37 protein-coding genes are annotated in these 45,670 nt (G+C 73.3%); 21 read left to right on the plus strand and 16 right to left on the minus strand.

All coding sequences use genetic code 11. From position 1 onward, the window contains the following. Positions 1-89 precede the first annotated feature (89 nt). Positions 90-866 carry an ABC transporter permease gene (locus AB0I91_RS39075; protein WP_499641367.1) on the plus strand — a complete coding sequence of 259 codons (777 nt, stop codon included), beginning with the start codon at positions 90-92 and terminating at the stop codon, positions 864-866. An 11-nt stretch (positions 867-877) separates the two neighbouring features. Here AB0I91_RS39075 and AB0I91_RS39080 read toward each other — a convergent pair whose 3' ends face one another. The 3 genes from AB0I91_RS39080 to AB0I91_RS39090 form a co-directional block, all read right to left on the minus strand. Then, entirely contained in the window at positions 878-4,018 is a 3,141-nt protein-coding gene (locus AB0I91_RS39080) for an ATP-binding protein (RefSeq protein ID WP_499641369.1), read from the minus strand. A gap of 30 nt (positions 4,019-4,048) precedes the next feature. Further along, positions 4,049-5,371, minus strand: a complete 1,323-nt coding sequence (locus AB0I91_RS39085) for a cytochrome P450 (protein WP_498779660.1) — start codon at positions 5,369-5,371, stop codon at positions 4,049-4,051. Positions 5,372-5,587: 216 nt separating this feature from the next. Beyond that, entirely contained in the window at positions 5,588-6,247 is a 660-nt protein-coding gene (locus AB0I91_RS39090; RefSeq protein WP_498779661.1) for a TNT domain-containing protein, read from the minus strand. Between the two features lie 229 nt (positions 6,248-6,476). Between AB0I91_RS39090 and AB0I91_RS39095 the strand changes: the two genes are divergently transcribed. Both AB0I91_RS39095 and AB0I91_RS39100 read left to right on the plus strand, forming a co-directional pair. Continuing rightward, positions 6,477-7,151 (plus strand): hypothetical protein, encoded by a 675-nt coding sequence (locus AB0I91_RS39095; RefSeq protein ID WP_499641371.1) that lies wholly within the window; start codon positions 6,477-6,479, stop codon positions 7,149-7,151. A gap of 344 nt (positions 7,152-7,495) precedes the next feature. Beyond that, entirely contained in the window at positions 7,496-8,941 is a 1,446-nt protein-coding gene (locus AB0I91_RS39100; protein WP_499641373.1) for an RICIN domain-containing protein, read from the plus strand. Between the two features lie 69 nt (positions 8,942-9,010). Here AB0I91_RS39100 and AB0I91_RS39105 read toward each other — a convergent pair whose 3' ends face one another. Then, positions 9,011-9,922: a LysR family transcriptional regulator gene (locus AB0I91_RS39105; protein WP_499641375.1), complete on the minus strand. Its 912-nt coding sequence runs from the start codon at positions 9,920-9,922 to the stop codon at positions 9,011-9,013. A gap of 47 nt (positions 9,923-9,969) precedes the next feature. On the opposite strand from AB0I91_RS39105, the gene AB0I91_RS39110 reads away from it, so the two are divergent. Next, positions 9,970-10,899, plus strand: coding sequence for a DMT family transporter (locus tag AB0I91_RS39110; protein ID WP_499612330.1), 930 nt, complete (start codon positions 9,970-9,972; stop codon positions 10,897-10,899). 15 nt (positions 10,900-10,914) lie between these two features. Here the strand turns inward: AB0I91_RS39110 and AB0I91_RS39115 are convergent, their stop codons facing one another. From AB0I91_RS39115 to AB0I91_RS39125, 3 genes are all read right to left on the minus strand, one after another. Further along, positions 10,915-12,042 (minus strand): transcription termination factor Rho, short form, encoded by a 1,128-nt coding sequence (locus AB0I91_RS39115; RefSeq protein ID WP_498779669.1) that lies wholly within the window; start codon positions 12,040-12,042, stop codon positions 10,915-10,917. 346 nt (positions 12,043-12,388) lie between these two features. Beyond that, on the minus strand, positions 12,389-13,162 hold the full coding sequence (locus AB0I91_RS39120) for a hypothetical protein (RefSeq protein ID WP_499641377.1): 774 nt from the start codon (positions 13,160-13,162) through the stop codon (positions 12,389-12,391). Positions 13,163-13,251: 89 nt separating this feature from the next. Further along, a complete protein-coding gene (locus tag AB0I91_RS39125) occupies positions 13,252-14,871 on the minus strand; it encodes an outer membrane protein assembly factor BamB family protein (protein WP_499641379.1) in 1,620 nt (539 codons plus the stop codon). Positions 14,872-15,337: 466 nt separating this feature from the next. On the opposite strand from AB0I91_RS39125, the gene AB0I91_RS39130 reads away from it, so the two are divergent. The 8 genes from AB0I91_RS39130 to AB0I91_RS39165 all read left to right on the plus strand — a co-directional run bounded on the left by AB0I91_RS39130 (position 15,338) and on the right by AB0I91_RS39165 (position 23,005). Then, positions 15,338-16,762, plus strand: coding sequence for a WGR domain-containing protein (locus tag AB0I91_RS39130; RefSeq protein WP_498779675.1), 1,425 nt, complete (start codon positions 15,338-15,340; stop codon positions 16,760-16,762). A 562-nt stretch (positions 16,763-17,324) separates the two neighbouring features. After that, positions 17,325-17,954 (plus strand): glyoxalase, encoded by a 630-nt coding sequence (locus AB0I91_RS39135; RefSeq protein WP_498779677.1) that lies wholly within the window; start codon positions 17,325-17,327, stop codon positions 17,952-17,954. Further along, positions 17,951-18,406 carry a pyridoxamine 5'-phosphate oxidase family protein gene (locus tag AB0I91_RS39140; RefSeq protein WP_498779679.1) on the plus strand — a complete coding sequence of 152 codons (456 nt, stop codon included), beginning with the start codon at positions 17,951-17,953 and terminating at the stop codon, positions 18,404-18,406. The genes AB0I91_RS39135 and AB0I91_RS39140 overlap by 4 nt, the downstream gene beginning before the upstream one ends. Before the next feature lie 92 nt (positions 18,407-18,498). Beyond that, the gene (locus AB0I91_RS39145; protein ID WP_499641381.1) at positions 18,499-18,822 is read left to right on the plus strand and encodes a PadR family transcriptional regulator; all 324 of its coding nucleotides are present in this window, start codon (positions 18,499-18,501) and stop codon (positions 18,820-18,822) included. After that, positions 18,819-19,742 (plus strand): hypothetical protein, encoded by a 924-nt coding sequence (locus tag AB0I91_RS39150; protein WP_499618120.1) that lies wholly within the window; start codon positions 18,819-18,821, stop codon positions 19,740-19,742. The genes AB0I91_RS39145 and AB0I91_RS39150 overlap by 4 nt, the downstream gene beginning before the upstream one ends. 497 nt (positions 19,743-20,239) lie before the next feature. After that, entirely contained in the window at positions 20,240-20,374 is a 135-nt protein-coding gene (locus tag AB0I91_RS39155; RefSeq protein ID WP_499641383.1) for a hypothetical protein, read from the plus strand. After that, entirely contained in the window at positions 20,371-21,582 is a 1,212-nt protein-coding gene (locus tag AB0I91_RS39160; RefSeq protein ID WP_499641385.1) for an FAD-dependent monooxygenase, read from the plus strand. The genes AB0I91_RS39155 and AB0I91_RS39160 overlap by 4 nt, the downstream gene beginning before the upstream one ends. After that, on the plus strand, positions 21,566-23,005 hold the full coding sequence (locus AB0I91_RS39165) for a 3-deoxy-7-phosphoheptulonate synthase (protein ID WP_499641387.1): 1,440 nt from the start codon (positions 21,566-21,568) through the stop codon (positions 23,003-23,005). The genes AB0I91_RS39160 and AB0I91_RS39165 overlap by 17 nt, the downstream gene beginning before the upstream one ends. A 25-nt stretch (positions 23,006-23,030) precedes the next feature. Here AB0I91_RS39165 and AB0I91_RS39170 read toward each other — a convergent pair whose 3' ends face one another. Next, complete coding sequence (locus tag AB0I91_RS39170; RefSeq protein WP_499641389.1) at positions 23,031-24,398, minus strand: permease prefix domain 1-containing protein; 1,368 nt, start codon at positions 24,396-24,398, stop codon at positions 23,031-23,033. Beyond that, the gene (locus AB0I91_RS39175; protein ID WP_498779692.1) at positions 24,395-24,769 is read right to left on the minus strand and encodes a PadR family transcriptional regulator; all 375 of its coding nucleotides are present in this window, start codon (positions 24,767-24,769) and stop codon (positions 24,395-24,397) included. The genes AB0I91_RS39170 and AB0I91_RS39175 overlap by 4 nt, the downstream gene beginning before the upstream one ends. Positions 24,770-24,978: 209 nt before the next feature. On the opposite strand from AB0I91_RS39175, the gene AB0I91_RS39180 reads away from it, so the two are divergent. Both AB0I91_RS39180 and AB0I91_RS39185 read left to right on the plus strand, forming a co-directional pair. After that, positions 24,979-25,626, plus strand: coding sequence for a response regulator transcription factor (locus AB0I91_RS39180; protein ID WP_499641402.1), 648 nt, complete (start codon positions 24,979-24,981; stop codon positions 25,624-25,626). Beyond that, the gene (locus tag AB0I91_RS39185; protein WP_498779694.1) at positions 25,623-26,903 is read left to right on the plus strand and encodes a sensor histidine kinase; all 1,281 of its coding nucleotides are present in this window, start codon (positions 25,623-25,625) and stop codon (positions 26,901-26,903) included. Before AB0I91_RS39180 ends, AB0I91_RS39185 begins: the two co-directional genes overlap by 4 nt. Here the strand turns inward: AB0I91_RS39185 and AB0I91_RS39190 are convergent. Further along, positions 26,884-28,380 (minus strand): aromatic amino acid ammonia-lyase, encoded by a 1,497-nt coding sequence (locus tag AB0I91_RS39190; RefSeq protein WP_498779695.1) that lies wholly within the window; start codon positions 28,378-28,380, stop codon positions 26,884-26,886. The genes AB0I91_RS39185 and AB0I91_RS39190 overlap by 20 nt on opposite strands. Before the next feature lie 63 nt (positions 28,381-28,443). Between AB0I91_RS39190 and AB0I91_RS39195 the strand changes: the two genes are divergently transcribed. From AB0I91_RS39195 to AB0I91_RS39220, 6 genes are read left to right on the plus strand one after another with little or no spacing between them, the layout of a single operon-like run. Further along, entirely contained in the window at positions 28,444-29,994 is a 1,551-nt protein-coding gene (locus AB0I91_RS39195; RefSeq protein WP_499641391.1) for an NAD(P)-binding domain-containing protein, read from the plus strand. After that, entirely contained in the window at positions 29,981-31,450 is a 1,470-nt protein-coding gene (locus AB0I91_RS39200) for a class I adenylate-forming enzyme family protein (RefSeq protein ID WP_499618109.1), read from the plus strand. The genes AB0I91_RS39195 and AB0I91_RS39200 overlap by 14 nt, the downstream gene beginning before the upstream one ends. A 9-nt stretch (positions 31,451-31,459) precedes the next feature. Continuing rightward, positions 31,460-33,043 carry an NAD(P)-binding domain-containing protein gene (locus tag AB0I91_RS39205; protein WP_498779701.1) on the plus strand — a complete coding sequence of 528 codons (1,584 nt, stop codon included), beginning with the start codon at positions 31,460-31,462 and terminating at the stop codon, positions 33,041-33,043. Then, positions 33,040-34,131, plus strand: coding sequence for an alpha-hydroxy acid oxidase (locus AB0I91_RS39210; RefSeq protein ID WP_499618107.1), 1,092 nt, complete (start codon positions 33,040-33,042; stop codon positions 34,129-34,131). The genes AB0I91_RS39205 and AB0I91_RS39210 overlap by 4 nt, the downstream gene beginning before the upstream one ends. Beyond that, the gene (locus AB0I91_RS39215; RefSeq protein WP_498779704.1) at positions 34,128-35,513 is read left to right on the plus strand and encodes a cytochrome P450; all 1,386 of its coding nucleotides are present in this window, start codon (positions 34,128-34,130) and stop codon (positions 35,511-35,513) included. The genes AB0I91_RS39210 and AB0I91_RS39215 overlap by 4 nt, the downstream gene beginning before the upstream one ends. Continuing rightward, entirely contained in the window at positions 35,510-36,796 is a 1,287-nt protein-coding gene (locus AB0I91_RS39220) for a cation:proton antiporter (protein ID WP_498779706.1), read from the plus strand. The genes AB0I91_RS39215 and AB0I91_RS39220 overlap by 4 nt, the downstream gene beginning before the upstream one ends. Positions 36,797-36,799: 3 nt before the next feature. Here the strand turns inward: AB0I91_RS39220 and AB0I91_RS39225 are convergent, their stop codons facing one another. Both AB0I91_RS39225 and helR read right to left on the minus strand, forming a co-directional pair. Next, positions 36,800-37,243: a hypothetical protein gene (locus AB0I91_RS39225; RefSeq protein WP_498779708.1), complete on the minus strand. Its 444-nt coding sequence runs from the start codon at positions 37,241-37,243 to the stop codon at positions 36,800-36,802. A gap of 171 nt (positions 37,244-37,414) precedes the next feature. Further along, complete coding sequence (gene helR / locus AB0I91_RS39230; protein ID WP_499641393.1) at positions 37,415-39,616, minus strand: RNA polymerase recycling motor ATPase HelR; 2,202 nt, start codon at positions 39,614-39,616, stop codon at positions 37,415-37,417. A 699-nt stretch (positions 39,617-40,315) separates the two neighbouring features. Between helR and AB0I91_RS39235 the strand changes: the two genes are divergently transcribed. Beyond that, positions 40,316-41,767: a glycoside hydrolase family 43 protein gene (locus AB0I91_RS39235; protein ID WP_499618102.1), complete on the plus strand. Its 1,452-nt coding sequence runs from the start codon at positions 40,316-40,318 to the stop codon at positions 41,765-41,767. A gap of 42 nt (positions 41,768-41,809) precedes the next feature. Here the strand turns inward: AB0I91_RS39235 and AB0I91_RS39240 are convergent, their stop codons facing one another. From AB0I91_RS39240 to AB0I91_RS39255, 4 genes are read right to left on the minus strand one after another with little or no spacing between them, the layout of a single operon-like run. After that, on the minus strand, positions 41,810-42,994 hold the full coding sequence (locus tag AB0I91_RS39240; RefSeq protein ID WP_499641395.1) for a glycoside hydrolase family 88 protein: 1,185 nt from the start codon (positions 42,992-42,994) through the stop codon (positions 41,810-41,812). A gap of 40 nt (positions 42,995-43,034) precedes the next feature. Further along, positions 43,035-43,721 (minus strand): hypothetical protein, encoded by a 687-nt coding sequence (locus AB0I91_RS39245; protein WP_499641398.1) that lies wholly within the window; start codon positions 43,719-43,721, stop codon positions 43,035-43,037. 5 nt (positions 43,722-43,726) lie between these two features. After that, complete coding sequence (locus tag AB0I91_RS39250) at positions 43,727-44,635, minus strand: carbohydrate ABC transporter permease (RefSeq protein ID WP_498779718.1); 909 nt, start codon at positions 44,633-44,635, stop codon at positions 43,727-43,729. Beyond that, complete coding sequence (locus AB0I91_RS39255; protein ID WP_499641400.1) at positions 44,635-45,561, minus strand: carbohydrate ABC transporter permease; 927 nt, start codon at positions 45,559-45,561, stop codon at positions 44,635-44,637. Before AB0I91_RS39255 ends, AB0I91_RS39250 begins: the two co-directional genes overlap by 1 nt. Positions 45,562-45,670: the final 109 nt, after the last annotated feature.

Here is a 45,670-nt window from a genome sequence, read left to right on the forward strand (position 1 = left end):
GCGTGGTCGGACTTGGACGTGCTCGACACCGTGCTCGACGAGGTGGTCGAAGCCCTGGTGTCGTTGCGGCGGGTCGCGGCCGCCGAAGAATGGCCGTCCGCGACTCGACCACGATGCTGCGCCGCCAGCTGCGGCACATGTCCCGCGCCTGGTCCGTCACGCTGATGCTGCTCGCCGTGCCGATCGTCTTGCTGCTGCTGTTCGTCTACGTGCTCGGCGGCATGCTGGGCGACGGCCTCGGCGGCGGGTCGGGCGGCCGCGGCGCCTACGTCGGCTACGTCACGCCCGGGATCCTGCTCGTCACGATCACCGGCGCCGTGCAGGGCACCGCGATCTCGGTGGCGATCGACATGACGACGGGCATCATCGCCCGGTTCCGGACCATGGCCATCGCGCGGGTGTCCGTCCTGACCGGGCACGTGCTCGGCAGCGTGCTGCACACCCTGTTCAGCCTCGCCGTCGTGCTCGGCGCGGCCGTGCTCGTCGGGTTCCGGCCGAACGCGACCGCGGTCGAGTGGCTGGCGGTCGCCGGCGTGCTCACCGCGACGACGTTCGCGCTCGTGTGGCTGGCCGTCGCGATGGGGTTGGTGACGAAGACCGTCGCGGCGGCGAGCAACCTGGCCATGCCGCTGACGCTGCTGCCGCTGTTCGGCAGCGGGTTCGTGCCGACCGACTCGTTGCCGGCCGGGCTGCGGTGGTTCGCCGAGCTCCAGCCGTTCACCCCGGTCATGGAAACGCTGCGCGGCCTGCTGCTCGGCACGCCGATCGGGACCAGCGCCGTGGTCGCGCTCGGCTGGTGCGCCGTGATCGCGCTGGCCGGGTACGCGTGGGCGAAGCGGCTCTACAACCGGGACCGCACCCGCTGAGCGGTCCGCGCTCAGCGGCCGAGCGGACGCCCGCGCACCAGGTCCAGCGCCGCCGCGCGGAGACCGGCGCGGTCCAGGGCGGCGTACGACGACACGGCTTCGTCGTACGCCGCCCGGTCGGCCCGCTCGGCGTCCGCCCGGATCGAGGCCGGTGACATCGTCGGCTGGAAGTCGCACCAGAACCCGACCTGCTCGGCCACCGCGAGCATCCGGGCCGCCGACCGCGCGAGGCACGGGTCGCCGGCCCGGCGGGCGCGGGCCAGGTCGGCCGTGGCGACGGCCACGAGCAAGGTGCCGCAGAGCGACTGCGCCACCGGGTCCGGCGAAGGGGTCAACAGCTCGGCCAGCGGTCCGGGCAGCGCGTCGGCGACGTGGGCCACGAGGTCGAGCCGGTCGTGCCGGGCGTGCGCGACGACGGCCACCGACCGCGCCTGCGCCGCCCACGGGTCCCGGTCGGTCGGGACGCGGGCGTCGCCGACCCGCTCCACGGCCCGCCGCCACAGCCGCAGGCCGGCCTCCACCTCACCGCGGGCGAACCGCACCTCGGCCCGGATGCCGAGGTCGTAACCGACCGACTCGGCCTCCTCCTCGTCGAGCGCGACCGCCGTGAGGCCGTCCAGCCACCGCTCGGCCTCGGCTATGTCGCCGAGCTGGAGGTTGGCCAGCACGAGCCACGCCCGGACGCCGACCGCGTCGACCCGCGCGCCGAGTCGCTGGAGCAGCGGCAGCGCGGCGACCAGGTGGTCCCGTGCCTCCGCGCCACGCCCGGAGCGCAGGCAGATCTCGGCGACCCTGCCGTGCCCGAACGAGCGCGGCCACGGCAGGTCGTGCCCGGTGAACACGTCGAGCGCCCGCCGGGCGGCCACCAGCGCCGCGTCGACGTCGCCCACGGCTTCCCAGTGGTAGCCGGCGAACGCGTTCGCGACACCGGCCACCAGCGGCTCGGCGCTGTCGCACAGCCGGTGCAGCTCCGCCCGGTCGCCCAGCGCGGCGACCACCCAGCCGATCGCCCGGACCACTGTGTCCGGCTCCGCCACCCCGAGCCGGCGCAGCGCGACGACCGACCGCGGCGGCTTCGGGCCCTCGGCGCCGAACGTGTAGGCCGCGGCCACGGTGAGGGCGGTCCGGGCCACCTCGACGAACGCGGGCTCCGGCCGGTAGTGCGACAGCGCCCACGAGGTCTGCCGGATCAACGCCGTGAGCCGCGGGTAGTTCGACTCGAGGCTCCACGCGCCGCCGAGGACCGCGGTGACCGCCGCGACCGTGGGCCGGTCGTCGCGCCCGAGCGCCGACCGGAGCGCCTGGAGCAGGTTCTCCTGCTCCGCCTTGACCGCGGCGGCCGTGTCGTAGGGGTCGGAGCCGAACAGGCTCGCGTGCTCGGCGAGCCCGAACGCCCGCGCCCACGCCAGGAACGCGGTCGTCACGTCGTCGGCCTCACCCGCCGCCGTCAGCCGCGCGGCGCTGAACTCCCGGACCGTCTCCAGCATCCGGAACCGGGCGCCCGACGGCGTGTCGGACACCTTGATCAACGAGTGGTCGACCAGGTGCTCCAGCACCACGTCCACCTCACCCGTCGTCGTGGGCAGCCCGTCGAGCAGCACGCGCGCCGCGTCGGCGGTGAACCCGTCGGTGAACACCGAGAGAGCGCGCATCGCCGCCTGACCGGCCGGGTCGAGCAGGTTCCAGCTCCAGTCCACGACCGCGTGCAGCGTGTGGTGGCGTCGCGGCGCGTCCCGGGCGCCGCCGCGCAACAGGGCGAACCGGTCGTCGAGCCGCCGGGCGATCTCCGCCACGGACATGATCCGCACCCGGGCGGCGGCCAGCTCGACCGCGAGCGGCAGCCCGTCGAGGTGGCGGCACAGCTCCGCCACGGCCGGCTCGGGCAGGTCGACGCCGGGCCGCGCCGCCCGCGCCCGCTGCGCGAACAGCTCCGCGCTCGTCGCCAGGCTCAGCTCCGGCAGGTGGTGGACGGACTCCGACGACAGGCCGAGGGGTGTCCGGCCGGTGGTCAGCACCCGCGGCTCGGCGGTCAGCGACACCAGGGCGCGGACCAGGTCGGCGGCGCCCGCGACGACGTGCTCGCAGTTGTCCAGCACCAGCAGGGACGGGCCGGCGGCGAGCTTGGCCGCGATGGCGGCGGCGACGTCACCGCCCGTGACGGGCCCGCCCGGCGACCGGTGCTCGCCGACGCCGAGGGCCATCGCCACCTCGTGGGCCACGTCGTCGTCGGCGACGACGGCGGCCAGCGGCACGACGACCACCACCGGCGCCTGCGCGCGGCGGGCGACGGCGTGCGCGAGCCGGGTCTTGCCGAGGCCGCCCGGACCCACGATCGACGTCACGCGGGACGTGCGCAGCAGCGCCTCGACGGCGGCGACGTCCTCGTCCCGGCCCAGCAACGGGTTCGGCTCGTGCGCGACACCGTGCCGGACCGCGGGCGCCACGCCTTGGAGCAGCCGCCGGTGCTCCGCCCGCAGCGCCGGGCCGGGGTCCGCGCCGAGTTCCTCCCGCAACGCCCGCCGGTGCGCGTCGTAGCGGGCGAGCGCCGTGGCCGGGCCGACCGTCGCCGCCTCGCACCGCAACAGCTCGACCAGCACCTCCTCGTCACGCGGGTGGTCCGCGGCCAGCTCGGCCAACGGGCCCACCGCCTCGGCGGGCCGGTCCAGCCGGGCCAGGGCGAGCGCGCGGGCCCGCACCAGTGCGCGATGGGTGGCGTCCCGCTCCGCCCGCAACGCGGTGACGGGCTCGGCGTCGTCGCCCGGGTCGCCGTGCCACAGGGCGAGGCCCGCGTCGGCGTGCGAGAGCGCGGCGGCGTGGTCGCCGGCCCGCGAGCACCAGGCGGCGTCCTCGGCCCGGACCAGCACCGCCGAGCTGTCGACCTGGTCCTCGGCCAGCGCCAACCGGTAGCCGGTCGCGGTCCGCGCGATCACGTCGGCCCCGAGCCGGGACCGCGCCCGGGACACCAGGATCTGCACCGCCTTGGGCGGGTTCTCCGGCCGCTCGTCCGGCCACAGCCCGTCGACCAACCGCCCGGTGCCGCAGCCGGCGCGCAGGTCGGCCGCGAGCAGGGCCAGGAGACCGCGCAGCCGCGGACCCGCGATCTCGTGGCCGCGGAAGGACACCCCGGACAGCAGGACGAGATCGGGGGTCACGGAGCCAGCGTATCGACCCGGGCCGCGCGGCTAGGACACCCGGCTCGTCGCACGCATCCGCAGCCGGCGCGGCCGGATCACCGCGGCCGCGGCGGGGCGGACGTCCTCGCCGCCGGGCACGTGCTCCAGCCGCCACCGGGCGAGGATGGACGCCAGCGCCAACGTCGCCTCCATCAGGCTGAACTTGTCGCCGATGCACTTGCGGGCGCCGTTGGCGAACGGCACGAACGCGTGGCGCGCGGGCTTGCGGGCCGGGTCCCAGCGGTCGGGGTCGAAGCGCTGCGGGTCCGGGTGCAGGTCGGCGTCGTGGTGGATGGGGTACGGGCTGTAGGCCAGCACCGTGCCCGCCGCCAGCCGGTGCCCGCCGAGCTCGGTGTCGGCGGTGACCTCGCGGGTGAGGACGTACACCGGCGACCGCAGGCGCAGCGTCTCGGTGATCACGCGGCCGGTCAGCTCCAGCGCGGACACGTCGCCGGGCCCCGCGGTCCGCCCGGCCAGCACCGCGTCCACCTCGGCGTGCAGGCGGCGCTCGACGTCGGGGTGGCGTGCGATCAGGTGCAGCGCCCACGCCAGCGTGACGGCGGTCGTCTCGCTGCCGGCGAGGTGGAAGGTGAGCATCTGGTTGACCACCTCGTGGTCGGACAAGGTCCGGTCCGCGCCGGTGGACTCCTCGTCGTACCCGGCGAGGAGCGCGGACAGCAGGTCGCCCCGGTCGCCGCCCTCCTCGCGCCGGGCGCGGACGATCGCCTCGACCATCGCCCTGAGCCGGGCGTGCGCGCGCTCGAACCTCACGTTGACCGGCAGCGGCAGCCTGGTGAGCGCCTTGGGCATCATCATGCGCGGCAGGACGTCGGTGGCGAGCACGTCCGCGTCCTCCTGCGACTGCTTGAGCTCCGCGGGCGACAGCGTGTCGGAGAACATGGTGGCGGTGAGCACGTTGGTGGCGAGCATGCCCATCTCCGCGGGCACGTCGAGCACCTGCCCGTCGCGCCACGCGCCGACCCGGTCGGCGATCTGCGCGGACATCGTGCGCCCGTAGGCGTCGAACCTGCCGACGTGGAACGCGGGCTGCAGCAGCCGCCGCTGCCTGCGGTGCTCGTGGTGCGGGCAGGTGGACAGGTTGTTGCCGACCACGTCGCGCACCCGGTCGGCGAACGGGCCGCCCTTGTCGAACGTGCGGTCGTCGCGGAACACCTGCTGCGCCAACTCGGCGTCGCAGACCACGACCGCCTTGACCGGCCCGAACGCGATGCGCACCAGCGGTCCCTGGCGGGCCAGGGAACCGAGGAAGCCGAGCGGGTCGCGCATCATCGGCCAGGCGTGCCCGACGACCGGTAATCGACCTCGTGCCATGGGAATCCGCGTTGCCGGGTCCACTGGCCGCACCTCCCGCGCTCTCCCCCATCGTGGCGGTCGGGGCGCGGTCCGTCGACTACGGTTTGCCGATCGAGCCGTTCACACCGCGCGGTCCGGCCATGATCAGGGACGGCGCCGATCACGAGGACGAACGCCGACCTGCGCGTCACCGCACCGGCCGACGTTCGTGGGAAGCACCACGCGAGGTCGCCGTCAGCGGAGGCGTTCGAGGTAGTCGTGCTCCAGCAACCACGCCACGTTCAGCCGCTCCGGCGCGTCCGGCACGAACGCGCGGTTCAGCTGGTACTGCGTGCCGCCGCCGGACTGGGCGAACCACGGCGCGATGGGGCCCGCGTCCACGTCGAAGTCCCTGCTGACGAGGTAGACGTGGTAGTTGCAGTTCTCCGCCGGCGTGCCGACGAGGTTCTGCGGCGGGATGGAGCGGCTGGTGTAGGGCAGGCCCTCGGGCGCGAGGAACGCGCCGTACTCGCTGCCGTAGCGGTCGATCCGCTCACCCTGGTCCAGGGTCTCCCGCCGCTTGATCGGGTTGCCGTCCTGGTCGAGCTGGTAGCCGTCCGCCGGCGGGTAGCGCCACGAGTTCGCTTCGCTGTTGTAGTAGGTGTCGAAGAACTCCGCCTCGGGCAGGCCGCCGGTCCGGTCGTACCCGACCAACTGGCGGCCGACCGGGCCCGCCACGGGCAGGCGCTCGGGTCCCAGCCTGCGGTCGCCCTGGTACAGCTCCTCGGAGCACTGGGTGGGGTTGTTCCGCGCCGCGGCGTCGTCCTGGGCCGCCTGGGCGGACGGTGCGGCGGCCAGCGCCGACGCCAACAGGACTGACGACACGGCGGCGGCGAACTTGGCGAACCCGCGCATCCGACGACCTCCTCGTGCTCGACGGCCGGACGCGGGGAACGCTAGCGCCGTCGGGCTCCGGGCTGGAGGCGTCGAAGCCGGGTTCACCCGATCATTCACGCCACGTGAGCCGGTCGAGTGCACGGTTCCGCTGCGTAGCGATGTCGGTCGCGCCAACAATTCGCTGGTCATCTGCGCACGCCGCTGCCTACCGTGTCGCCGTCGATCGAGGCGGGGAAGGGGTGGACCAGTGCGGCTGGCCGGGCGGGAGTGGCGGACGCTGGTCAGCGCCGTGCGGTTGGGCGGCGACAGCTACCGGGTGATCCGTCCCTCGCGACCGATCGCCCACGCGTCCCTGCACGAAGCCGCGCACAGCCCGCAGATGTCGGTGGACAAGGCCGCGACCGCGGACCTCGCGTCCGCCTGGTGGCTGGCCTCGCGCTCACCCCGCAGCCTCGTCTACCTGCCGCTGCGGTCGAGCCCGTCCCGCTGCGGCGAGGAGTACGGCGGCCGCAGGCTCGACCTCGTGCTGCTGCACCACAGCCTCCGGTTCCCGGTGTCGCGGTGGAAGCAGGTCCGCGCCGGCCTGTCACCGGCCGCCACCCACAAGGTGACGCTGCCGCCGGAGGCGTTCCGCCCGGTCGGGCGCGAGGAGCACGAGCGTTCCTTCCACCGCGAGTTCCGCGACCACCTGCGCTGGAGCATCGCCGCGGACACCCTGTTCGTCGTCGGCAGTCGGCGCGCCTACGAGCTCCGGGGCGAGCAGCTGCGCGCGCTCGCCGAGGACTGCCCGGCCCACCTCGCCACCTCACCCGACACGCACTGCTGCGCGGAGATCGGGCTGGGCCGCTGCCGGACGTCCAACGGGGACGCCCGCAACCCGTTCATCGGGCTGCACGTCGAATGCTGCAACCGCCACTGGTGAACCACGCCCGCGGCACGTGACGGGTGACCACCTGATCCAGTCGGTCCCATCGCACGCACGCCGGCGGCGCCCACGCGACGCCAACGCGTCCGTCGCGCCGGCCGAGTCTTGACGCACGCACGGCGCACTGCCAGCATTGGTCCCGATGTTTGCGTAAACATTGCGCGTGGGACGGCAACGCCGCCGCACGGCGCCCGTCGGGAACCCCCGACAGCGCCTTGGCCCGACCGCGCGAGGGCCGCTCAACGGGACGGTGCCCCGTCCCGGATGGGCCAGCGCGCGGATTCGCCCACGCCGGGCGCCGGCCGTTCGATCCCTGTGGTGGGCCGGACAAAGGAGTCCAGATGTCCCGCTTGTCCCCGAGGCGGTGGCGTGCGGCGTTGACCGCCGCGGCCGTCGGCCTGGCAACCCTGCTGCTACCCGGCGGCACGGCGCACGCCGCGCCCGTCACCGTGGACGTGGGGGTGCAGTTCACCGACACGAGCGGCAACCTCGTCCAGGCGCACGGCGGTGGCGTGATCAAGGTCGGCAGCTACTACTACTGGTTCGGCGAGAACCGGCACCCGGACAACCTGTTCCGGGCCGTGTCCGTCTACCGGTCCACCGACCTGAAGACCTGGGAGTTCCGCAACAACGTGCTCACCCAGAACAGCCACTCGGAACTGCGCACGTCCTGGGTGGAACGACCGAAGGTCATCTACAACGCGTCCACGGGCCAGTACGTCATGTGGATGCACTGGGAGAACGGCCAGCACTACGGCGAGGCACGGGCCGCCGTGGCGTACTCGTCCACTGTGGACGGCAACTACACCTACCAGGGCAGTTTCCGGCCGCTCGGGCAGCACATGTCGCGTGACATCACGCTGTACAAGGACGACGACGGCACGGCGTACATGATCTCGGCCGCGCGGGAGAACTACGACCTGCACATCTACCGCCTCAACGCCGACTACCGCAATGTCGCGCAACTGGTCGGCAACCCGTGGCCCGGCGGGCACCGCGAGGCCCCGGCGTTGTTCAAGCGCAACGGCGTGTACTTCATGCTCACGTCCGGCGCCACGGGGTGGTCGCCGAACCAGGCGAAGTACGCCACCGCCACCAGCGTGTCCGGTCCGTGGAGCGAGATGCGCAACGTGGGCGACTCCACCACGTACCGCTCGCAACCCGCGTACGTGCTGCCGATCCAGGGCACCCAGACGACGTCCTACCTCTGCATGGGCGACCGCTGGGCCGGCGCCTGGAACGGACCCGTGAGCGACTCCAGCTACGTCTGGCTCCCGATCACGTTCTCCGACAACACCACCATGAGCCTGTCGAACGCGGGCCAGATCGTCATCGACACGGCGACCGGCACGATCAGCCCGGTGGCCCTGACGTACAACCGGATCAGCGTGCGGCACTCCGGCAAGTGCCTCGACGTCGCCAACGCCAGCGGCGCGGACGGCGCGGCGTTGATGCAGTACCCGTGCGGCAGCGGCACGAACCAGCAGTTCCGCCTGCAGTCCGCGGGCGGCGCCTACTACCAGCTGATCGCCCGGCACTCCAGCAAGTGCCTCGACGTGAGCGACAGCAGCACGGCCGACGGCGCGGCCGTCGTGCAGTGGAGCTGCAACTCCGGGCAGAACCAGCAGTGGTCGCTGGTCGACGCGGGCTCCGGCTACTCCAGGCTGGTCGCGCGGCACTCCGGCAAGTGCCTGGACCTGCCGAGCAGCTCGCAGGAGAACCTGCAGTTCAAGCAGTACCCGTGCAACTCCGGGCAGAACCAGCAGTTCCAGCTCACGCGCGTCTGAGCAGGGCGCTCACCCTCGACCGGGCCGCCGAGCCGGTCCGGTCGGGGCGGGCGCGCGGGTCCCCCGCCGTCAGGCGAGGTGGTGGAACCCGGTCGCCGCCGACGTCAACGCGTCCACGCAGGCCCTGATCGCACCCCGGTCGTCGTCCTCGGCGCGGTTGATCGCGTAGATGGTGCGGTTGAGGGCCGGGCGGGTGGTGAGGAGCCGCACGCCCTCGGGCACCGAGTCGCGGCCAAGGCGCGGGATCGCGGCGGCGCCCACGTTGCCCGCGACCAGGGCCAGCTGGGTCGGGTAGCTGCCGACGGTGCAGGTGATCCGCGCGCCCAAACCCTGCTGCCGCAGCACGTGCACGAGCCAGTCGTGGCAGCCCGAGCCCGCGCTCCAGGCGATCCACGGCAGGTCGTCCACCTCGGCCAGGTCGACGGCCTTGCGGTGCGCCAGGCGGTGGCCCGCGGGCAGGGCGAGGTCCGCCACGTCGGACAGCAGCGTGGTCCGCGAGGTCGACGGCGGCACGGTGACGGGGCGGTGCTCCCAGCTCTCCAGCACCGCCACGTCCAGCCTGCCGTCGACCACCAGCGGCATGGTCTCCTCGGCCTCGCCCTCGTGCAGGGTCACCTCCAGGCCGGGGTGCTGGGCGCGCAACGTCGCCAGCACGGGTGGCAGCAGGGCGTGCACGGTGGTGGGGATGGCCCCGATGCGCAGCGGGCCGGTGATGTCCTCGCGCAGCAGCTCCAGGTCCGACCGCGCCTTGTCGACCTGGGCCAGGATGGTGGCCGCGTGACCCGCGAGCACGTGCCCGGCGGTGGTGAGGCGGACGGTGCGGCCGTGCGGCTCCAGCAGCCGTTGGCCTGCCTCCCGTTCCAGCTTCGCCAGCTGCTGGGACACGCCGGACGGGGTGACGTGCAGCGCGGCCGCCGCCGCCGCGACCGTCCCGTGGGTCGCCACGGCGTGCAGGGCACGCATCCGCTCCAAACCGAACACGGTAGAGATGCTACCGAATTCCGCTCACGACAATTCGCTTGTCCTTGATGGTCGGTGGACCTCAGGGTGGACGGGTGACCACGACCGAAGCCCGACCGGCGACCGTGCTGCCCGCCACGCGGGTGAACCCGGCCCTGCTCGCGATGGCGGGCAGCCTCTGCATCGCGCTGTCGTCGGTGTTCATCAAGGTGTCCGGGGCCAGCGGCAGCACCAGCGCGTTCTGGCGCTGCCTGTTCTCGCTGCCGGTGCTGGGCGTGCTGGTGTGGTGGGAACGGCGGCGGGGCACGGCGCGGCGGCGGTTGCTGCTGCCGCTGCTGGCGGGGGTCGGGCTCGGCGTGGACTTCGTGCTGTGGGGTGACGCGATCGCCCTGGTCGGCGCGGGCATCGCGACCGTGCTGCTGTCCGTGCAGGTGGTGATCGTGCCCGCGGTGGCCTACCTGGTGTTCCGGGAACGGCCGTCGAACCGCTTCGTGTGGGCCGCGCCCGTGCTGCTGGGCGGGATCGTGCTTGCGGGCGGTCTGGCGGGGACGCCGGCGTTCGGCCCCGACCCGGTCCTGGGCGCGGTGCTGGCGCTGGGCGCGGGTGTGGGGTTCGCCGCCTACCTGGTGCTGATGCGGCGCAGCACCGGACCCGGCGCCCGCGACCACACGTTGTTCCTGGCCACCGTGTCGGCCGGGGTGACGGCGGTGGCGATCGGCGTGCCGACGGGCCGGCTCGACCTGTCGCCGGGGTGGCCCGTGCTCGGCTGGCTGGTCGCGTTGGCGCTGATCGGCCAGATCGCGGGCTGGCTGCTGATCTCCACGGCGCTGCCGCGGCTGTCGAGTGCCACGGGCGCCACGATGATGCTGTTGCAGCCGGTGGGCGCGATCCTCATGGGTGTCGTGCTGCTGCACGAGCGGCCGAGCGCGCCGCAGCTGGTCGGGTGCCTGGTGGTGCTCGGCGCGGTCGCCTTCGTCAGCGTCGGGTCGCGCCGCTGACGGGGCGCGTGGGCGTCAGTGCGGCGTGGTGTTCGTGAGGCGGACGAGGAACTCCGCGTTGTCGCTCGTCTTGCGCAGGCCGTCGAGGAGCACGTCGATCGCGTCCTCCTTGCCGGCGAGGGCGCGGCGCAGCAGGCGGGTCGCCGTCGCTTCGCGCGGGGTGAGCAGCAGGTCGTCGCGGCGGGTGCCGGACTGGGTGACCTCCACGGCGGGGAACACGCGCCGGGCGGCGGCCTTGCGGTCCAGCCGCAGCTCGGCGTTGCCGGTGCCCTTGTACTCCTCGAAGAGCAGCGAGTCGCCCACCGAGCCGGTGTCGACCAGCGCGGTGGCGATGATCGTCAGCGAACCGCCGCCGTCGACGTTGCGCGCGGCGCCCAGGAACCGCTTGGGGCCGATGAGGGAGCCGGCGTCCACGCCGCCGGACAGGGTCCGGCCGGACACGGGTGCGGCGAGGTTGTAGGCGCGACCCAGTCGGGTCGCGGAGTCCATCAGCACCACGACGTCGCGCCCCAGCTCGACCAGGCGTTTCGCCCGTTCGACGGCGAGTTCGGCGAGCGCGGTGTGGTGGCGGGGCGGGTGGTCGAAGGTGGCGGCGACGACCTCGGCGGGCACGGCTCGCGCGAGGTCGGTGACCTCCTCCGGCCGTTCGCCGACCAGGACCAGCATCAGGTGGCACTCCGGGTGGTTCTTGGCGAGGCCGTGCGCGATGGACCGCAGCACGGTGGTCTTGCCCGCCTTGGGCGGGGCGAAGATCAACGCGCGCTGGCCCTTGCCGATGGGCATCACCAGGTCGACCACCCGCGTGGTCAGCTCGTGCGCCTCCGTCTCCAGCCGCAGCCGTTCGTGCGGGTGGGTGGGCACGAGGTCGGCGAAGGACGGCCGGGACCGGGCGTGGCGCGGGTGCGCGCCGTTGACGGCCTCGACGGTGACCATCGACGGCGCCTTGCCCTCCCTGGGCGGTGGCGCGACGCGGCCGTGCACCTCGTCACCGCGCCGCAGCCCGTGTTCGGCCACGAGGTGCTGCGCGACGGCGACGTCCCGCGGTCCGGGCAGGTAGCCCTCGGTGCGCAGGACGGCGCGGCGGTCCACGACGTCGAGGACGCCGGAGGTGAGGCGGGTGTCGGAAAAATCGTTGTGGTTCAAGGGTTTTCTCCCTGATCGCGGGAATGGGTGGACGCGCGGCGACGCCGCGGCGGGAACCCGGGACCACGTCGGGAAAGGCTCGAGGAGCCACGTCCGACCGGTGCCGGGGATTTCGAGAGATGTCGCGGGAGGGGCTGACGCCACCTACGTCCGCGAGAACGAGATGTCACGCAGCATAACCACCGACCTGGACACCGCGCAACCGAGTCCCCCGACGAGCAGCCGCCGGCCGGCGTGACGGCTGGTACACCGGGGTGCGCGAGGTCGGGTCGAGGGCGACGGGTGCCGGTGGTGTCGCGGTTGCCGCTCGTGGAGGACGGGTGTCGCGGTCACCGCTCGTCAGGTGTCACGAGACGGCCAGGGCGGCCTCGGGGGTGCACGGCTTCTCCATCGGGCCCAGCTCGCGCCAGTTCAGCGACCACACCCGGACCTCGCCGGCGACGCGGCGGCCCAGCAAGCAGGCCTTGGCGCCGCCGTTGTTCGCCGACAGCGCCACGCCGACGTCGGAGCCCCGGACGCGCACCAGCACCCGCGGCGGGATGCTCGCCAGGTTGGTCTCCGGGTCCACCCGCGGCGCGGGCAGACCGGTGGCGAGCGCGGTTCGCACCTCGGCTTCGCCGGGCGTCCCGGGCAGCGCGCCGAGGGTGGCTTCCAGGGCCGGTGCGAAGTCCGACGGGACGTCCCGCTTCGGCAGCGGCGGCGGCGTGATCGGGGTGGCGTCGTCCGGGCAGGCGACCCGGGACGGCTCCGACACCGCGCCGTAGTAGTCGAACTCCACCTCGTAGCAGGCGTCGAACGCCGGGGTCTGCTGCCAACCCGAGTCGTGGGCGTCGTGGTGGATCCGCCAGACCAGGCGCGCCATCGGGTCCTCGGGGTCCTGGTGCGCGAGGTCCTCGGCCCGCAGGACGCTGAAGCCCGGCGACTTGCCGAGGCTCGTGGCCAACGCGGCACGGGCGAAACCGGCCGCGTCCGGCTGGTGCGGGTGGCCGATGGCGTCGGCCAGGGTCGCGGACCGCCGATCCAGCTCGTCCTCGACCGCGGCCGAACAGTCCAGCACACCGCACGAGGCGAGCAGCACGCCCGCGCACGCGACCGCCGCGATCCGCGGTGAAGTGATCACGTCCCCCACGTTATCCGTGCCGGTGACCGGGGCGCATGAGCAATTCCCCGCGGCCGGGCGGCACCGATCGACCTGCCGGACGAGTCGGGTCACAGGCCGAAGGCCAGCAGCACGCTGCCGTTCGGGTTCGGGTAGGTCGGCCAGTACCCCGCCTGCACGTAGACCATGCCACCGGACACCACCGCGCCACCGCCGCTGCCGGAGACCGACCCGCCGCGGCCCGGCAGGCCGTTGACGCCGGTGAAGTCCTGGAGCGTGTCGAACGTCCAGAGCACCCGGCCGTCACGGGCCGAGTACGCCCGCAGCTTGCCGTCGTTGCTGCCCTCGTAGACCAGGCCGGGGCTGCTGGTCACGCCGGGACCGTGGGCGAGCGTGCACAGGTCCGGGTACGCCGCCGCACCGCCGGTCGTGCAGCCGTCGGCCGGGTTCGGCGTCTCCCACAGCACGTCCCCGTCCGCCGGGTCGAGCGCGAACACCTTGCCCGGGTCGGCGAAGTAGGTCGCGACGTACAGCCGGCGCCCGTCGAAGCTCGTGCCCCACTGGATGCCGCCGAAGCCCGAGCCCGGGATCGGCAGGCCGAGCGCGCGCCGCCACACCACTTCGCCCGTCACGGCGTCGAACACGTGGTACACGCCGAGCTTCTGCCCCACACCCACCAGCGCCCGCCCGTCGACGGTGAACAGGTTGGGCGTGGCGCCGATGTCGTAGTCCAGCGCCGAGCCGTCGGCCAGGCCCGGGCAGTAGGGCGCGCCGTCCGGCAGGTTGCACAGCAGCCGCCACGTGTCGGCCTTGGTGACCTGGTTGCGCCACTTCACCGCGCCGGTCCGGTGGTCGAGCGCGAGCAGCGTGTCGAAGTCGCCGGTCGTGCCGGTGTAGAGCTGGCCGGTGCCCACGTACAGCGTGCCGGTGCGCTGGTCGACCACCGGCGAGGACCACACGCCCGCCCCGGACGGTTCGTGGCGGGTGGCGCCGCTGGGCCACGTCCCGACGGCCCGCGGTTCGGGCACGGTGTAGTGCCGCCACACCAGTTCGCCCGTGCGGGCGTCGAGGGCGTCGAGGTGGCCGCGGAACGTGCAGCAGGGGTAGGCCGGGTCGTCGGCGGTGCCGTCCGGGCTGTTGAGCGAGTTCTCGCCGCTGGACGTGCCCACGTACACCAGGCCGTCGTGCACCAGCGGCGAACTGGTCACCGTCGCCGCCGGGTGCTCGTCGACCTCCTTGGCCCACGCGAGCTGCCCGGTGCGCTGGTCCAGCGCGTAGACGAAGCCCCGGATGTCCCCGAAGTAGACCTTCCCGCCCGCCACCGACGGTCCGTCCCACGGTATGGCGGGCCGCGGCTTGGCGCCCGGCTCGACGCCGCCGAGGTCGAACGTCCACCGGTCCGCCCCGGTGCGGGCGTCACGGGCGCGGAACCGGCCGTCCGGACCGCCGAAGTACACCGTCCCGTCGACCACGGCGGGCTGGCTGCGCACGGGGAACGGCGTGCCGCTCGCCGGGTAGGCGAACGCCCACTTCAGCTCCAGCCGGTCCACGTTGCGCGGCGTGATCCGCCACTCGGCGGCGTTGTGCCTGCTGCCCTTGAGGTCCTTCTGCCACGTCGGCCAGTCGCCGCCGCCCGCGCCGAGCGGTGCCGCCGCGGTGACGCCCGCGCCGAGCACGGTGGTCACCGCCGCGACCGCCAAGAGGGCCGTGGCCCCGCGCCTGTGTGCCATCTCCGTCATCCCCTCCCGCCGGTGGGTCGACCCACGGTGGCACGGGGCCGTGGCCGGGCACGTGGTGCGGACCGGCGAATCGCGTCTCGATGACGTCGATCGGGCGCGGCCCGTTCGGCTGATCCACCGCGTCGGAGTTGCGCAACCTCAACGCCTGCCGGGAAGCGGAGTCCACAGAGGACGGTTGGTCTGGAGACGTGCTCGCGCAGCCGCTGCCGGACGTCGCCGGCTTCGGCGGTGCGGTTCTGGGCCCGGTACAGGTCCAGGACCTGCCGCCACTCGGGAAACTGCCAGTCGATCGGATGCGCAATTCCGGGCGCCAAGGGGCGACGACCGGCACTCGTGCGAGGAACGCTCGGTTTCGGCGGCGACACCGCGTCCGATCGGCACCCCGGCCGCCTCCGCGCGGAATTGTCGGTGTCGCTCGATAGCGTGCCCACAGATCACGCGAAGAAGGAGCGAACGCATGTCTGCCACGACGTACCTGGAGCTGTCCGAGGCCGACGGTGGCGCGCACAAGTTCTACGAAGTGCGGGTCGAGGACACCGAGGTCACCATCACCTACGGGCGGATCGGGGAGCAGGGGCAGGTCAGGAGCGCGACCTTCGCCGACCACACCAAGGCGCTCAAGGCCGCCGAGAAGAAGATCGGCGAGAAGGTGCGCAAGGGCTACGCGCCGGCCGTCAAGGGCGTGCGCCAACGCCGGTCGGTGAGCAGGCGGCAGATCGTCAGCACCCGCTCCACCGCGACCCAGGCGCCGGTGCTGTGGCGGTTCGCCTCCGGCGCGCCGGCGTTCGGGATCTTCATCGGCGAGGACCACGCCTGGGTCGGCAACGAGAACGGCGACGTCTACACCCTCACCCACGACGGCCGGGTCACCGGGCGGTTCGGGCTGCCCGACGCGGTGAAGTGCATCGTGGCCGACGACTTCTGGATCTACGCGGGGTGCGACGACGGCCAGGTGTACGACCTCGGCGCGAAGGTGCCCCGGGTGGCCTACGAGATCGCCGACGACGTGGACATCTACTGGCTCGACATCCACGACGGCGTGCTGGGCGTGTCCGACCGCCAGGGCCGGGTGACCGTGGTGGACCACGAGGACGAGTTCCAGTGGTCGGTGCCGGCCACCGGTGACAGCGCCTGGATGGTCCGCTGCTCGCCGGAGGGCGTCTTCCACGGCCACTCCCGCGGCGTCACCCACTACACCGGCCGCGGGCACCGGGCGTGGCACGCCGACACCGTCGGCCAGGTGCTGTTCGGCTGGCAGGAGCGCGACGCCGTGTTCGCGGGCACCAGCCGCGGCCGGGTGCACCGGTTCGCCAAGTCGGACGGGCGGATGACCGGCGACTACCGCTGCGACGCGGCCGTGTTCTCCTGCGCCACGTCGCCCGACGGCGAGTTCGTGTTCGCGGGCGACAACCAGTCCTCGGTGTACTGCTTCGCCGCCGACGGGACCCGGTTGTGGAAGCTCGCGACGGGGTGCGGTTCGGCGTTCTCCATGCAGTACCGCGACGAGCGGCTCTACCTGGTGACCACGGACGGTTCGCTCGCGTGCCTCGACGCGAGCCCGGCCGCCGTGCGCGCGGCCGAGCAGGGGCAGCTGCCGCAGCGCCAGGACATCAAGGCGGGCGCCATCGACCGGGTCGAGGCGACCGCGGAGGTCGAGGTCGTGTCGCAGGTCGCGCCGGGCGACGGCGTCGTGGTCGAGTGCGTGCAGGTCGGGGGCCGGGTCAGGGTGCACGTCGTCTCGGAGGGCTACGACCGGACGTGGGGCGTGCAGTTCCCCAAGAACATCCGCGTGCCCGGCGCCCGGTACCTGGTCACCGAAGTGCTCACCTCGGCCAGCGGCTCGTTCTACCGCACCCGCGGCGAGATCAAGCGCCTGCGCTGAGCACCGGCACCGGCACCGGGCCGGCGGCGACCTGTCAACGGGGTCGCCGCCGGCCCACGCCGTTCCCGGGTGTCGCCCGACCGACCCGGCACGCGGCCCACCGCACACGGCCCACCTCGCCACACACCGCCCGACAACGGCCACCCCGCCACACACCGACCGCCTCGCCCGACACCAGCCACCGCGCCCGACACCGCCCAGCCCTCCGGACACCGCAACCTCGCCCGACACCGACCGCCCCACCCGACACCGGCCACACTGCCGCACACCACCCACCCCGCCGCACACCACCCGCCCCGCCCGGCACCGGCCCGCGAGCGCACACCACCCGTCCCGTCCCGTCCCGCCCCGCCCCGCCCCGCACCGGCCCGGCCCGGCACCGGCACCGGCACCGGCACCGGCACCGGCATGCGAGCCACCCCGCCCGCGTGGGTTTCGCCCCCAACCTGATCGCCGAGGTTGAACGTCGCGGGTTGCGCCGTGGAGCCTCCGCACCGCCCGCGCCGCGACCGGTCAGGAATCGAGAAGCGCCCGTGGTGGGGGCGGACCTAGCGTTCTTCCCATGGCAAACATCGAATCCGTCACCCTCGACGTGGCCGACACCACGGCCGCCCACCGCTTCTACGCCGACGCGTTCGGCCTGGACGGGCAGCTCCGCCTGCGGGCCTCCGAGGCGCCGACGACCGGCTTCCGCGGGTTCACGCTGGCGCTCACGGTGTCCCAACCGTCCACCGTCGACAGCCTCGTCGCGACCGCCCTGGACGCCGGCGCCACCACGCTCAAGCCCGCCTCGAAGTCGCTGTGGGGCTACGGCGGCGTCGTGCAGGCGCCGGACGGCGCGATCTGGAAGATCGCGACCTCGGCCAAGAAGGACACCGGCCCGGCGACCCGGGCGATCGACGAGATCGTGCTCCTGCTCGGCGTCGCGGACGTGGCCGCGAGCAAGCGGTTCTACGTCGGCCAGGGGCTTGCCGTCGGCAAGAGCTTCGGCCGCGTGTACGTCGAGTTCGCCGCCGGGTCGGGCCCGGTCAAGCTGGCGCTGTACCGGCGTCGCGCGCTGGCCAAGGACGTCGGTGTCGCGCCCGACGGCACCGGGTCGCACCGGCTCACGATCGGCGGCGACGCCGGCGACTTCACCGACCCGGACGGGTTCGCGTGGGAGGCGTCGTCCCGGCTGTCGACGAACGCATGACGGCCGCACCGCCGCGCGGCCTCGACGAGAGGCTGCGGGACACCCGGGCCAGGCTCGCGGCCGACGTCGACCTCTGGGTCGCGACGTCGGGCGGGCCGGCCGGCGTCCACCTCGTCCCGCTCTCCTACCTCTGGGACGGCGCCGCCTTCCTGATCTCGACGCCGCGCTCCTCCGCCACCGGCCGCAACCTCCTGGCGGACGGCCGGGTGCGGCTCTGCCTCGGGCCGACGCGGGACGTCGTCGTGGTCGACGGGACCGCCGAGCCGGTGGACGTCGCCGACCTCGGCCCCGAGGCGGGCGACGCGTTCGCGGCCAGGACCGGCTTCGACCCGCGCGACCTGGACGAGCCCTACCAGTACTTCCTGGTCCGGCCGCGACGGATCCAGGCCTGGCGCGAGGCCGACGAGCTCCGCGGGCGCACCCTCATGCGCGACGGCCGGTGGCTCGGCTGACCCCGGCGACGTCACGCCTGCGGACGAGCGCACCCCCTGCGCTTGCCATAGTCAGATGATCGGTATATACCGATAGCGTGAAAGACGGTCCGTTGAGGGAACCGACGTTCCTGATCCTCACGGCGTTGGCCGCGCGGGCGCAGCACGGCTACGGCATCCTGCTCGACGTCGAGGAGATCTCGGGCGGCCGGGTCAAGCTGCGCGCGGGCACCCTCTACACGGCGCTGGACCGGTTGTCCGCGGACGGTTGGGTGGCCGTCGACCGGGAGCAGGTCGTCGACGGCAGGCTCCGCCGCTACTACCGGCTGACCGACGAGGGGGCGGCCAGGTTGGAGACCGAAGTGCGGAGGTTGCGGGCACAGACCCGCGCCGCGGAGCGACGTCTGCGGCTGCGGCCGGCGGGGGGCACGGCATGAGCGAGTTGGAACGGCACTACCGGCGGCTGTTGGCGCGCTACCCGCGCGATCACCGCGAACGCCACGGCGAGGAGATGCTGGCGGTGCTGATGGCGGGCGCCGGCGACCGGGCGCGGCCGACCCGGCGTGAGCGCGTCGACCTGCTGTGGGCCGCGGTGCGGCTGCACCTGCGGCGGGTGGTGGCGGCCGACGGCGGCGTCGACGCCCGGGACGTGCTGGCGATCGTCAGCCTGCTCGGGCCGGTGGCGCTGCTGGCCGGCGCGACGACCGGCCTGCACGAGCTCGCGTGGTTCGTGAAGGCGGGCGCGCTGGTGGACATGCCGTGGTCCACGCAGTTCCCGGACGCGCCGGCGTGGCTCCTCTGGGGCGTGGTGGCCGTGCTCGTCCTGCTCGGGCGGTCGCGTGCCGCCGCGGTGGTCGCCTGGCCGGCCGTGGCCTGGTTCGTGCTGGTCGCGACGTTCCTCCCGCACCAGCACTGGTGGACCGGGATGGACGCGGGGTGGATCCTGGTGGGTCTGCTGACCGCGGTCGCGCTGACGTGGTCGCCGGGACCGGCGCGTGGTCGGGAGCTGGTCGGGCGTCGGGCGGTCCTCGTGCTGGCCGCGACGGTCGGCGTGACCGTGGCGCTGGGTGTCCTGGGGCACCGCGTGGCGGTGGTCGAGTTCCTCCGGCTCGTCGTGGTGATCGGCGGCACGGCGGTGGCGTGCGGCCACCGGTCGCGGGTCGGCCGGCGGGCCGCGTTGATCCTGCTGCTGCCGACCGTGACGACGGCGCTGGGCTTCGCCCAGCTGCTCATCTCGCTGCGCATGCCGACCTCGTTGGAGGTGGCGGTCTTCTACGGGCTGCCGGTGCTGGCGCTGCTGGCGTTGGGCGGCCTGCCACGCCGCGTCCGCAGGCGTCCCGACCGCCCGGTCACCTGACCGGGCGCTCCCAAACGAGGTTGGGCCGGATTTCCCTCCGTAGGGTGGTCTTCCGCCGGCCGGAATCACGGGGTGACACCGAGGTGCGCAGTCGGATCACCACGCGTCACGAAATCAACTCCTCGCGCGGCCGAGCACTCATCGGGTGACAGGACGTACCCCGACGAAGGACAGCGCCCTGACGGGGCGTGACCTGCGACGCTCCGTGGACCACGAGCTCAGGACGACGTCACCACCACCGGTGACGCGGGTGTCCCGCCCCGCACGCGGGACGGGCCGATCTCCGGCCGGCTCGTCGACCGCCACGACGGTCCCGGACCGCCCCGGGCGCGATTGCCGCCCCCGAAACCTGCGCATACGCTCGGCGCACAGCACGGTCCGTGATGCCGTCGGCGAGGACGAACGCCCGGACGGGGCGACACCGGATGGCAGGTCGAGGACCCGATGACGGGTCGGGGTCCGCCGCGTCGCACCGTGACTTCCGCGCAGGAGCGAGCATGCCCGAGGTCCCACTCCAGTCCACCCCCTCTCCCCTGGCCGGCGACCACCACCGCGACGGTGACGTGACCGAACGCCCGGCGTTCCGCGACGGCGCCCGGGTGGTCGCGCTCGCCGTCTCCGGTGCGCCGTGAGCGCCGAGCACGTGCCGGTCGCCGTGGTCGGCGCCGGGATCGGTGGGCTGGTCACCGCGTTGGCGTTGCGCCGCGCGGGCCTGCGGGTCGCGGTGTTCGAGCAGGCCGACGCGCTGAGCGAGGAAGGGGCGGGGCTGGCCCTCGGCGCGAACGGCACCCGTCCCCTGCTGCGGCTCGGCTTGGGCTCGGAGCTGCGGCGGATGGCCTTCCAGCCGGGGCGCGTGGTGTTCCACCACTGGCGGACCGGCGCGGTGCGGCAGGCCCTGCCCCTCGGCCGCGACTACGAGGACCGCTTCGGCGCGCCCTTCTACACCTTCCACCGCGCGGACCTGCAACGGCTGCTGGCCGAGCGGTACCGCGACGAGGGCGGCGAGCTGCGCACCGGGCACCGCTGCCTGGGCGTCACCCCGCTGGCCGACCGGGTGGTGGTCGAGTTCGACGGCGACCGGCGCGTCGAGGCCGGTGTGGTGGTGGGTGCGGACGGTGTGCACTCCACGGTGCGGAGGGACGTCGTCGGAGCCGATCGCGCCGTCTACTCGGGCAGGTCGGGCTACCGCGGGCTGGTCGCGGCCGAGCTGGTGGGCGACGCGGTCGACGACGCGCTGTCGTTCCACCTCGGACCCGCGCGGCACCTGGTCGCCTACCCGGTGCACGGCGGCGACACGGTGAACTTCCTCGCCGTGGTGCGCGATCCGCGGTGGACCCGGGAGTCGTGGGTGCGGCGCGGCCGGGTCGCCGACGTGCTGGCCGCGTTCGCCGGGTGGTCGCCCGCGGTGACCCGGATCGTCGGCGCGGCCGACGAGGTGTCGCACTGGGGCCTGTTCGACCGGGAGCCCGTCGACCGCTGGAGCCTGGAGCGGGTGACGCTGGTCGGCGACGCCGCGCACCCGATGCTCCCGCACCACGGCCAGGGCGGTAACCAGGCGGTCGAGGACGGGGTGGTGCTGGCGGCGTGCCTGCGCACGTGGCCGGACCGGCCCGCGCTGGCCCTGGACCGCTACGAACGGGCCCGGCGCACCCGGACCCGCCTGCTGCAACTGGGTTCGCGGCGCAACGGCGAGTGCTACCAGCTCCCCGACGGGCCCGCCGCCGACGAGCGGGACGCCAGGCTGCGCCGACTGCCCGAAGACCTGGCCTGGATCCACGGCTACGACGCGGAGGCCGCGCTGGCGACCTCGGAGGAATCCCACCATGGCGAACTCGTCTGAGCCCGGCGGCACGACCCCGACCGTCCACCCCCCGCCGCAGCGGGTCGGGCCGGAGCACGCCACCCCGGACGTCGCCCTCACGCCGCCGACGCCCAGACAGGGCGGCACCCGCCGGCCCGACCAGGTCGAGCAACTGGAGCAACCGGAGCAAGTGGAGCAGGCAGCACGGTCCGCCCAGGACGGCCAGGCCGGCCAAGCCGCGCAGGCCGTCCAGATCGAGCAGTCCGCCCAGGCCGACCAGGTCGAGCAGTCCGCCCAGGCCGACCAGGTCGAGCGGTCCGGTCAGGCGGCGGGGTCCGCCCAGACCGAGAGATCCGCCCACACCGCGCCGCCCGCCCACACCGCGCGGCCTGACCAGGCCACCCGGTCCGGTCAGGCGGCGTCGTCCATCCAGCCCCAGCGGTCCGGGTGGGCCGACGAACGGCGGGTGCGCGCGCAGCGGGCGGGCACCCCGGCGTTGGTGCTCCCGCAGCAGTGCGACCGGCTCACCGCGGAACTCGGCCAGGTCGCCACCGGGCAGGCGCTGCTGCTGCACGGCGGACCCGGCGCAGCGGCCTCCGACGACGTGTCCGGGTACCGGTTCACGCGCGAGCTGGCGCTCGTCCTCGGCCACGCCGCGTGCCTGCCGGTGATCACCGTCGGCCGGGTGGTGGCCGACGGCCCGGACACCCGCCGCCGGTACCGGAACTCGGCCCGGTACCTGGACGAACTGCGCGCGCTGGTGTCCGACCCGGCCACCGCCGACGCGGTGCGGGAGTCGCTCGACCGACGCCTGGCCACCACACCGGCCGCGGCACGCCACGCCGACGTCGTCGCCCTCGTCCGGTCGCGGCTGGCGGGCCCGCACCCCGGCCCGCCGGACCTCTTCGTCAGCCACGAGGCGGTTCCCCTGGACTACGAGCTCGCGCTCGCCCGCACCGATCCGCGCACCGGACGCCGGTTCGGCACCTCCGGGCACCTGCTGTGGGCGGGCGACCGCAGCCGCACGCGCGTCGACTTCCTGGCCGGGATCGACAACCCGGTGGCGGTGGCGCTCGGCCCGACCGCCACCGCCCGGGACGCGGCCGGGCTCGCCCGCGCGCTCAACCCCGATCGCGTGCCCGGACGGCTGACGTTCATCACCCGTCTGGGCGCGGGGCAGGTGCGCGACGTGTTGCCACGCCTGCTCGACGCCGTCACCGACACCGGCGTCCCGGTGGGCTGGGTGTGCGATCCCCTGCACGGCAACGCGTCCCCCGCCGGCGACCTCGACGACGTGGTGGCCGAGGTGCAGGGCTTCCACGACGCGCACCGGGCCGCCGGCACCCACGCCGGTGGCCTGCACGTGGAGCTGGTCGACGACGTCTCGACCGACGACCAGCGCCTCGACCGCGACCAGGCGCTCGAACTGGCGCTGTGGACCGCCGAACGGTGCGCGCGGTGACCGACGCGGCGCCCGGCGGCACGCGTCACAGGTAGCCGAACAGCGGCGGGAAGAGCAGGACCACGACCCACGCCCACACCGCGTACACCGGCAGGTAGGTGGTCTGCCACCGTTCGAGCGCGGTGAACGGCGCGCGGCGGCGGATCAGGGCCAGCAGCAGCCACGCCGTCCACGCCAGGTTGGCCAGGAGGATGACGTTCTCGCCCAGCGCCGCCGCCTTGTTGGGCGTGGTGCCGTACTCCGTGATGCGGCCGGTGATCTCCAGCAGCACCAGCACGTCGATGACCAGCGCGCTGACCACGAGGGCGAGTTGCAGCTTGTCGAACACACCGGGCGGGGCCAGCGGATCGCGCGCGGAGAACGAGTAGAGCAGCAGGCCGAGCACCACGACCAGCAGGAGGTCGAACAGGATCAACGCCTCCCGCTCGACGTCGATGCCGGAACTGGTGACGCCGAGCGTGACCAAGAACGCCAGCAGCACCGCGGTGAACAGCGGGGTGAACAGCCGCGTCAGCACCGGGGCGATGTTCTCCACCACGCTCTGCTTGGCCTCGACCAGCCACCCGGCCACGACCACCGCCGCCGCGGCGCCGCACGGGAGCACCCACTGCCCGATGACGGTCTCCGGCGAGATCCCGATCGCCTCGAAGGTGCCGAACACGAACCCGATCAGCACACCGCCGCCGAGCGCGATGAGGACGTAGTAGATGAACCACTCGCCGGTGAAGCGGACGAAGTCCATCCGTCGCCGTGAGGACCGCACGTCGTCGGACACGTACGCCAGCCCGACCGCGAACCACAGCGCGATCGGCAGGTGGATGCTGGTCAGCACCACCGACTGGGAGTCCTCCGCGAGCGGGTAGGCGTTGGCGGCCACCGCGCCCAGCGCGAACAACGCGACCAGCGCGCCGATCACCCCGGCCGTCGCACGACGCCGCCAGGCCAGGAAGCCCGCCAGCCACGGCAACGCGAACAGGGCGACGTTCGGCGCGTAGAACGCGGCGTCGTCCTCCAGGCTCAGGCCGAACAGCTCCGGCGCCTTGACCGACACCGCCGCGCCCGCCGCGCAGCCCACCATCACCAGCAGGTCGCGCCGCGACCGGCCGCCCGGCGCCGGTCCGTCGGGCCCGCCGGTCAGCACCAGCTGCTTCCACAGCCGCTCCGAGTGCTCCCGGGCGAACTCGCGGGACAGCTCGTCCAGGCTGCCCATGCGCTTGACCGCGACCAGGAACGCCTCGTCGGCGTGCAGGCCGGCGGCCAGGAGGTCGTCGACCGAGCCCCGCAGGTGGTCTTCGAGCTCGTCGACGTCGGTCTGCCGCAGCTCCCGGCGCCGTTGCAGGTAGTGCCGCCACTGGGCGAACTGCGCGTCCAGGTCGCCCTGATCGTCGGTCATGCGAAGCCTCCCCGCGGCAACGTGGTCAACGGCCGCGACTCGTCCGAACGGGGCCAGATCTCCTTGAGCGCGCCGACGACCGCGTCCCACTGCCGACGCTGCTCGGCGAGTTCGGCCAGGCCGCTGCGGGTGATCCGGTAGTACTTGCGCCGCCGCTCGCCGGCGACCGACCGCCACGTCGACTCCACGTGCCCCAGGCGCTCCAGCCGGTGCAGCAACGGGTAGAGCAGCCCTTCGGTCCAGTCCAGCTTCCCGTCGGACAGCTCGTTGATCCGCCTGAGGATCGCGTACCCGTAGCTGTCCTCCTCGGCCAGGATGCCCAGCACCATCGGTGTCGCCGAGGCGGCGACGAGGTCCTTGGTGACCTTCAACCAGCCCTCCCCGAAGCCATACCCTAGATGTGCAAGGCATAGTACTTCTAGGTATCGCGTCGTAGCAAGCAGCGCGCAATGGACCATTCGGGACGCCGGCGGCGGAACTCCGATGGTCGGCGCTCTCATCACGTTGACCGAACACCCGTTAGTGGGATTCTGGTGGCGTGCAGGGCAACTCCAGATCCCAGCCGGCCGACGGCTTCCGGTTGTTGCTGGTGGAGGACGACCGCGAGCTCGTGGAGTTGCTCGCCGCCGCGTTGCGCGACGAGGGGTACACCGTGGACGTCGCCCTGGACGGGCAGCGCGGGTTGCACCTCGGCCTCACCCGCCCCTACGACGTGGTGGTCATCGACCGCGGCCTGCCCGCCCTCGACGGGCTCGACCTCCTGGTGCGGTTGAGGGCGAGGTCGGTGCGGACGCGGGCGTTGATCCTCACCGCGATGGGCACCGTCCACGACCGGATCGACGGCCTGGACGCGGGCGCGGACGACTACCTGGTGAAGCCGTTCGACCTGGACGAGTTGAGCGCGCGGCTGCGGGCGCTGTGCCGGCGCGCGCTGGAACTGGCCGACGTGCTGCGGATCGGCGCCGGGCACCTCGACGTCGGGCAGCGGGAGGCGGTGCTGCCCGACGGCGGGCGGGTGCCGCTCACCACCCGGGAGTTCACCCTGCTGCGCGTGCTGGCGACCCATCCGGACACCGTGCACACGCGGTCGTCGTTGCGGCGCGTGGTGTTCCCGGACGCTTCGGCAACATCCATTGTGGACACCTACGTGTACTACCTGCGGACCAAGATCGACCGTTCGGTGGTGCACACGGTGCAAGGACTCGGATATCGCTTGGGGGCGTTGTGAGCCGTTCGTGGGCCGAGGCGGAACGCGCGGTGATCCGGCGGGCTCGTCTGCGGATCAGCGTGCTGGTCGCGCTGGCGATCACCGTGCTGGTGGCGTTCGTCGGCGGTATCGCCTACGCCGTGATGGTGCACGCGCAGGACGCGCAGGTCACGCGCGAGCTGCGGTACAACGCCCAGTTCGGCGCGCCGTCGACGCCGCCGGGGTGCACCTGGCTGTTCATCCTCGACGACGGCGTGCTCGACGACGGCCTGCTGAAGGTGCCGCCGGGCTTCCCGCTGCGCGAGGACCTCGACGCGGTCGCGGCGTCCGGCGGGACCATCGAGCGCGAACTGGAGCTCAACGGCACCGAGTACCTGACGCTGACCCAGCGCGGCGCCGACGGCAGCACGGTGCAGGCGGTCTTCGACACGCGCTACCAGCTCGCCGACCGGCGGCACCTGCTGGTGGCGTTGGCGATCGCGGAGCTCGGCGGCCTGGTCGCGGCGGCGGTGCTGGGGCTGTGCGTGGGCCGCGGCACGGTCGCGCCGCTGGCGGAGGCGCTGGCCAGGCAACGGCGGTTCGTCACGGACGCCAGCCACGAACTGCGCACGCCGATCGCGAGGGCGTACACGCGGGCGCAGCTGCTCGCCCGCTGGGCGAAGGCGGCCGACCTGCCCGACGACCACCGCGACGGCCTCGACAAGCTCGCCAGCTCGATCCGCGGGCTCGGCGACGTGGTGGACGACCTGCTGCTGTCGGCCAGGCTGAGCCGCCGGTCCGAGGGCCTCGGCGGCCGGGCGGTCGACCTGGCGGCGGTGGCGGAGTCCGCGGTGGAGACCGAGGGCGACCGGGCGGGCGAACGGCGGATCACGCTGACCGTCGAACGCCCCACCGGCCCGCTGCTCGTCATCGGTGTCGAGACCGCGTTGCGGCGCGCGGTGGACGAGCTGCTGGCGAACGCCGTCCGCCACACGCCGGAGGGCGGCCGGATCGACGTGCGGCTCGGGCTCCGGAGCGGGCAGGTCGAGCTGACCGTCGCCGACACGGGCGAGGGCTTCGACCCGGTCGAGGCGGACCGGCTGTTCGACCGGTTCCACCGCGGGCCGGACGGGCCGGAGCGGCGGTTCGGGCTGGGGCTGGCGCTGCTGCGCGAGGTCGTCACCGGCCACGGCGGCACGGTGGAGGCCGTGGGCCACCCGGGCGAGGGCGCCCGGTTCACCCTCCGCTTACCCGCCGCCGGCACCACCTCCGGTGCCGGCGCCGTGCCGGGCAAGACGATCAGTACCGGCCCGCGGTGACCAGGTCGGCGGCGGCCCGCACGTCGGCGTCGAGCGGTCGGTCGGGGTCGACCGGGGCGATCGCGTCGCAGAGGGCGTCGAGCAGCGCGGCGCAGCGGGGTGCGGTCGGTCGGCGGCCGCCGACGTGCACCGCCTGCCGCAGGCCGAGCGCGAGCGAGCCGCACAGCAGCCGGAGCAGCTCGGCGAGGTCGTAGGAGCGCAGCGCGGCCTGGGTGCCGAACGGCACGACGTCCTGGTTGTGCAGGTTCGTCGGCAGGCTCTGGGTGCTCGCCGGCAGGGCGCCGCGGCGGATCTCCGCGATGAACGCGGTCGTGGCCAGCTGCACGCCCTGCAACCCGTGCTGGCGCCCCGGCCCGGCGGCCAGCATCGGCGGCAGGCCGGTGTTGCGGACCGGGTCGACCAGCAGGTCCAGCTGCCGTTCGGCGAGGTTGCCCAACGACGCGGTGACCATGGCGAGGACGTCGGCGGCGAACGCGGCCGGCTGGCCGAAGAAGTTGCCCCCGTGCGCGACGAGGTCGTCACCGGGGAAGAACAGCGGGTTGTCGCTGACACCGCCCAGGTCGGCCGCCACCACGCCGTCGACGTAGCGCAACGCGTCCTCGGCCGCGCCGAGCAGCTGCGGCGAGCACCGGATGCTGTAAGGCTCCTGGAGGGCCCGCTTGCCGCTCGGGATCGTGCCGACGAGCGCGGCCCGCATGCGGTCGGCGACGGTGACCGCGCCGGGGTGCCCGTAAGCGGAGATCAGGCGTGGGTCGAGGAAACCGGGGTCAGCGCCGAGGACGTCCACGAGCAGGCACGTCAAATCCTGGATCGCGCGGTGCGAGGCGCGCACGCTGTCCAGCGCGAGCGCGGCGGCCGCGGTGGTGACCGACGTGCCGTTGACGAGCGCCAGCGCGTCGCGCCCGTCGAGGGTGAGCGGGGTGAGCCCGGCCAGGCCCAGGGCCTCGCTCGCGGGCATCCGCTCGCCGTCGAAGTAGGCGTGACCGCGGCCGCGCAACGCCTGCGTCGCGTAGGCGAGCGGGATGAGGTCGCCGCTCGCGCCGACCGAGCCGTAACGCGGGATCGCCGGCACGAACGTGGTCGCGAACATCGCCGCGAGCCCGTCCACGACGTGCGCGGAGACCCCGGAGACGCCCTGCGAGAGCGACCACGCCCGCACCAGCAGCGCCGCGCGGGCGATGTCGGCCGGCAGGTCGGGCCCCTGGCCCGCGCCGAGGTGTGCCAGGGTGTTGTCGCACTGGTCCGCTTCGTCCTCACGGCCCGCGAAGCCGATCAGGGCGCCGAACCCGGTCTTGGCGCCGTAGACGGGCCGTTCGTCGTCGGCGAGCACGGTGCGCAGGTACTCGCGGCCCCGGTCGACCCGCTCCCGGACGGCGGGGCTGACGAGCACGGGCAACGGCGCTGCCGCACGATGGAGGTGGTCGCTCGTCAGCGGTGCGGCGAGGTCCACGGGTGCGTCGGTCACGGTCGTGGTCACCGCACCGACGGTAGGCAGTCGATCTCAGAGAGTTCTGAGATCGACTGCGTAGCTTCCTCGCTCATGGCGCACGACTACCTGATCATCGGGGCGGGACCGGCCGGTGTGCAGCTCGCCGCCCTCCTGGAGCGCGACGGACGCGATTACGCCGTGCTCGAACGCGGCAGCGCACCGGGCACCTTCTTCACCCGCTACCCGCGGCACCGGACCCTGATCTCCATCAACAAGGTGCACAGCGGGTACTCCGACCCGGAACAGCGGCTGCGGATGGATTGGAACTCGCTGCTCACCGACGATCCCGAGCTGCTGTTCACCCGCTACAGCCGCCGCTACTTCCCCGCCGCCGACGACCTGGTCCGCTACCTGGCCGACTTCGCCGCGGCCACCGGCATCCGGGTCCACTACGACACCGAGGTCGTGCGGATCTCCCGTGACGACGAGGGCTTCACCGTGCTCGACCGCGGTGGGCGGACGTGGCGCGCGGCGCGGGTCGTGGTGGCGACCGGGGTCTCGCAGCTGCACGTGCCGCCGATCCCCGGCATCGAGCACGCCGAGCGCTACGACACGTTCGACACCGACCCGGAGTCGTTCACCGACCAGCGGGTGCTGGTGATCGGCAAGGGCAACTCCGGGTTCGAGACCGCGGACGCCCTGGTGGAGCACGCGGCGGTCATCCACGTCGCCGGCCCGCACGCGGTGCGGCTGGCGTGGCAGACGCACTACGTCGGCCACCTGCGCGCGGTGAACAACAACTTCCTCGACACCTACCAGCTCAAGTCGGAGAACGCGGTCCTCGACGGCGCGGTGGAGCTCATCGAGCCGCGGCCCGGCGGCGGTTTCCGCGTCCGGTTCCGCTACGCCCGAGCCGCGGAGTCGTTACGCGAGTTGGAGTACGACCGGATCGTGGCGTGCACCGGGTTCCGGTTCGACGCCTCGGTGTTCGACGACAGCTGCCGTCCGGCGCTGGTGATCGACGACCGGTTCCCCGAGCAGACGCCCGCGTTCGAGTCGACCACGGTGCCGGGCCTGTACTTCGCGGGCACCATCACGCAGTCCAGGGACTTCAAGAAGTCCACCAGCGGGTTCATCCACGGCTTCAGGTACGGGGTCCGCGCCCTGCACCGCATCCTCGCCGCCCGCCACCACGACACCCCGTGGCCGTCGACCGCGCTGGAACCGTCGCCGGAGGCGATCAGCGACGCGCTGGTGGCCAGGGTGAACCGGTCGTCCGCGCTGTGGCAGCAGTTCGCGGTGATCGGCGACGTGGTCACGGTCTCCGACGACGGCGCGCGGTACCAGGAAGAGGTGCCGGTGGCCTACGTCGCCGACGGCGGCCTCGGCCCGGCCGAGCACCGGTTCGTCGCGACGCTGGAGTACGGGCCCGACCACGACAAGGTGGACCCGTTCGACATCACCGTCCCGCGCGTGGCGGAGAACGACGCCGCCAACGCGCACGACGCGAGCTACCTGCACCCGGTGGTGCGCCACTACCGCGACGGCGCGCTCGCCGCGACCCACCACCTGGCCGAGAACCTCGAGAACCACTGGGACCTGCCGGCGGTGCACCAGCAGCCGCTGACCGCGTTCGTGAAGGAATGCCTTGCCGGCGCGTGAGGCCGAGCCGTTCCCGCGCGCGGTGCTCGACGTGCTCGAGACCGCCGGTGGACGGCCGGTGTTCGAACACGGCACGCGCGTGGTGAGCGGCGCGGAGATGCTCGACCTGGTCGCGCGGATCGCCGCCGGTCTGCGCGGGCGAGGTCTGGGTCCGGGTGACGGCGTCGCGCTCCTGCTCGGCGTCAACCCGGAGGCGTTCGCCACGATCCTCGCCGCGCACGCGGTGGGCGCGAGGGTGCTGGGCGTGCGGCCGGGCCTGCCCGACGACCAGGTGCGCCACCTGCTCGGCCTCGACGTCGCCGCGGTGATCACCGACTCGGACGACACGATCGCGCCCGAATCTGACGCCCCCGTGCTGACCGTCGACTCGTTGCGCGAGACCCGTGCCGACGGTCGGCTCCGGTGCGCCGGCCGGCCCGCGGACGTCGCCCGGCTGATCCACACCAGCGGCAGCACGGGCGCGCCCAAGGCGTGCGCGCAGACCTACGCCGCGATGACGTCCGGGTGGGCCGCCCGACCGGACGCGTGGCCGCCCGCGATCCGCGAACTGGCCTCCCGGCTGGACCGGTTCCTGGTGTTCGGGTCCCTGTCGAGCCAGGTGATGTTCGAGTACGCGGTGGTGGCGATCACCGCCGGCGGCACGGCGGTCGTCGCCGACCGGCCCGTGTTCCCCGAGGCGATCACCCGCCACCGCGCCTCGGCGAGCGTGTTCACGGTGCCGCGGTTGGCGAAGCTCGTCGCCGGGCAGCGCCGCGCGCCGGCCGACCTGTCGTCGTTGCGGGCGCTGATGGTGTCCGGGTCGCCGCTGACGGCCGACCGGCACCGCGAGGCGCTGGACGTGCTCGGGCCGGTCGTGTTCCAGGGCTACGGCCAGACCGAGACGGGCATGATCTCGATGGCCACCCCGGCCGACCCGCCCGGCACGGTGGGGATACCGCCCGCCGCCGTGCACGTCGAGGTCCGTGACGCGGACGGCGCACCCGTGCAGCAAGGGGTCGACGGTGAGCTGTTCGTCCGCACGCCCGCGCAGGCCGACGCGTACTGGGCGGACCCGGAGCGGTCGGCCGAGGTGTTCGCCGACGGCCTGGTGCGCACCCGCGACCTCGGCCACTTCGACGCCGACGGCCACCTGCACCTGACCGGCCGGACCAGGGACGTGGTGATCGTCAACGCGAACCTGCACTACGCGGGCCCGATCGAGCGGGTCGTCGCCGAGCACCCGGACGTCGCCGAGGCCTACGTCGTCGCCGTGCCGGACGAGGACACCGGCGAGGCGGTGCACGCGTTCGTCGTGCCGACCGCCGGCCGCACGCCCGACCTCGCGGCGCTGCGCGCGCTGGTGACCGACCGGCTGGGCGCCGCGTGCGCGCCGGTGGCCCTGACCCTGATCGAAGAACCGCCGCTCGCCCCGAGCGGCAAGCCGGACAAGCGCCTGCTGTCCCGCTCCCGGACGTGAGGAGAAGACGTGCCCAGCGAGGTTTCGACGGAGTGTCTCGTGATCGGCGCCGGCCCGGCGGGGCTCCAGGCCTCCTACCTGCTGTCCCGCGCCGGGCGGGACCACCTGGTGCTGGAGGCCGGTGACGCCCCCGGCGCGTTCTTCACCCGCTTCCCCCGCCACCGCACCCTGATCTCGATCAACAAGCCCAACACCGGGTGGGACGACCCCGAGCTCAACCTGCGCACCGACTGGAACTCGCTGCTGTCCGACGACCCGTCGCTGCTGTTCACCCGCTACACGCCGCGCTACTTCCCGCACGCCGACGACATGGTCCGCTACCTGGCCGACTTCGCCGCCGAGCACGACCTGCCGATCCGCTACGGCGCGTCGGTTGTGGAGGTGACGAGGCCGGACGACTTCGTGGTGCGCGTCCGCAACGGCGACACCTACCGGGCACGTCGGCTCATCGTCGCCACCGGTGTGTCCAAGTCGTACGTGGCGCCGATCGAGGGGGCGGAGCTCGCCGAGCGGTACGACGAGGTGTCGGTGGACCCCGCCGACTTCACCGGCCAGAAGGTGCTGATCGTCGGTCGCGGCAACTCCGCGTTCGAGACCGCCGACAACCTGATCGAGACCGCGTCGGTCATCCACGTGGCCGGGCCCGGCTCGCTGAAGCTGGCGTGGCAGACGCACTTCGTCGGCCACCTGCGCGCGGTCAACAACAACTTCCTCGACACCTACCAGCTCAAGTCGCAGAACGCGCTGCTGGACGGCCGGGTGCTGGACATCCGCCGCGACGGCGACGGGTTCCTGGTGCGCGTCAGCTTCGTGCGAGTGGCCGAGCGGGTGAAGGAGATCCGCTACGACCGGGTGATCATGGCGACCGGGTTCCGCTTCGACGCGTCGATCTTCGCGCCCGAGTGCCGCCCACGGCTGACGATCAACGACCGCTTCCCGGACCAGACCGCCGCCTGGGAGTCGGTGAACGTGCCCGACCTGTTCTTCGCCGGCACCATCACGCAGGCCAGGGACTTCAAGAAGTCGACGAGCGGGTTCATCCACGGCTTCCGGTACGGCGTGCGGGCGCTGCACCACATCATGGAGCACCGCTACCACGGCGTGGCGTGGCCGAGCCGGGACCTCTCCCCCACCCCCGAAGCGGTGGCCGACGCGGTCGTCGAGCGGGTGAACCGCACCTCGGCGTTGTGGCAGCTGTTCGCGTTCATGGCGGACGCGGTCCTGGTCGGGCCGGACGGCGCCCTGCGCTACGCCGAGGAGGTGCCGCTGGCCCACCTGCACGAGGCGGTCGGCCGCGGCGACTTCGGCGACGTCGAGTCCTACCTGGCGGTGACGCTGGAGTACGGCGCGGACCACGACCAGGTCAACCCGTTCGACGTCACGGCGGGCCGCGTGTCCCAGGAGGACACCAGCGGGCTCGACGGCCGCTACCTGCACCCGGTGGTCCGGCACTTCCGCGGCGGGACGCTGCTCGACGAGCACCACCTCACCGAGAACCTCGAGAACGAGTGGGACAGCGAGGAGGTGCACCGGGCGCCGCTGCTCGCGTTCCTGCACGCCCGGCTGGACCGGACCGCCGTGGGTTCACCGTGAGCGGCGGGCTCGCGGCGTGGCACGAGAAGGCCCGCGCGGTGCTCGATCCCGTGCACTACGACTACTACGCGGGCGGGGTCGGCGACGAGGTCGTGCTCGGGGAAAACGAAGCGGCGTTCGGGCGCCTGGCCCTGCTGCCGAGGGTGTTGCGCGGCAGGGAGAGCAGGGACCTCGGGGTCGACCTGCCCGGCGGTCGCCTCGACCTGCCGGTGCTGATCGCGCCGACCGCGTTCCACCGGCTCGCGCACCCGGACGGCGAGCTGGCGACCGCGCGGGCCGCGGCGGCGGCGCGGACGGTGCTGGTGTCCGGCATGGCCTCGACGGTGGCGATCGGCGAGGTGGTGGCGGCGGCGCGGTCGGTCGACGCGGACGCGTCCGTCTGGTTCCAGCTCTACCTGCAACCCGACGACGACGTCACGGACTGCCTGGTGGAGCGGGCGGAACGGGCCGGCTGCACGGCGCTGGTGGTGACCGCCGACTCCCCGGTGTTCGGCCGGCACCGCCGCGACGCCGAGCACGGCTTCCACGACCTGCCGGTCGGGCTGGCGGCGGAGAACATGCGCGACCTGCCCGGTGGCCCGCCGGGCGGCGTGCGGGACATCGAGATGTCGCCCTCGGTGTCGTGGGCGCACCTGGACCGGCTGCGGGAGCGGACGTCGTTGCCGTTGTGGCTCAAGGGCGTGCTCCACCCGCGCGACGCGGTGCTCGCGGTCGAGCACGGGGTGGCCGGGATCGTGGTGTCCAACCACGGCGGCCGCCAGTCCGACCTCGCGCCGGCCGCGGTCGAGGCGTTGCCGGCGGTGGTCGACGCGGTGGCGGGCCGGGTGCCGGTGGTGCTGGACGGCGGCGTCCGGCGCGGCGGTGACGTCGCCGTGGCGCTCGCGCTGGGCGCGACGGCGGTGGGTGTCGGCCGGCCCGTGCTGTGGGGTCTGGCCGCGGCCGGCGAGGCCGGAGTGTCCCGGGTGCTCGACGTGCTGCGCGACGAGTTCGACCACGTGCTCGCGCTGTGCGGCGGGCGTGACCTGGCCGACCTGACCCGGGACCTGGTCGTCGCGCGCGGGACGGGGGTGTCCGCCCGGTGTGGGTGACGGGGTTGCTCGCCGCCGCGGTGGTGCTGACCGCGCCGCGCTGGCTGCCCGCGCGGGTGGTCGCCCTGCGCGGCAAGGTGTTCGAGAAGGTCAACGGGGACAACGCGATCATGTTCCCGAACGCCGCCGTCGGGCCGGACCGGTTCCAGGAGGTCTACAGCCACCCCGCCGCGAACGGCCGCAGCCGCGGCGCCGGGCTGTCGGACCTGTTCTGGTACTGGCTCTCCCCCGGCCCCGAGGTGCACCAGGAGCACCTGGAGGCCGGTCCGCGCTACGACGACGTGGCCCGCACGACGCGCGCGCTGCTGGCCGGGCCGGGTGACGTGCTGTCGGCGACGGCGGCCCGCTGCACCGGTCGGGTGCTCGACGAGGTGCTCACCGGGCGGGTCACGCTGGTGCGGCTGCGCGACCTGATGATGCCCGTGTGGGCGGAGTACTTCTACGAGCTGGTGTTCGGCGAGCCGTGCCCGCGCGAGGCGCGTGACCTGATCGTGGGGCACGCCGACGACGTGGTGACGGCGTTGAAGTGCACCGGCCTGCGCCACCCGGCCCGGCGGGCGCGGCTGACCCGCTACCTGGCCCGGCGGGTCGCGGCGGGCGACGTGCGGCGGCCGTTGCCGGCGAGCCTGTCGCCCACCGAGCAGGTGCACTACCTCCAGGGCACGTTCTTCAACACGGGCGTGGTCCAGATGTCCGAGGCGATGGCGCACCTGCTGCTCGCCCTGGCGCAGCACCCGCACGTGGCGGCCCGGCTCGCCGACGACGAGCGCTACTTCACCCACGTCCTGGACGAGACCATGCGGCTGTACCCGCTGTTCGGCATCGCGCACCGCGTCACCACCGGTGACATCGAGCTGGACGAGCGCACCACACTGCCCGCGGGTTCCGTGCTGTGCTTCAGCTATCCCGACTACCACGCGACCGGCTACGCGCGCCCTGAGGTCTTCGACCCGGACCGCTGGGCGCGGGTCCGGGTCCGCGCGGCGCACCACATCCCGTTCGGCGTCGCCGCCAACCGGCCGTGCCCGGCGTGGCGGCTGTCCCCGCTGGCGCTGCGCGGGGCGACCGGCGAGGTGCTGCGCCGCGTGCGGCCGCACTCCACGGTCAGGCACACCAGGTCGTTGCCCAGCCGCGGCCCGTGCCTGCTGGTCCGGGCCGACGAGCCGCTGCCGCCACGCCGGCTCGCCGTGCTCGGCGCGTTCCTGCGGGTGCGCGACCGGTGGGAGGACGTGTGGCGCAGCGTCGTCCAGCTCGTCCTCGGCACGGTCATGGTCCTGCACGCCCACCGGCTGCGGTTGGCCGGGCGCTACTTCGACACGCACGACACCCAGGGTCGTCCGCTGCGGCGCGAGCCGCCCTCTGCCCAGGAGATCACCCGGTGAACCAGATCCAGTTCGCGTTGAAGGTGTTCGCCGCGCTCGCCGTCGTGCTCGCCGCGACGACGCTGTGCGGGCGCATCGCCATGGCGGTCAAGCAGCCCAGGGTGGTCGGCGAGATGGTCGCCGGCGTCCTGCTGGGGCCTGCCCTGCTGGGCGCCGTCGCGCCGGGGTTGCAGGCCCAGATCTTCCCCACCGACGTCAAGGACACCCTGTACGTGCTGAGCACGATCGGGTTGACGTTCTACATGTTCCTGGTCGGGTCCTCGCTCGACCACGGCCTCGCCGCCGGGCGGAACATGCGGCGGGCGTCGGCGCTCGCGGTGTCGGGCATCGTGCCGACCTTCGCGCTGGGCGCGGCCGTGGCGGCGCTGTTCTTCGGCTCGCTGAGCCCGGACGGCACGACCCGGTGGGAGTTCATGCTCTTCGTCGGCGGCGCGCTGTCGATCACCGCGTTCCCGATGCTGGCGCGGATCCTGCAGGAGCGCGGGATCGCGAACACGCCCATCGGCGGCCTCACCCTGGTCGCGGCGGCGATCGACGACGCGGCGGCGTGGGTGATCCTGGCCGTGATCATCGCGGTCGCGGCGGCCGGCAGCCCGTTCGACGCGGTGAGCACGGTGGCGGGCGCGGCGGTGTTCGCGCTGCTGATGCTCACGGTGGGGCGCAACCTGTTCGCCCGGCTGGGCGCGCGGGTGGAGCGCGAGGGTCGGATGAGCCGCGACGTGATGGCGCTCGTGCTGCTGGTCGTGCTGGTGGCGGGGTGGTTCACCGACTACATCGGCGTGTTCTCGGTGTTCGGCGGGTTCATCACGGGCCTGGCGATGCCGCAGTCGGCGATCGTGCGGCGGGAGCTGGAGACGCGGCTCACGGACCTGAACTCCATCCTGCTGCTGCCGGTGTTCTTCGCGTTCAGCGGGTTGAACACGCAGGTGTCCGGCTTCGGCGCGGGCGGCGCCCTGTGGTGGCCGCTCGCGGTGATCATGGCGGTCGCGTTCGCGGGCAAGTACCTCGGCTGCGCGCTGGTGGTGCGCGCCCAGGGCTTCTCGTGGCGCTACGCGTCGGCGGTCGGCGGGCTGATGAACGCCCGGGGGCTGATGATCCTGATCTTCATCAACATCGGCCTCGCGCACGACATGGTGACCCCGGAGCTGTTCGCGATCCTCGTCGCGGTCGCGATCGTGACCACGGCGGCCGCGATGCCGATCTACCGGGCGTCCCTGCCCGAGAGCCTGGAGCGCGGCGCGACCGACTTCCTGCCGCCGGCGGTGCCCGCGCCGAACAACTGAGGCTCACCCCGTGGTGGGAGCCGCCGTCTGCGGACGGCGGCTCTTCGCCAGCCTCCAGGTCGGGTACAGCAGGGCGGCGGCGAGGACGACGGGCGTCCACAGCGACAACCGCTGCAGCACCAGGTCGTCGGTGCGGGCGACGTGCAGCTCGTGGTAGATCCCGTGGGGCAGGTGGAACAGCAGCACCCCGATCAGCAGCGCGGCGACGAACGCCGGTTCCGGCAGCTTCAGGCAGACCAGCGCCAAGGGCGCCAGCTGCAGCAGCGCCAGTCCGTAGTCCCGCACGAGGTGTTCGTTGTACGGCGGGAACAGCGCCACCCAGCCGACCCCGGGCGTCGGGTACCCGGCGAAGAACGCCTCCGGGAACACCGCCGCCCACAACCCGGCACCCACCTGCACGAGGATCAGCAGCGCGCACCCGGTCAGCAGCACCCGTCTCGTGCCCACCCTTCCTCCCCGCGCCGTCCCGGTCGGCCCTGCACCGGTTGTACCGCACGGTCCGCGCCGAGCGGGCCGATCCGGACCGGACCACCCGGTCGGGAAGCGACGTGCCGCGATCGTGGGCCGACCGGTGACGAGGCGGCCGGCCCCGGAGCGGGACCGGCCGCGCGCGAACCGCTACGCCGGGCGCCGGCCTCCGGCGCCGACCGGCGTCCCGATCTCCGCGAGACCGCTCAGGGCCCGCGGCAACGGGTCCCGGTGCAGGACGCCCAGGCGCTGGGTGGCACGGGTGAGCGCGACGTACAGCTCGGCCGCGCCACGCGGGCCCTCGGCGAGGATCCGCTCCGGCTCGACGACCAGGACGGCGTCGTACTCCAAGCCCTTCGTCTCCGACGCGGGCACCGTGCCCGCCAGGCCGACCGGCCCGATCACCACGCTGGTGCCCTCGCGGCCGGCCTCGTCGCGGACGAACTCCTCGATCGCGGCCGGCAGCTCGTCCTCCGCGACCCGCCTCGACCACGGCCGCACGCCGCACGCGCGCACCGACTCCGGCGGCTGGACCGACGGCGCGAACTCGGCGAGCAGCGCGGCGGCGACCGCCATGATCTCCGCCGGCGTGCGGTAGTTCACCGTCAGCGCCCGGTAGACCCAGCGGCCCGGCACGTACGGCTCCAGCATCGCCTCCCAGGACGTCGCACCGGCCTCGGACCGGCGTTGCGCGAGATCGCCGACCACCGTGAACGACCGGCCGGGGCAGCGCCGCATCAGCACCCGCCAGTCCATTTCGGACAGTTCCTGCGCCTCGTCGACCACGACGTGCCGGTAGGTCCAGTCCCGGTCGGCGGTGGCGCGCTCGACGAGGTCGCGCGTGTCGCGCTCCAGGACGCGGTCCGCCAGGTCCTCGGCGTTCAGCAGGTCCGTGGCGTACAGGTGGTCCTCGTCGTCCATCGAGTCCTGGCGGCCGTGGAGGCCGTCGAGCACGCCCTCGGCGAACTCGGCCTCGGCCTTCCGCTGCCGTTCGGCGGTGTCGTCGGCCGCCTTGTCCCGGCCGAGCAGGTCGACCAGCTCGTCGAGCAGCGGCACGTCCGACACCGTCCAGGCCTCGCCGTCGGCACGCCACAACGCCTGGTCGGCGCCGGCCGCCCGCAGCCGTTGCGGTGAGGCGTACAGCGAGGCCAGCAGCGAGGACGGCGTCAGGACCGGCCAGAGCTCGTCGAGCACGGCGACGAACCCGTCGTCCGCGTGCAGCTCCTTGACGAGGTCGGACCGCAGGCGTTCCCACGCGTCCCGGTTCTCCCGGGTCAGCCAACCGCGGCCGATCCGGGCGATCGCCCGTTCGGTGAGCACGTAGGTGATGATCTCGCTGAACACCGCGCGGGCCTCGTTGTGCGGCAACCCGCTCGCGCGCGCCTCGTCCCTGGCCCACTCCGCGGTGGCGGCGTCGATCCGCGCCGGGCCGCCGCCCAGTTCGAGCGTCACCGGCTCCTGCGGCAACCGCTGCCGGTCGGCGACGGCCGCCTTCAGCACGTCCAGGATCTTCAGCGAGCCCTTGAGCCGCGCGGCGTCCGGCGTGTCGTCGGCGGTGACGTGCAGACCGGGCACCAGGCCGCCCGGCGTCGTGAACACCACGTCGGACTCGCCGAGCGACGGCAGCACGCGGCCGATGTGGTTCAGGAACGCCGGGTTGGGCCCGACCACCAGCACACCGTGCCGCTCCATCCGCTCGCGCTGGGTGTAGAGCAGGTACGCGACGCGGTGCAGCGCGACCACGGTCTTGCCGGTGCCCGGTCCGCCCTCGATCACCAGCACGCCGGGGTGGTCGAGCCGGATGATCTCGTCCTGCTCGGACTGGATCGTCGCCACGATGTCGCGCATGCCCTCGCCGCGCGGCGCGTTGACCGCCGCGAGCAGGGCCGCGTCACCCCGCTCGTCGCCGTCGGGCCGGCCGAGCACCTCGTCGGTGAAGTCGGCCACCAGCCGACCGCGGGTGTGGAACTGGCGGCGGCGGCGCATGTTCTCCGGGTTCGCGGCGGTGGCGACGTAGAACGCGCGCGACGCCGGCGCGCGCCAGTCGAGCAGCACCGGCTCGTACTCGTCGCCCTCGTCGAACAGCCCGATCCGCCCGATGTAGGACCGCTCGCCCGTGAGGGTGTCCAACCGGCCGAAGCACAGCCCGTTGTCCGCCACGTCCAGCCGCTTCGCCTCCTTGGCCAGCGCGCGCACCTCCACGTCGCGCTCCATGGGCGTGCCACCGGTGCCGCGCAGCGCCGCTTCGTACTCCTTCTTCACGCGCACGCGCTCGGCGTCCAGCCGTCGGTAGAGCCCGGCCACGTAGCCCCGCTCGGACCGCAGTTCTTCTTCGTACCCCTGAGTTGACACATGCCCCTCACAGCGCTAACGTGGTCTTAGGTTCGGCGGGTTCTCCAGTCCACTTCGGAGCGCACGCCGACTTTCTATTGTCCGGACCATGTCAAGCCCCCTGGCACAACGCGCAGGTGCGGGCACCGCGTCCGGGCCGGTCAACCGGGACGTCACGAGCGAGAGCCGTCACCGGACCGCCGCCTCGTCCGCCGCTCGACCGCCGGAACCGTGCGGCAGCTCGCCCGCGTTTCCGGCCTGGCGGCGAAGCAACGGACCGCGGCCCGATACCCGCCACGGCAGGGGTTCGCGCGGCCGAGTCGGCTCACTCCCGCACCACGCTCGCGTCCCCGCGCCGCACTCGCGCCCCCGCACCACGCTCGCGTCCTGCACCACGCCGGCGTCTCTGCAGAACGCCCGCGACTTCCGCACCGCGTTCGCGTCCCGTAGCGCACCCTCGACCCCCGCAGCGCGCCTGCGTCCCTGCACCGCGCTCGCGCCCCACGACACCCCAGGCCCGCCCAGCGCCTCGTACCCGCGCGCCGAAGGCCACCTCCGGCCCTTGATGTTAGCGCGAACATCGAACATACTCGCCGCTGAGGCGTGAGGGCGCTCACAGTCACTCCGTGGTGCCCGACACGTGTTGTTAGCGCTCACCAAGTCCGCCGAAGGCAGCACCGCTCCGATCGTGAACCACCCCGTGATCAAGGGAGATCACCCGTGCCACGAACACTGACGAGGATCGGCGCGCTGGTCGCCGCCGTCGCCCTGCTGTTCACGTCCTGGTCGGTGACGACCGACCGGCGCGCCGAGGCGCTGGAGCCGTTCACCGGCTACCTGATGGCGCACTTCACCGGCGAGCACGCGACCGGCGAGCAGATCTACCTCGCGCACAGCCGCGACGGCCTGCGCTGGACCGACCTGAACAACGGCGCGCCCGTGCTGCTGTCCACCGTCGGCACGCGCGGCGTGCGCGATCCCGCGCTCGTCCGCTCACCCGCCGGCGACCGGTACTGGATCGTCGCCACCGACCTGCGCATCGCGAGCGGCACGTCGTGGTCCGACGCCGCCAACCGGGGCAGCAAGTCCCTGGTCGTGTGGGAGTCGACCGACCTGGTCACCTGGTCCGCGCCACGGCTGCTGAACGTCGCCTCCGGCATCTCCGGCGCGGGCAACGCCTGGGCGCCCGAGGCCATCTACGACCCCGCCTCCGGCGACTACGTCGTCTACTGGGCGACGAACGCGGCGCTCAACGGCGTCACCAAGCACCGCATCTACTACGTCCGCACCAAGGACTTCCGGACCATCACCTCCCCGGTGCTCTACATCGACCGCGGCGCGGGCCAGGGCATCATCGACACCCAGATCGTCGAGTCTCCCGGCAGCGTCGGCGGCTACCGCTACTACCGGGCCTCCGCCGACGGCCACATCACCGTCGAGGGCAGCAACTCGATCCTCGGCTCCTGGACCACCATCGGCAACCTCTCGCACATGGGCATCTCCAACGGCACCGGCGGCGGCAACGTCGTCGAGGGTCCGATGTGGATGCAGTTCAACGGCCGCAACGAGTGGGCGCTGTGGCTGGACCAGTACGCCACCGGCCGCGGGTACATGCCGATCACGTCGACCAACCTGGGCAGCACCCGCAACTTCACCACCCGCACGGACTACAACCTGGGCGCCACGCGCAAGCGGCACGGCTCGATCCTCAACCTCACCGCCGCCGAGGAGAGCCGCGTCCTGGCCAAGTGGGGCACGAGCACCCCGGTCAACCGCATCCAGTCCTACAACTTCCAGGACCGGTACGTGCGCCACGCCGACTACGACGTGCGCATCGACCCGAACGTCAGCCCCGCCCAGGACGCCCAGTTCCGGGTGATGCCCGGTCTGGCGGGCTCCGGGACGGTGTCGTTCCAGTCGGTCAACTACCCCGGCTACTACCTGCGGCACGTCAACTACGACTTCGTCCTCGCCGCGGACGACGGCAGCGCGACGTTCAAGGCCGACGCCACCTTCCGCCAGGTGGCCGGGCTCGCCTCGTCGTCCTGGTCGTCGTTCCAGTCCTACAACCACCCGGACCGCTACCTGCGGCACTACGCCTACCAGCTCCGGCTCGACCCGATCACCGACGCGACGGGCCGCGCGGACGCCACGTTCCGGCTGACCACCTGACGACGCGGGGGTGGGCGGTCGACCCGCCCACCCCCGTCACCGTCACCAGTAGCTGCGCCAGTCGGGCCGCAGCCGCCTGCTCAGGGCTTCCAGGTAGAAGTAGTCGCCCCAGAGGCTCCCCTCGTCCACCCCGACGTTCTTGGGCTTGTCGTAGACGCCGTGCAGGAGCAGCGCGGTGGCGCCGGGGTCGTGCGCGGTCGAGTACGCGGTGGCCAGGCTGTCCAGGATGGCGTCGGCCTCGGCGCGGTAGCGCAGGGCGGCGTCCCGGTCGTCCAGGTGGTCCGCGAGCTCGTACAGGCCGCACACCGCGATGGCGGCGGCCGAGGAGTCGCGCTCCTGCCCGCTGCCGTCGTCGAACACCAGGTCCCAGTAGGCGATGCGGTCCGCGGGCAGGCGGGTGAGGAAGTAGTCGGCGCAGCGCCTGGCCGCGTCGAGGAACGACTCCCGCCGCGCGTGCCGGTAGCCGAGGGCGAACCCGTAGATCCCCCACGCCTGCCCGCGTGCCCAGCACGAACCGTCCTGGTGGCCCTGCTCGGTGCCGCCGCGCAGCGGTTCGCCGGTCTCGGGGTCCCAGTAATAGGTGTGGAACGTGGTGCCGTCCGGGCGGATGACGTGCTGCCGCAGCTGCTCGGTGTGGCGCAGGGCGGCTTCGAGGAACGACGGCGTGCCGGTCGTCTCGGCGGCCCAGTACAGCAGCGGCACGTTCATCAGGCTGTCGATGATCGTGCGACCGCGCTGCAACGGGTTCTCCAGGTCGCCCCAGGCCTGGAGGATGCCCGCCGGTTCCAGGAACCGGTCCATCAGGTGGTTCGCGGCCTTCAACGCGCTGTCCCGCGCCCGCACGTCCCCCAGCAGCCGGTACGGCGCCACGCACGACAGCGTGTAGAGGAACCCGAGGTCGTGGGTGTCCAGGTCGATCCCGCGCCGGACCCGGTCGGAGAAGCTGTCGACCTGGAGCCCCGCGGCCCGCCGCACGTCGTCGTCGCCGGTGGCCTCCCAGGCCAGCCACAGCATCCCCGGCCAGAAGCCGGTGGTCCACCCGACGTTGGCCCCCTCGGGTTGGCCGTCGCGGGCCGTGCGCGGCCGGTACTCGCCGTCGGTGGTGGTGTCGTCCGGGTACCAGGCGGTGAAGTCGGCGATGTTGCCCCGGACGGTCGCCAGGGCGGCGTTCCAGGCCGCGGCCAGGTGGTCGGTGGTCGGTGCGGCGCGGTCTGCTTCCGCGGACATGGTTCTCCCTCAGAACGGGTGACGGAACAGCGGGCGCGGGTCAGCGCGCCGCGACAGAACGCGGGTCGGGCTCGGAGCCCGGGACGACGCGGAGCGGCCGGAGGGTCGCGCGACTGCCCACCCAGACGACGTACAGCGCCGGACCGGTCAGCAGGGCGAGCGCCGGCACGGGCAGGGCGGCGACGGCCGCCGCCAGCACCCACAGCGCCACCAGCGAGACCGCGGTGAAGTGCGGGCGGCGCAGCGCCAGGAACAGGCAGGCCCGCACCAGGCGCCGCAGCGGCACGTCGGGGTGTTCCACCAGGGCGGTGAGCGCCACCAGCGCGGTCACCGCGGTGAGCACCGCGAGCACGGCCAGGACGGGGATGGCGACGGCGCCGACGGGTGTGCCCCACGCCGCGCGGACGTCCACCGCCAGGACGAGCAGGAGGGCGGACGCGGCGCCGGTCACGAGCACCGACCGGCGGGCGTGCCGGCGCCAGGCGCGCAGGAAACCCCGCACGACCGGTGCGCCCTCGTCCCGCGCGGTGGAGGCGAACACGGCGTGCGCGGCGGCGAAGGCGGGGCCGACGAACGGCGCCGTCGGCACCAGCACCGGCCAGCTGGCCGTCACGGGGGTGAACAGCAGCACGGCCAGGAACGGCGCGCTCGCGCCCACCACGAGCACACTGGTGGCCAGCAGCGCGTAGGCGGTGGCGAAGACCCGGTTGTAGATCTCGTGCGACACGGTCGTCAGCCCTTCAGCCCGCTGGTCGCGACACCCTGGACGAAGTACTTCTGCCCGAGCAGGAACACCACCGCGATCGGCAGCACGGACAGCACCGAGCCGGTCATGATCAACGCGTGCTCGGCGTTGTACTCGCTGACGAACGACTTCAGTCCCAGCTGGATCGTCCACAGGTCCGGGTCGCGCAGGTAGATCAGCGGGCCGAGGTAGTCGTTCCAGGTGGTGACGAAGGTGAGCAGGGCCAGGCTGGCGAGGGCGGGCACGGACAGCGGCAGCATGATCCGGAAGTAGATGCCGTACTCGCTCAGGCCGTCGACGCGGGCGGCCTCGCACAGCTCGTCGGGGATGGTCAGGTAGTACTGCCGCATCAGGAACACGCCGAAGGCGCTGAACGCCTGCAACGCGATGACGGCCCACGGCGTGTTCGTCAGGCCGACCTCGGACATCATGATGAACTGCGGGATCATGTACGCCTGCCACGGCACCGCGATCGTGCCGATGTAGAGCAGGAACAGCAGGTTGCGCCCCGGGAAGCGGGCCTTGGCGAACCCGTAGGCGGCGAAGCTGCCGGTGAACAGCTGGAGCAGGGTGACGACCACCGAGAGGAAGACGGTGTTCTTCAGCCACACCAGCATGTCCGAGATCCGCCAGATCTCGACGTAGTTCGCCCACTGCGGCGACTCCGGGAACCAGGTCACGGGGATGGAGAAGACACCGTTGGCGGTCTTCAACGACGAGGAGACCATCCAGAAGAACGGCAGCAGCAGCCCGGCCGCCGCCACCACGAGGACGGCGTACCCCAGGAGCCTGCCCGGCGCGGGGAACCGCCTGCCGCCGCGTTCGGGCGGCGCGACGGGCCCCGTGCCGACCGTCCCCGGCGCGGCGAGGTCGGGCAGTGTGCGCGGCGCGGCCATCAGGCGTTCCTCCTCCGGTTGACGGCGAACTGCACGACCGTGACCAGCATGCAGAGCGCGAACAGCACGACGGAGATCGCGGAGGCGTAGCCGAACCGGTTCTCCACCAGGCCCTTCTGGTAGATGTACTGCGACAGCACCAGGGTCGACTGGCCCGGGCCGCCGTTGGTCATCACGAGGATCAGGTCGAAGACCTTGAAGCTGCCGATGGTGAGCATCACCGTGACGAAGAACGTCGTGGGGCGCAGGCACGGCAGCGTGACGTTGCGGAAGCGCTGCCAGGCGTTGGCGCCGTCGATCCGGGCGGCTTCGTGCAGCTCGGGTGGCACGGTCTGCAACCCGGCCAGGAAGAGCAGCATGTAGTAGCCCATCTCGCGCCAGACCCCGACGATGATCACGGCGGGCATCGCCCAGGTCGACGAGGCGGTCCAGCCGGGCGGGTCGTCCACCCCGAACAGGCCGAGGATCTGGTTGATCGGGCCGGCGTCGCGGCTGAACAGCAGGTTCCACGCGATGGCGATGGCCACGATCGAGGTGACGTAGGGGAAGAAGGCGGCGGTGCGGAAGAAGGCGACGCCGCGCAGCTTCCGGTTGAGCAGCAGGGCCAGGCCCAGCGACAGCGCGAGCGTGAGCGGGATGTGGAACGCGGAGTAGTACAGCGTGTTGAGCAGCGCCCGGTGGAAGCTCGCGTCACCGATCAGGCGGGTGAAGTTGTCCAGCCCGATCCACTTGGCCTTGCCGAAGACGTTCCAGTTGGTGAACGAGATGTAGAACAGCGCGACGACCGGGCCCAGGGTGAGCAGGCCGAAGCCGAGGAAGTTCGGCAGGACGAACGACGCGCCCTGCAACGACCGGCGCGCCCGGTACCACCGCTTCGTCCGGTCCGCGCCGGTGCTGCGCGGACCGCCGACCGTCGTGGTGCTCATCGGCTCTCTGTGCTCCTGCGTAGGTGGGGTGCTGGGGCGGCGCCGCGCGCGCGGAGCCCGAGCCGCCCCCGCCCGGCCGCACACAGCAGCGGGGGCACACAGGGGCCGC

Origin of the sequence: Actinosynnema sp. NPDC049800, from assembly GCF_040656635.1 — a bacterium.
Lineage (GTDB): Bacteria > Actinomycetota > Actinomycetes > Mycobacteriales > Pseudonocardiaceae > Actinosynnema.

What these genes read in the sequence shown, in the direction of transcription:
- AB0I91_RS39075 (WP_499641367.1), top strand. Translation starts at nt 90, where the DNA reads ATGGCCGTCCGCGACTCGACCACGATGCTGCGCCGCCAGCTGCGGCAC.
- AB0I91_RS39085 (WP_498779660.1), bottom strand. Translation starts at nt 5,371, where the DNA reads ATGGCACGAGGTCGATTACCGGTCGTCGGGCACGCCTGGCCGATGATG.
- AB0I91_RS39090 (WP_498779661.1), bottom strand. Translation starts at nt 6,247, where the DNA reads ATGCGCGGGTTCGCCAAGTTCGCCGCCGCCGTGTCGTCAGTCCTGTTG.
- AB0I91_RS39100 (WP_499641373.1), top strand. Translation starts at nt 7,496, where the DNA reads ATGTCCCGCTTGTCCCCGAGGCGGTGGCGTGCGGCGTTGACCGCCGCG.
- AB0I91_RS39110 (WP_499612330.1), top strand. Translation starts at nt 9,970, where the DNA reads ATGGTCGGTGGACCTCAGGGTGGACGGGTGACCACGACCGAAGCCCGA.
- AB0I91_RS39125 (WP_499641379.1), bottom strand. Translation starts at nt 14,871, where the DNA reads ATGGCACACAGGCGCGGGGCCACGGCCCTCTTGGCGGTCGCGGCGGTG.
- AB0I91_RS39130 (WP_498779675.1), top strand. Translation starts at nt 15,338, where the DNA reads ATGTCTGCCACGACGTACCTGGAGCTGTCCGAGGCCGACGGTGGCGCG.
- AB0I91_RS39135 (WP_498779677.1), top strand. Translation starts at nt 17,325, where the DNA reads ATGGCAAACATCGAATCCGTCACCCTCGACGTGGCCGACACCACGGCC.
- AB0I91_RS39140 (WP_498779679.1), top strand. Translation starts at nt 17,951, where the DNA reads ATGACGGCCGCACCGCCGCGCGGCCTCGACGAGAGGCTGCGGGACACC.
- AB0I91_RS39150 (WP_499618120.1), top strand. Translation starts at nt 18,819, where the DNA reads ATGAGCGAGTTGGAACGGCACTACCGGCGGCTGTTGGCGCGCTACCCG.
- AB0I91_RS39155 (WP_499641383.1), top strand. Translation starts at nt 20,240, where the DNA reads ATGCCCGAGGTCCCACTCCAGTCCACCCCCTCTCCCCTGGCCGGCGAC.
- AB0I91_RS39165 (WP_499641387.1), top strand. Translation starts at nt 21,566, where the DNA reads ATGGCGAACTCGTCTGAGCCCGGCGGCACGACCCCGACCGTCCACCCC.
- AB0I91_RS39170 (WP_499641389.1), bottom strand. Translation starts at nt 24,398, where the DNA reads ATGACCGACGATCAGGGCGACCTGGACGCGCAGTTCGCCCAGTGGCGG.
- AB0I91_RS39195 (WP_499641391.1), top strand. Translation starts at nt 28,444, where the DNA reads ATGGCGCACGACTACCTGATCATCGGGGCGGGACCGGCCGGTGTGCAG.
- AB0I91_RS39240 (WP_499641395.1), bottom strand. Translation starts at nt 42,994, where the DNA reads ATGTCCGCGGAAGCAGACCGCGCCGCACCGACCACCGACCACCTGGCC.
- AB0I91_RS39250 (WP_498779718.1), bottom strand. Translation starts at nt 44,635, where the DNA reads ATGGCCGCGCCGCGCACACTGCCCGACCTCGCCGCGCCGGGGACGGTC.
- AB0I91_RS39255 (WP_499641400.1), bottom strand. Translation starts at nt 45,561, where the DNA reads ATGAGCACCACGACGGTCGGCGGTCCGCGCAGCACCGGCGCGGACCGG.